A 55376-nucleotide genomic window follows, 5' to 3' on the forward strand; every position below is an offset into this window, starting at 1 on the left:
ACGCTGCCAGGGGCTATGAGGGTCGGCGAAATAGACCGGCAAGCCGGTGTCGATGCGTAGTTGAGCATGCTGGGCCAGCTCCGTTCCACGGTCCCAGGTCAGTGAGCGGCGTAGCTGGTCGGGCAGACCGATGATCTCTTTGGTGATCGCGTCCCTGACGGCTTCGGCGCCGCGGCCGGCCAATGCCGGGCCGTTCTTCACCCGTTCCTGCGTGCCGTAGCCCTCCATCCGGGGCAGGTGCAACAGCAGGGTGAACCGTGTCGTGCGCTCCACGAGAGTGCCGATCGCCGACCGGCCAGTGCCGATGATGAGGTCACCTTCCCAGTGGCCCGGGACCGCGCGGTCTTCGGCCTCGGCGGGCCTGGCACTGATCAGCACCTCGGGGGTCACGTGCCCGCGGGCCTTCTGACGGGCGCGTGCTCGCGGCACCCGCAGCGCACGCCCGGTGCGCAGACAGGCGACCAGCTCCCGCTTGAGCGCTCCTCGCCCCTGGATGAACAGGGCCTGGTAGATCGCCTCGTGTGAGATCCGCATCGTGTCATCCTCGGGGAAATCAACCTTGAGCCGATGAGCGATCTGTTCCGGGCTCCACGATGTTGTCCAACGGCGATCCTGACGCCGGGGTTTGTTGCGCCCCTTCCAGGGTGCCGTCTGCGGCCCCGCCACCGGCGCGCCGCCCGGGTGGCGGACCTCCCCGGCCAGCCGCTCCTGCACATAGTCGCGCAACTGCTGGTTGCCCGCCAGTTTGGCCATCTTCGGCCGCCGAGCTCGGCGCTCGGCATGCCATTGCGCAACCGTCGCTCGATATTCCACGTCATACGTCCGCGTCGAGGCATTGCGTCGAATCTCGCGCGAGATCGTCGACGGCGCCCGCCCCAAACGCCGCGCGATCTCGCGCACGCCAACCTTCCGAGCACGGCACAAGGCGATCTCCTCCCGCTCCGCGAACGACAGATAACGGCCCGACACCGTCGGGGCAAGGCACGGTCCCACCCCGCCACCCTGGCGAAACCAGCGCGTCCCCACTGCCGGCGACACGCCGATCTCCGCCGCCGCATCCTCCGAACTCGCCCCTCGAGCGATCGCCTGCCAGAACCGCACACGATCCTCACGCCAGGCGACAGTCGGCCGTCCCGGCGATGGGATCTGACCGCGATACAACCGGACAGCCTGCTGCTTCTTGCCCAGGCCCATTCACCAACACCTCCAACGACGAAGTGTTGCGAGCACCGATTGAATCCGCCCAATACACCTCCACCGACTTCGCCGCCGTGTGCAAACAGTTCGGTGTTCGTCAGTCGATGGGCGCCGTGGGGACAAGCGCGGACAATGCCGCCGCCGAGTCCTTCAACGCCACATTCAAACGCGAGACGCTGCAGGGCGCCAAAGGCTGGCCCTCAGCCCGGCAGGCCCGTCTGGAGGTCTTCAGGTGGATCACCCGCTACAACACCCGAAGAAGACACTCCCGCCTGAACTACCTCAGCCCAATCGCCTACGAGCAGCAGCCCGATAAGGTCCTGCTCGCCGCGTGACAGTTGGTGTCCACACTTCGGGGCGAACCCCCCCGACCGATCGGTCTCGTCCCAGTTGGCGGCGGCCAGCTCGGCCCAACTGATCCACGTCGTTCCCCAGACGTCCTCTGGCCCACCCTCGGCAGCAAACACGTCCCGCAGTCCGTCCGAGGCGTCCCTCGGCAATCCGCGTCCCTCGGTCAGGGGCTGGAACCCAAAGGAGTTGCGGACGCCGAACAGACAGGCGAGTGCGTCATATGCGTTGCCGGTGTTCAGGAGACACAGATCGATGCCAGCTTGCCATCCTGGGTCCTCGTCGTCTCCCTCCCAGACATGGGCCCACGGTTTGCACTCGATCATCCCGCTTACCTCGGTGGACATGTCCGCATTCTGCCGAGAAGTGAGCAAGTCTGTCGCCTCGGTTTGGCAAGACCTGTGAATCGTCGTCGAGCGATAGTCCCTCGAATGCGCGCGGCAGGCTAGGCGCGTCCGAGCGGGGCGGGCAGCTTTCTAGAGGTCATCCCACCAGCGTGGTGCTGTGTCATCCGGCATCTCAGGGCTCGCGAAATGAAACGGCACATTAAAGCGCTCTGCCAGCCTCTGCCCGACCACGCCAGCCTCCTCGGCCTCTGGCCACGGAGGAACCTCGCCGTTGAAGACCCGTATGTCCGTCCCATGCTGAGCGGTCGCGAGATGGTGCTCGGCCCGCGGCTCGAGTGTGACCGCTAGGAGTACGACGAACCATCCTTCGGAATCACCGTCCCATACGGCCTCGATCGCCGCTGGAGGAGTCGGCAGCGTCCGGATCTTGACCGTCAGAGTGTCCACGTCCAAAGGTGCTGTTGGCGAACGAGAAAAACGTTGCCCCAGGTCCGCATAGCGCTCCGCCACAAGGTCAAGGCACTTATAGAGGTCTGGCGGCTTCTCGAAGCTGTCTCGGATCACCTTGATGGCATGCAGCCTATGGTCCTTGTAAACGAGGGCGTCGACGTGGGCACGCACCTCGACTGGCAGCTGATTCCAGAGGGGATTCTTCACAGTCCATATTGAACCCCCGTATGGTCCCGCCAATGGCTGGATGCGGGCGACATTGCCGGCGGACGTGCGGCAGGCGTGCGAACGATCTGGATCGGCCGTGGGACACGGCTTGATCATGCGCACGGTGACGCCCAGGTGATCGACGCGGTCCGCGCGGGATATGTGCGGGATGATCTTTGGTCGCTGTCCGGCGATTCAAGGCGTAACCACAGGTCAGTGGCTACACGGCGGTGCGATTCGCAGTGTTCTTGAAAACCGCTACGTCCGATGTTGGTCCTTGGAGTCCACACTGAGGCATGGGCGGCCGTTCAGCACGGGTAGCCAGGTCGGGCGAGGGTCTCGTCCATAAGATGCGCATCATGCAGCAACTTGCCCTGTTCGATCTAGACAACACGTTGATTGACCTGGATGCAGCTTTCCGGGTGTGGGCGGGGGAGTTCGCCGCGGAGCGTGCTCTTGGTGCAGGGGCGGTTGACTGGCTGGTAGCCGTCGACCGGGAAGGAGTGCCGCACCGTGAGGAGTTCTTCACCCGGGTGCGAGAGCGCTTCGAGTTGCCTGAGCAGGTCGAAGATCTGTGGAGCGCCTACCGCCGACGGATGCCCTTCCTCGTGCACTGCCGGTCTGAGGTACTGGATGGTCTGCGCCGGCTACGTGCTTCAGGATGGGCGGTGGCCGTGGTGACCAATGGAATGGCGGATAACCAGTTCGGGAAGATCCAACGCACGGGGTTGGCGGAGGTCGTTGACGCTTGGGCGTTGTCTGGGGCCGAAGGCATCCGCAAGCCCGACCCGGGCCTGTTCGAGATAGCTGCCCAGCGCTGCGGTGTGACACTGGCCGGCGGCGGCTGGGTTATCGGTGACAACCTGATCGCTGATATTGCCGGCGGCCGCGCGGCAGGCCTGCAAACGATCTGGATCGACCGCGGCACGTCGCCGGGCGCCGAGCATGATGCCGACCATGTTGTCTCGGACGTGATCGACGCCATCGGCATCTTGTCGGATCAGAAACCCATGCTCCCAGCCCCAACAATCTCGTAACTATATGTAATTAATAGAAGCTCTTAGTAATGTCGCCTGGTGGGCGGCCCTGCTAGGAGGGGGGCAGGGCCGCCTGCCAATCTCCGACCATGCTTAGGCGTCTACAGCGTGAGGGCTACCCAGGCGGGGTCGTGGTCACTGCCGTCGCCACCATGGCGGGTGCGGCGGTCGATGAACGCCCCGGATTGCCGCTCCGCCAAGACGGGGCTGAGCCAGATCTGGTCGAACAGCTCATAGGCCGCAGGCCGGCCGGACTCTTTGAAGCGGTGTGTCCACGCGCCTGAGGCCGGCGGGGGTGGAGTGTCCGGCTTGGGTTCGCGCGTCTGGACCGGGTGGGTGAGTGCGTTGGTCAGGTTGAGCTCGGTCGAGGTGCTGAACGCAGACAGGGTCGCCGCTTCCGGGGTGTCGTTCATGTCGCCCACGATCACGAAACGCCCGTCGGGGCGGTTGCGCGCGGCGACGATCCTCGCGATGGTTTCGGCCTGCTGGCGGCGCCGGGTGTCGTTGGCAAGCTTCCCGACATCGGGATCGGTGCCGAATTCGACGAACTGGCTCTTGAGGTGGTTGTTGTACAGCGTGAACAGCCGCCGGTTACGGTCGCCGGGGTCGAGGATCTCGACCTCCAGCAGATCGCGGCTGAAGACCCGCCCCTCCGGTAGCTCGTGATGGACGGAATGCTGCCAGGAGGTCACCGCCCCGATCGGCAGCTTCGACAGCACGGCCACATCGATCAGCCGAGGATCGTTGCCCTCGATGAGCGTCAGATGCGGGTACAGGTGGTCGAGCTCTTTCGCGACGAAGAAGCGGAGCGTGTCGATGTCTTCGACCTCCTGGACCGCAAGCACGTCCAGATCCATGCGGCTGATCCGCTCAGCGATCAGGCGTTGGCCTTCCTCGTCCTTCGCTTGGACCAGCCGACCCCTGTAGGTGCGGATACGCACCTGTTCTGGATCGTCGAAAACGTAGCTGGCAGTTAGTCCCGGGCCCGGCGCTTCCAGGATTGCTGGGATCTCTGCCTCGAAGTTGAAGCGGGAGAACAGGTTATTGAGGTTGAAAGTACCGACCGTGACATCCATCCCAGCCTCCGCATCACTGAGTGCGCGTGGCTTTGAGAGTAACCTCCTCGCCGATCAGCCGCCCGTCTTTGTGTGCCAACCCCGTCGGCGATGACGGTGAAGTCGGTGTGCGAGACCGCGGCGAGGGTCAATGCGATGAAGGAGGGCGCGTACGTGACGGTGCGCGAGCACCCAGACGATCGGTCTCGGTGATTCATCCACCCAGACGAACGGCCGCCCAGCCGCCGGATCGGCGACGCCGTTAGAGACAGGCCCCTCGTGGCACCTTGCTAACGCGGTTGCTAATCCGAAAATCAGACATTTGCCGGGCACGCGGCAGCGAACCTTACGTGTTGATGTGCAGCAGGGCCGTGCTGGTCGTCGTAGTCAGGCGGTGGGTTCGAGCGTGACGTGGTAGCCCAGGGCTTCGAGCTCGCGGATGTGGTTGCGCATTTTGCGGTCAGGATCGATGCGCCGGCTGTAGTGGTCGGGTCCGAGGTCGATGAAGTGGGCGTCGGGGTCGGACAGCAGATGCCAGACGATGGTGAGGATGGAGCGGCCGACCGCGACGATCGCGCGTTTCTTGCCGCGTCGGCGGGCGATGCGGCCGTAGCGTTCGCCGAGGAAGGTGTTGGTCCTGCCGGCGATCACGGCTGCCTCGCCCAGGATGCGAGCCAGGTAGGGGTTACCGTGGCCGGTCCCGCCGTGGCCCTTCTTGCGTCCGGCCGATTCCTTGACCCCGGGCGCGAAGCGTGCCCAAGAGGCCAGATGCCCTGGGGTGGGGAAGCGGCTCATGTCAGTGCCGATCTCAGCGAGGATGACCGCGGCTGCGGTGGGGCCGATGCCGGGGATCTCGTCCAATCGCGCCGCTGCTTGCCCAAAAGGAGCGATGAGTTCTTGGATCTTGGCGTCGACCTCGGCGATGTCGATGGTGATCTGGTCGACCCGGGCCAGCATCTTGCCCAGCAGGAAGGCGTGGTGATCGGTGAAGTGGCCGGTGAACGCCTCCTGCAGCAGGGGAATCTTCTTGCGCAGGCTGGTGCGGGCCATCTGCGCCAGCACCGCCGGGTTGTGCTCCCCGGTGATCAGGGCGGCCATCATCGCGCGCCCGGAGGCCCCGAAGATGTCAGAGGCCACCACGGACAGCTTGATCTGCGCATCTTCCAGCAGCTTTTCCGCACGCTGTTTCTCGGCGGTCCGTGCGCTGACCAGGTCGATCCGGTAGCGCGTCAGATCCCGTAGCCGGCGAATCTGGGGTGGCGGGACGAAGCTGGCGCGCAGCATCTGCCGTTCGGCGACCTTGGCCAGCCAGACGGCGTCCAGCCGGTCGGTCTTGGGACGGCCTGGCAGATGCTTGACGTCACGGGCGTTGACCAGCCAGGTCTCGAACCCGGCCGCCTCCAGCAGGTAGAAGACCGGCTTCCAGTAGTCGCTGGTGGCCTCCATCACGACCCGGGTCACACCCAGGGTGCGCAGGTGATCTGCCATGGCCAGCAGCGAGCGGGTCATCGTCGGGTAGGTCTGCACCTCCTGCAGCCGCCGCCCCGGCCGGTCCTCGTCCGGCACGCGCGCGCAGCAGACCAGGAAGGCCTTGCCGATGTCTAGCGCCGCGACTCGTTCGATGATCTCCTCGTGGTCCTTGGTTTCCTCCAGCATGCCGCCCTCCTGCCGTCGCTGCTTGCGAGCACCCTGCACAGGCTGCCCGCGAGAGCCGCAAGGACGAAGCGAATCTAATCCGCGTGCTCAAAGCACAGTGAAGGGCCCTTGGCACGGCTCCCGGCGTCCGACTAACAAACGGCCTCAACCAGACCAAGCACCAACGACGTCGGCGGGCAACCACCCCGATTTTCAGCCCGGAACGGGCATCCCGCCAGGGATATCGAGGACTAACAACGGCCGTGGACGGTTCTGGATCCTCGTGGACTCCGAAGCGGGTTCCACAGGGCTTGAACAGGCTTTTCTGACACCGGTGGACAACCCTGGACGGTTGTGTTCTAACTCGTAATGCGTAGGTCAAGGGTTCGATTCCCTTAGGCGGCTCCATCAACGAACAGGGCGTACTCCTTCCGGAGCACGCCCTGTGATCGTTTTCAGTTGCATTTCCCGTTGCAGTTATCCCCCACAGTGCTCTGCCCATGCGTTTGGCGGCATCCCGGGCCATCGGAGTGGCTACGTGGGTGTAGCGCTGGGTCACTCGGATGTCGGAGTGGCCGAGCACTTCCATGACGACGCGGACGTGCACGCCCATGTCGACGAGGAGGGTCCCCGCCGTGTGACGGCCGTCGTGGACGCGTACGTCGCGGACGCCGGCCTCCTGGAGGATCTCCTTCCACTCCTCCCAGTCGTGGCGCGGGTCGATGGGCCGCCCGTCCAGCCGGGGAAGACGAGATCGTGATCCTCCCAGTCTTCATGGTCGGACTCGCTTTCGACGACTTCCCAGACTCGAAATGAAGGATCGCGTGAATTCGGAGCGCAGGCCGCGCCCCTGGGTGCAGTCTGAGGTCCCAGGGGCGCGGCTGCGTCAGTTCGACCGCGACCTTCCCGTGCCTACTTCTTCGGCACGTACAGCCGGATGTTGTCGATGCGGGCCTGGCCCTCACCGACGTTCGTGTACGGCTCACCGATGACGAAGTAGTCGGGGTAGGCCGAGCCGGCCGGCCACTGGTTGTCCCACGTCTTGGAGCCAAATGCGCCCCGCGCGGTGTGCGACGTGTTGAACTGGCCGTCGTACTCCTCGGCGTCCACGTTGTAGTGGAAGATCGGGACGTTCGCCCCGACCACGCCGGCGTCGTCGTCGATGAAGCCCCGGGTGAACCGGTAGGTCTGTTTGCCGACGTTCTTGAAGTTGCCGCTGACCTCGAGCGTGTAACCCGCCTCGGTGCGCTCGATGGCGAACGTGTAGTCCTCCTTGGGCATCAGCTCGGGCTGCAGTTCCACGGCCGACTTCTGCACGCCGGAAACCGGCCGACGGTCGCAGCTCGTCACGAACGTCTGCGACTGACCGAGCGAACCCGTGAAGTAGAGCATGTTCACCGTGGTGCGGTTGCTCTCGTCCCAGGGGTACTTCTCACCGGTCCGCGAGTTGCAGACGTCGTAGCCGTCCGTGTTCCGGGACGGGGCCGGGCTGAACTGGTCCATTAGCACCTTGCGGTGCCAGTGGTACATCGCCAGATTCCGGGGCATCGCCGGGAAGTCCAGGATCGACATGAAGTGGAACGCGTTGTACGCCTCGTTGCTGTCCTCCCGCACGGAGCGTGTGGCGCAGGGGTCGGCCGGTTCGATGTCGTTCGGGTTGCCGACCCAGGGGTAGAACGTCTTGCACTCCCCGAGGGCGTACCCGTTGTACTTGCCGTCGTAGAACAGCGAGCCGTCACGCAAGCCGCCGAAGTCGAGCGTCTTGAGGTCGTACTCGATGCGGTAGTACTTCGGCAGCGGCTCGGTGTTGCGGATGATCGCGCCACCCGTGTGGTTGGGCACGGTGATCTTGGCGACGGAGCCCGCGTTCTTCAGCGACTCCGTCACGATCGACGGACGTTCGGCCGTGTCGGTATAGCTGTCGTCGACCCGCCCGCCGCTCTCGCGCGCGGAAAGGGACGCCGTGAGCCAGCCGTCCCGGCCGAACTTGGTCTCCTGCCGGTAGGTCCGCATGGTCGCCATCGCCGCGTCGAACTCGGGACCGAGCTGAAGGCGGTAGAGGTCGCCGTTGTCGTCGTTGAAGTCGTCGACCGGCTCGCTGTAGTCGTCGAGCACCCACGGGCTGGCCTCAGTGCGGATCGGCTTCCCGAACTGCTCGACATACTTGAGCTTCCAGCGCGGGGGGACGGGTTCCGGCTCGGGCGAGGCGGCCGCGCACGGCGGGGTCACGCCGTCGTCGTTCTGGATGATCGTCAACTTCACGCTGTGCAAGGTCACCCCGGCCGTGCCCGCCTCGACGCGGAAGTCGGCGCCGCCGTTCTCGCGGTTGGCGAACCGGGCGTCCATCAGCTCGAAGCCCGCCGTCTTCCACGTGTTCGACCCGGTGCGGTTCACCGAACCCGTCGAGCCGTACGCGCTGCTGGTCGAGTCGTACTGGACGCGGAATGTGGCCCCGCCCTCGTCGAAGTACTCGACCTGCAGGCACGCGACGAACGCGCCATCGAAGGCGATCGCGTCGTCGACCTGGAAATACATGTGTTCCGCCGGTGCCGAGGTCTGCACGGTCGCGCGTGCGCTCAGCCCGCCAACCGTCACGGGTGCGGTCGTGCCGTCACCCTGCTCGATCTGGCGGAGACCGTTCTCCTCGTTGACCTCGCCCAAGATGATCGAGGCGCTGGGCCCGTCCGCGGCGGCCGGCGTCGCGGCGGCCGACGTCGCGGCGAGGAGCAGAGATGCCCCCAGGGTGACCACGCTCAGGGCCGCTACGGCCGAGCGACGTCTGCGATTGCGAGTTGTTGCTCTCATTGCGCTTCCTTCTCCGTTGGGCAAGGCGTCCGTTCGTGCCGCTCCGGGCCTCGGGGCCGCGCGTGAGGCGCGGCCCCCGTTACGGGTGCCGATGTGCGCTGGTTCGGTTCACTCGTCGGTCGCGCTCGCGCGCAGTAACTCCTTCCCTCCACCATCGGTGAGCACGAGCGTCGCGGTCGCACCGGACTCGACAGGTGCCGAGAGTTCGTGCGAGACGTACGCGTCACCCGTGAGTCGCACTCGTCAGCGTGCTTCCGGTCGAGTCGTCGACCAGGGCGGCCGTCACGTCCTGGCCGATGAGGGTTGTGAACACGTTGGCCGTGACCGACACACCTTCGTCGTCGTGGGCGAACCCGACGTGCGCGGCGCCGTCGGCGAGCCCAAGCGCCGGCGCTAAGGACTCCGTCCACGAGCCCGTCTGGTGCGGCTGGAGGACCGCCGGGGAGAAGAACCTGTCGGACGCCACCGTCTCCAGCAGCTCGAACGCCTTGGTCGTACTCAACGACTTTCTCGTCGTCACCATTCCTGTCGTCACCATTCCTGTCGTCACCATTCCTGTCGTCACCATTCGAATAACTCGAATCCTCTTCGATTTGGTACCTGATCACAGCCTTGATAAATGCGAGACACCTTGTCAAGGGTTTCGATTCGTAGACTTTCCTGGCTGATCGACCGATTCCTCACCGGGCATTCGAGCATGTCGAATCGACGGTTCATCTCGACAAAGGCGTAGGCCGTCGACGGTCGCGGCCACGGTGATGGGCACCGCGGCAACTGGTTACGCCGCTTGTCGCAAGGGGAAGACCCCCGCCGCACGTCGAGCGCGAGCCCGGTCACCGGCAGGCGGCGTTCGAAGGACGTCAGGCGCACGCTTGCTCGTGTCAACCCTGAGGTCCACTCGGTAGACTTGGCCACCAGCTGCGTTGTCAATGGCCAGTTGCTAAGTGAATCAGAACAACTTGAGGAGGGCCTTGCATTAATTGTGAAGGCCTCCGGATCGCTGTAGAGCTGGATTTCCCCGATCTCGTCCGCGTGGCAATAATGCTCCTCCGCAACCTCTATCAGCAGAACCCTTCGGAGGTCGCGGAGACGTGGCGCAAGGCGACCTCAACTGAACCGCTGGAGTGGATGACGCAGTGATCATCTTGGCGCAGAGGGTGGGCCCGTCCATAAAGCAAGCGAAAGCCTTCAGCCAGCCCTAAGCCACGCCGCACGCCCGATCCCTAATTGCGAGGAGGATTGGTAATGGCGTTCCAGGGTCTTTTGATGACGGGCGGCCAGGTGCTGGGCGTGGCGGGCACTGCGGCGGGCGTAGAAGTCGTTGCCGTCTTGTCGGTAGTCGGTATTGCTAGCCATGACCGCCTAAGCGATGACAAAGCAGGGTGGGAGCAGGGTGTCGGCGACGGCGACCGCGCCCTTCTTAGCGTGCTGGTTGCCGAAGCCGCGGCCTAGGCGGCGCAGCCGGGTGCCGATGCTGGACCGGGTGCGGGCGGTGACCCAGGCTGCCTCGACCATCGCGGCCCTGAAGCGGGCTTCGGCGGCGATGGCACGATTGCGGGACATGCACGGGATGATCAAGCGGGGGCGGCACTGGTACAGGTTGTTTGCCCAGGTCAGATCAGCTGGCGGAACGGTTCCGGCCGCGCTCTCCCAAAGCGGGTGCTCGATGGACTGCCCTGCGGCTTCTGTTCCTCGGTCCTGGCAACCCTGCGGTAACAGGATTATCGTCTGGACTCCACGGAGGCATCTGAACAATCAGGTGTTGGGCTGTCGTTCCGGCATTCTTCGAACCGCCCACATAGCCGAATGTCATCCGGCATAGTTTAAGCATGGCATCGAAGAACTGGAGCCCGCGGCGTCTGCTTTGGTTTTTGGTACTCGGATCTACGATTGCAATAGTGGTGTGGGTGGTAAAGGAAGCCCGGTCTACGGGGCTGAGCTCAGTGGACCAGACAACAATCCTGGGCTTTGGTATCGCAGTCGTGGGCCTCGTTGCGACTTTGGCCCCGTTGTTCCGCGGACCGCAGCCGATCGACCCGACAGCTGAAGCCAGAGACCTCGCAGAGCGCGTGACTGAGGAAGAGGGACGCGAATTCAAACGCCTCCTTGGCGGGGACCGGCAAGCGCTGAACAGCGAAGGAATCAACCTTCGCTTTGTGCTTGACAGCCATTGTTCAATCGAGGGCTCTGTTCCAGAGGGAGACTTGGAGACGATCGCCGCCTACTACCGGGATCTGCGCACCCGTCGTCTGGTGATCACAGGGGCCGACGACACACTCGCCAGCGGTGACGCAGGGACTGGTAAGACAGTCCTCGCCGTGGCCTTGGTCCTGAAGTTGATCAAGAGCCGTATTGGAGACGAACCTGTACCGGTACGGCTGTCCGCAACCTCTTGGGACGGGAGCCCGCTACGCGCATGGCTGGCCACTTCACTCCAAAGGGCGCCCTACTCTCTGTCCAAGCGCGTCGCCACCGCGCTCGTCGACCACCATCTGGTCCTTCCAGTCATCGACGGTCTCGATGAGATGGACAGCACGCCTTCTCCTGGTTACGGCTCCCGAGCCGACGAACTTCTCCAAGCGGTCGACGGCTATGGGACCGGCATAAGTAACCCACCGGTGGTACTGACCTGCCGAAACAGCCAGTACGACGCGTTGCTAGAGGCGAACGCACACCTTGAGGCTGCTGCTCGAATACGGATTTGCACGGTGGACTCGAGGGCAATCCAGAAGTTTTTGATGGAGCGGGTATGCACCTCCCCGCGTAACAGTGAACGGTGGCGGCCCATCCTTGATGAGGTGGCTAGTGCCCCGGACGGGTCTTTGAGCCGGGAGTTGAACACCCCTTGGCGACTGACCCTTGCCGCCGTCGTCTACCAAGAACGGAGCACGGACGCCGGCGAATACCTGCGCGAGCCCAGCGACATGATCGCTCTTGCTTCAACGGGCGATCTCTACGAAAAGCTGCTTGATTGGTACATCCCAGCAGCGGTTTCGGCGGGGTCCACCAGTCGCGCCGCTAGCGTTGATGCCAAGCAAGTATGGCGGCGGTTGGCACGGCTTGCCGCCTACCTCAACCAATCCGCCGGTAAACGCCAAGCGGGAGGGCGAACGCTCTCCGGTACCGGCCTGGTCCTCCATGAATTGTGGCCGATGGCCGGAGGTTGGCCACCGTTAATTCATTTGGGGATCCTGCTTTTGACTTGGCTAATATTCGTGACAATTAACACGATTATTCCCATAGATGAGAATGATCTATTGCAAAAAGTTGCAAATGCTGGCGCTTTTGGCGGTTTAACTAGTGTTATCCTACTTTGGTTCGGATCCACCACGCCCGTTCGCTGGGGCGCGGAGGCAATGCGCTCACGATCAGGCAGGCGGGCATTCGCAGCCGCAGGGGCACTTGGCCTTTTCCTGGGTGGCGTGTTCTACCTTGCGGGTGGTGATTGGGTAGTCGGACTTGTGGTCGGCCTCCCCGCGGCGCTGGGCTTCGGATTTTTAACGGGCGGGACTGCCCGCCCGGCGAAGGGATCGGATCCTAGGGAGCCTATCCGGAGCAATCTCCGGTTCGCCGCGGCCAATGGTCTTGTAGATGGAGCTGCATTCGGCGGGGCGCTAGTCATGACATCACATCCAGCCCAAGGAATTGCTGTGGGGATCATGACCGGCCTCACTATGTTTCTTGGAATAGGCATGGCGAGCGTGCGCTATTTTTCCTTCCTGCTCTGCGCTCTGCCTCAATTTCCCTTGCGCATGGGACGCTTCCTCAACTGGTGCTACAACGCTGGCCTCTTGCGCGTATCCGGCACCGCATATCAATTTCGACACAGGGAACTTCAAAACTACCTAGCCGCGCATCCGGATCCCCCGCCCGACCTCCCGCTTGCTGCTCTCGCGAGACGCCCATTGTAGGGGCCTATGCCGCAATGCTTTCGTAAGCCCAGGGCTGATCAGTTCGAGGTCGCGGCCAAGCGTTGCGGTGCGACCCTTCCGCCGACATAGCCGGGGGTGTTGGCCTAGGTGCGATATGAATCGAATGGGTGCAACTCGCCGCGGGTATGAGCACGACGCAGATCACGTTGTGTCGATTTCGGGTTGTCAACGGACGGAAGGTTGTCTCATGCCGTAGACCGAAAGTCTGGAGGAGATGCGCGGCACCTGGCCCGGCCATGAACACAGTTTCGATCACGTCGTCTCGGACGTGAAAAAGGCAACGGAGATCTTGCGGCATGAGGGATGGTGACGCGTCGGTCCCTTGCCGGTTGGTCGCCGTACAGCAACCAATACAGCAACGCCGCCTTACGCGATCACACTGCTCTGGCTAGCATCTACCGCCGGAGCAGGAGGGAACGCGGTCTACGAGGTACCTGCCCTTCTCTCGTAATGATGGGATCAGAGGGTGCGGGCCTTCGGCGTTTCACCATGGGGGCTGTTGACGACCAAGGGTGCCGAACCTTCTCCGAGGTAGGGGTGGTCGGGGTAGAAGTCGATGTGGAGATGACCGCCATCGTCGATCTCGGCTATGGCCTGAACGTTGTCAGCGAAGATCTTGAGAAAGGCGCTGTCGCCGGCGATTGACAGAGAGTGGGACTCAGTGTCGGCGACAACAACGACTGGTTCCCCGTCCACGCTCTGGACGGAGAGATGTGTGAGCGGTGTCTGGCCAAGAGGAGGGTTGGGAGCAGGGTCAGCGCTCATCGAGCCGGAGCCGCGGGCCAAGAGGTCGGCAAGGTGACTGAGCGTGGCTCGATCAGCCGACAAGTCGATCTCGCCGGTTGACTCTGAAAACAAGATCTCCACGCTGCCTCCACGACATGGTTACCTCGAACAGGCGCCCGTAGCTTTCGGGGACATCAGCTTGACCATGGTGCCAGTCGCGCGCAACACGGTGGGGCAAGGGCCAGTGACGGCTGATCTTGCTAACGCTGTTGCTAACTACAGCCCAGGACGACCGTGGACGTCTGTGGAATATGGGAAACCGGACAGCCTCTCTGAGCAGGCGTTCGTGACGGCGGTAGACGCTTGTGGACAGGTCTGACCTTGCTACGGATCAGAAGGTTGGGGTTTCGAGTACCTCCGGCCGCACACCAGCTCAAAGGCCACTTCCGATCATCGGAAGTGGCTTTTTTGATCTCTCTGCTGATCTCCAACATCCCCTCTTTCGCCAGTGGGAAGAGCGCGCCGTTCTGCACTGCGGCGTGGTTTTCGGGAGCGGGGCAGATCGGGACGGAGAGGATCCGGCAGGTCCGTTGCAGCTCCTCGATCCCATTGATGTGGATCATGCTCTTGACGGGCTCCCACGCTGTCCGTACGGCAAGACCACAAGTGTCGGCCAGTGGCGGTAGCGGGCTCATGACAGCGGAGTTACCGCCATCCAGCGGTCCGATGCGGGTGGCTGCTCTACTCGAAGACGCGGTCGACGACGGCGTTGCTCAAACCGGATCACCGATCGAGGCTCAAGTCCTCGATGGCACCTTCGACTGCAAGCCAGGCCGTGCTGTCGGGATCGATGGGCGTGAAGTGGTCGCCGTCGACGAGGGCGAGCGAAGCATCCTGACCTGCGAGCTGCGCGGCCTCGAGGTAGGCCTCACTCTGCGAAAGGGGCACCGCCGTGTCGTCTCTAGCGTGGATGAGACGGACCGGCATGTCCGGTCGAATGTTCTGGACGGGGTCGGCTGTTCGGTACCGGTCGGGGAGCTCAGCAGACGTACCGCCGAGGAAAGCCACGACGCCCCCATCTCCCAGTTCCTCGGCCTCCGCACGTCTGAGGTCGAGGACGCCTTCTACGCTCACCGCGCCGGCGACCTGATCGTGAGTCGCGCTGAGCGCCCAGACGGCGAGGTGTCCGCCGGAACTGTGCCCGACAAGGATGATGGGCCTGAGGGGAAGGTCTCTATCCCTTTGGATCTCCGGCAGGAAGCTGACCGCCGCCAGAACGTCGTCGCCGGTGTTAGGCCAGCCGCCGCCACCGCCGACGCCTCGGAATTGAATTTTCCAGACATTCCACCCGGCCAGCACGAGCCGGTCGATCGCCCGATCCGGCGTATCCCAGCCTCGTCCTGCTCGCCACACGCCGCCGTGGATGAAGACGACGGTACCCCGAGGATCACCTGATCGCGCAGGGTGGAATTCGCCGAACTGATCGGGTTCGCTTCCGTACTCGTATCGAATGGTCTCTGCGTTCCTCTTCACATTCATGCTCATCCTTCGGTTGTCGTGAGTACATGGATTGCGCTGCGGTTCTTGACCCAGAGCCGGATGCTCTGGAGGGCGATTGCGCCGATCACCACGGTGGCGATACCGACGATCAGCCAGGCGGCGATGGTCGACCAGGGGGACGTGTTCGTGGTGAGGACCCGCATGGCGAAAGTCGCGCTGGATCCCCACCAGGCGTTCCCAGCGACTGCGGGCGGTGCGGCGAGGATCGCCAGGCTCGGGAGCAGTCCGCCTGGGATTTCGGGCCCGGCGACCAGTCGGGCGATCAGTGCGCCGCCGATGAGCAGCCAGAACAGCAGCCCGACGCCGAAAGCGGCCACCGCGGCGGCGTGGGCGCCGATGGTCGCGAGCGATTGGGCGCTGATGAGCCCTGCCGCGACGGTCGGCAGCAGGTAACCGCCGTGCATGGCGGTGAATCCTTTCGGGACGGTGAGAAGTTGTGAGATGAACCAGGTTCCGAACACGATGCTCACCGTGAACATGGCCCAGACGAGGATCGTGCCGACGATCGGCCACATGGCGAAAAGGTGTCCTCCGAGGAGGATTCCGGAGATCGGGATGAGCGCGGCGAACGGACCGAGGACCGGATGGGTGAGGTCCGCCATGATCCGACGCATGCTCTTCGCGCGGATGATGTAGAGGGTGACGGTCGTGATCCATACGATCGTCGCGATCGCCCACAGGATCTCCCCGACCAAGATGGAAGTCCCAAGCGAACGTGAGGCCTCCGTCCATGTGCCGGCAAGCCCCATGAGGCCGAAGGTCATCCCGAAGGCGTTCAGCGGGATTCCGGGCACGGCAGATGGCTGAGGTGTCTTTCGGCTCTCGTCCGATATCGCGTGCGCGTCGCTCGTCGTGCTTGCCACAGAAGTAGGTCTTTCTTTCGGACGCGGCGTGACTGCTGCCGTGGAGCGGCCCGCGTTGGCTGGAAGCGTCGTAACTCGATCCCGCAAGACGGTGCTCCTGCGCGAAGACCGCGACTCCTTCTCCGATGGGTTCGTGTCGAGCGACTGTCTCTTCAGCTGCTACGCGTTCTCGAGATCAGCCGTGCTCACGGCGACCCGCACGCGCGCGACTGTGCCGAGGAGTTCGTTGAATCCTTCGGTCGTGCTGGGGTGCGAGTAGATCGCGTTGCCGAGCTCGCCGGCGGGAACATCGTGACGCATGGCGAAGGCGACCAGGTTGATGACTTCTTGAGAATCGATGCTGATCAATGCTGCGCCGAGAATGAGGTCGGTGTCCGCGTCGATGACGAACTTGATCAGGCCGCGGGTATCACCAATGATCCGCGCACGAGGCGTGGCTGTGGTCTGAGCAACGGGCTTGGCGGCGATTCTCACGTTGTAGCCGCGTTCTCTGGCGGCGGTCTCGGTGAGGCCGACGGTGGAGAACGGCGGGGTGATGAACATCGTGTGCGGAACAGCGACTCGATCAGCCGTGGAGCGCCTGCCGTCACCGAGAAGCCGGTCCGCGACGATGCGGTAGTCGTCGAGGGAGATGTAGGTGAACATCGGTCCCCCGTTGACGTCGCCGATCGCGTAGATGTGCGGCTGGCTCGTCCGCAGGTGCTCATCCACCTCGATGGCGCCACCTTCGGTTGTGCGGATGCCCGCTCTGTCCAGGCCGAGCCCCTCGATGGCGGGAACGCGCCCAGTGGCGACGAGTATCTTGTCCGCCTTCAGGGTCCGCGGACGCCCGTCGACCTCGTAATAGATGGTGGCGTCGGCGGAGCCGTCCTCGACCTCAGTCACCTTCGCGTCGGTGATGAGAGTGATTCCTTGATCGCGGAAGATGCCGACGACGACTTCGGCGACATCGTCGTCCTCGCGACCCACGAATTTGGGAAACGCCTCAAGGACCGACACCTCCGATCCGAACTGCCGGTACATGGCGGCGAATTCCAGGCCGAGATAACCGCCCCCGATCACTGCGAGGTGTCGTGGGAGCTTTTCGGTGTGGAGCAGGTCCGTGCTCGTCGCCATGTACTCGCTCTTGCGCAGCCCACGGATGTCGGGGATCACGGGCACGGATCCGGTGTTGATCACGATGGTCCCGGCGCTGATGGCCAGGCGGTCGTCGCCCGCCGCGACCTCGACCGTCGTGGAGTCGAGAAACGAGGCCTTGCCGGTGACCACGGTGACGGTGTCGAGGGTGTCCAACATCTGGAAGTTCTTGCCGCGCATCATCGTGGTCAAGTCCGTGACCGCGCCGATCGCGTCCTGGTACCAGCTTTGCCGCTCGTCGCCTGGGCGACGAACATCGGCGCGGTGGACCAGCGCCTTGGTCGGTATACAGCCGATGTTGATGCAGGTCCCTCCGTACATCTGATCCGACTGCTCCACCATGACGACCTTCTTGCCCTCGCGTCCCATGGTCGCCGCGAGAGTCTTCCCTCCCTTGCCGAAACCGATGACCAACAGGTCGGCCGTGACGCCAATGCTCTCTGCTTCGCTCATATCTCTCACCATGAGACACTGGGCAATGATCCGTATAGACGTTGAAGTATCAATTTCTATAGCAGGAGTCTCATGGATGCGATCAGTCGTCTGGTCCGCCTCGCGCACTTAGAGGGCACGCTGGATACGCGGTGCCTGTTCACCGGGCGCACGGCCGTCAGTCACCCAGATCTCCCAGCGGGTGAGGTGCCGTTTCACCTGGTGCTGGAAGGCGAATGCTCTCTCGAGCTCGTGGACAGAACCGTCCAGCTCGTCGCCGGCGACATCGTGCTGCTCTCCCGCGGGCAGGCTCACACCGTCCACAGCGGAGCCGGTACAGAGCCCGGCATACTCCGGCAAAACGGTGCCGCTTTCACGACCGCACAGGCCGTGGGCAGCGGGGACTTGCTGGACCTGTTCTGCGGGCACTATACGTTCCGCCCCGGGGCGGGCGACATCCTGTTCGCCACGCTGCCCGAGGTCGTACACGTCAACCTTGGCGCGCAGGCGAGCGAACACGCGCGGGCGTTGACCGCGCTGATGCGGTACGAGGCTGACAACGAAGGACACGGGACCGCGGTCATCCTGTCCTCACTCTGCGATGTCCTGCTCGCCATGGCGCTCCGACACTCACCCCAACGTCATCCCACCGACAGGGCGCCGTGGACCGCAATCGATGACATGCGAATACAGACCGCGATCGATGCGCTGGTCCATGACCCTGGCCACGAATGGACCATCGCTGAGCTGGCCGAGATCGCCGCTATGTCTCGTGCTACCTTCATCCGTCATTTCACCCGCGGCACCGGCATGAGCGTCGGGGTCTTCCTGACCAAGGTCAGGATGATGATCGCGGCCGACCTACTCACCAATACGGATCAGTCGATCGGATCGATCGCGGCCACGGTTGGCTTCAGTTCCGAATCCTCATTCGGACGTGTCTTCCGCCTTACCACCGCCACGACTCCGGCCCGGTTTCGACGCGAGACCGCCCGACGACGTCAATCCCGAGGCGAGCGGCCTGATGACAAGCTCCCCGGCGGGTGACTGACAGTCAGCGCGCACTGTGCCCGTCGGAGAGAGCGACTGCAACGGCCGAAGCGCGCGCCGCGGGGCGCCTGGTTGGCTGTCGGGCTCCCGACCAGGCCGCTATTCGCCGGTACCGTGATCAGGCGAAACGCCATCACAGGCCTTGGTGTTTCTAGGGTTCACCCGGTCGCTTCCCCGACTTTGGGAGCCGCTCTGGGGAGCCACCCGGCCGGCCTCCCGGGGGAGAGCCGGAAGCTGATCATCCTCCATAGGTGACCATGGACGAACTGATAAGGATGCGCCTATGAGGGACTTTGATCTCCTAGAGTTCGTGCCCTTGTGGTGTTGCCCGGCTCTTGTTCCCGGAGGCTAGATGTCGGTTCCAGGGGTGACGCTGTTGCTGTTCGAATCGCTTGATCAGCAGAGTCGGGGTGAACTGGCTCATTGGCTTCGGACGTTCGGTGTGTCAGTGGAGGCCCAAGTAGACGGAACGATCTGTTTCAAGATCGGTGATGGGTCAGTGCTGGCGATGCCCGATTGGGATGGTTCATGTGAGTTCGGATTGGCCATCGGGGATTGGGATCCGGAGCCGGGCGACGACTACTCCCAGATGGAGCGTCAACCGGTTCAGGAACTGAGCGTTTGGGCCAGAGGGACGGAAATCCAGACACAGATGATCACTGGTCGTCTGGTTCTCGCCTTGATGCAGCGCTTAAGCGCAGTGGTCGACTTCGACGGGCTGCTCGGGCCGTCGCCATGGGCCCCGACGGGGATGCGTGGAGAAGAGGAGGCACGTCTCGCTGAAGTGCATTCCTTCGTCACATCGTTGCCCGGATGGGTCTGCGAGGTCGGCTACATGACGATCGACGGGAGTCGTTGGTACAGCCACGTCGGCGATGCGGAGTTCCTTGAGGCGTGGTTGAGACATCCCGCGTTCCACCTTGTGATCCAGTGATTCGTACTCACGCAGTGGGAGGGGACGTGTCATGAGCTTTGGGCCTTGGCAGGTCATCCGGTCTCTCCGCTGCCGTTGCGAGCCAGTCGCGCGAGGAGTCCGGCCGGCGATCCCAGAACGACGCGACATGGCTGTGCATTTCGTCCTAGATTGGCATGATGCGTCTTCCTGAGATTGAAGCAGCTAACGCCCGTATGCTGGCGCACGCCCCCACCGTCCGCCCGGTCTCTACCGGCGACATCATCCGCACGCACCGGAAGAAGTTCCCGTATCGCGGCTTCGTCGAGATCGACTCCCCGTACTGCCCGCCGTTCGTCATGTTCTGCGTGAACGATGACGCGGTGGCGCTGGACACCATCTGGAACGGCAAGTTCGGCTACGAGCCGGGCAGCCTGTCCGTGTGGGCGCGGCTGGCGGCCAGGAGCCAGACGATCGCCGACGTCGGAGCGCATGTCGGCTACTTCTCGATGATCGCCTCGCTTGCCAACCCTGGCGCGAAGGTGCACGCGTTCGAGCCGGTCGACTTCATTCACGCCAGGCTGGCCGTCAATGTTCGGGCGAACAACGTCCAGAACGTGAAGCGCTATCAGGCCGGAGTGTCCAGCTCATCGGGGTGGGCTGACATCTCGGTCCGGTTCTCCACGAACCTCTTGTCTACGGGCTCCTCGTTGGAACGCTCCGCCTCCGACGCGGAACTCAAGCGGATCCAACTCCTCACACTGGATGAGGTATTCGCCGACACGCGCGTAGACCTTATCAAGATCGACGTTGAGGGTCACGAGGAGGCCGTCCTGGAGGGTGCCCGCTGGGTGCTGAAGCGGGACCGGCCGACGGTCATGCTCGAAGCGCTCGTGAACGCTCCTCTGGACTCGCTGCTGGCGGAGTTCGGCCCGTTGGGCTATGACGCCCATTGGGTGTCCGAGGGGGACGGCACGCTTGTCCCGGCGATGGAGGGGCGGCCGTACAAGACGCGGAATCTGCTGTTCACCCCGCGCGCATAGGCCGTAGCCCGGCTGCGCGTGATTTCGTCCCGGTGAGAGGTTCAGGGGACCTCAACACCCAGGTATCCGCCCCTGCCACGGGAAACCGTGCCACCCGCGCTGGGAGAACGCTTGGCCTGCTGGCAGGCACTTCCGCTTCGGCGGTTGATGCGCCCAGGCGGTGGGGAGTGCGGCGCGTTCGAGCCGAACCGGACGGCGAAGGGGACTGGGTGCCTTACTCGCCGCCAGGCATGGCGGGAGGGACAGACGGCTCAATGTATGGAGAACCCCAGGTAGTAACTCGCCAAGCCCCTTTTCGCTGAGGACCCCGGCTCGGCGCACACCCTGCCGGGCACCCTCACAGACGCACCTGCCCATCCCCTGCGCGAGGGGATGGGCGGGCGTCCTCGGAGGCCGCGGTTCACGAGGGCGTGCCTGACCCCGGCAGCTGTAGCCCTAGCTGGGAGTACATCTCCAACTGATCATAGAAAAGGTGGTAGCTGACGATCAGGCGTTGCTCCACGGTGAGGACCCAGCAGCAGCGGAAGCCAACCCGCCGGCCGGTGCCGGAAAGTGACTCGCCTCCCGGCATCAGGAGTGGTCCGGTGTGCGTGCCGGTGACCAAGGCTGTCGCCGCGACCTCGTCGCCCTCCGTGATCGTCTGCCAGACCGTGAAGCGCATATCGGGCACGGCCATCCAGATGACCTCGTAGTAGGAGACAACCTGCTCCCGGCCCTCGGCCTCCCCGTCTGGCCCCACCGCGGCAATGTGCGGGGCAAAGCACCGCCCTAAAAGCTCCGAATTGTGGGCATTGCAAGCCGCAAAGAAGCGGTCCACCACACCCGCCGCCTCCACGTCCTGCATGGGAGGCCTCCCCTCCACACCTCAACCCAACGCTAGTAGGGGTGGATGGTGCCTCTCAGCAGGGGAGGGGCGCTCCATGATGCACGTCGGCGAATCTGACTACGTGTCTCGGAGCGGTCGGGCGGGCGCGTGCAAGTCGCCCGGCCGGCCTTGGACGGCAGTTCCTCGGCATGATCAACGACATCGTGTTCCGGCCACGCCTCCTCGTGCCCGCTCTCGAGATGACCCCAGCGGAAGCGGAGCGCGTCGTGAACGAGGCCGTCAAGACGTTTCTCGCCCGATACGCAACCCGATCCCGCACCCATGATCGCTATCCGTATCCCTGTCTCCATTGCGGTTAAAGCGTCTTGACTTGGCCGCCGTCGAGGATGAACTCGGCGCCGGTGGTATTGGCGGAGCGGGCGGAGGCGAGGAACAGTACAAGGTCAGCGACCTCGGCGGCCTCGGTGATCCGGCCGGTGCTGATCGCCATGCTCTGTGGCACGACCTCGTCGAGCGCCTGCTGGGCGGTGACTCCGGCGCCGGCGGCGACGGCGTCCGCGAAGCCGCCCGGGTCGGTCCAGAACGGGGTCCGCACCGGGCCGGGCGAGACGGCGTTGACCCGCACGCCGCGCGGGGCGAACTCCTCCGACAGGGTCTTGGTCAGGTTGGACATCGCCGCCTTCGCCGCGGAGTAGTCGACCACCATCGGGAACGGCAGCCGGGCATTGATGCTGCTGATGTTGACGATCACCCCGCCGGTGTCCAGCAGAGCGGGCAGGGCCGCCCTGCTGGTGCGCACGGCACTGAAGAACGTCACGTCGAACATCCGCGCCCACTCGGCGTCGTCGACGTCGAGGAAGCCCGACCGGACGCCGCCGGTGCCGACGTTGTTGACCAGCACATCCAGGCGCCCGTACGTCGACAGCGCGGCGTCGATGAGCCGCTGCGGGGTGCCCGCGTCAGTGATGTCGGCCAGCACCACGGTGGCGCCACGCGCGGCCAAGGCGTCAAGCTCAGGGGTGCGCGTGCGGCTGCTCGCCACCACGTGGGCACCCTCGTCGAGCAACGCCGCCGCGGTGGCCAAGCCGATGCCCTTGCTCGCGCCGGTGACGACGGCGACCTTGCCCTGCAGTTCGAGATCCACTGTAACTCCCAGTTATTGACTGATCGGTTCCAAATTCGGGTGGCAAAAGTCAGTTGAGGACTGCGGCCTTGTCTGGCGGTTCGGGGCCCACTGCCCAGTTGTTGACTGATCGGTTCCTAATCCGGGCAGCAAAAAAGTCAGTCGAGCGCGCCCAGGGCGACCTCGACGGAGTTTTCGAGGAACGCTCGATCCGCGCGGGCCTTGCCCATCACCCGCAGACCTTGCAGGAACGTGGTCAGGAACTGGGCCAGCTCCCTCGGCTCCTTGTCTGCTGCGATGTCGCCGCGGACCCGGGCCCGCTCCAACGCCCCGGCCAGGGCCGACTCGATCTGGCCCATGGTGCGGGAGACCTGCTGCACCGTGTCCGGGTGTGCCGAGCGCTCCGTGGCCGCATTGACCAGCAGGCACCCCGGCACCGGATCGGCCAGGTCGGTCTCCACCAGCTCCAACAGTGCCGCCCGGATCGCCGGACGCACCTGCTCTGCCCGGTCCAGCATCTCGATCAATGCCGCCGCGTGGTGCTGGCAGTAACGGCGAAGCGCCATCGCATAGAGCTGCTCCTTGGATCCGAACGCCTTGTACAGGCTGCCTCTGGTGATCCCGAGACCTTCCACGAGATCCTCCGTCGAGGTCGCCTCGAACCCCTGACGCCAGAACAACTTCATCGCGCGGTCCACTGCCGCGTCGATGTCGAACGTTCTTGGCCTACCCATGCGACGACCATACAGGTAAGGAACTGATCTGTCCACAATTGGTGCCGACCGTCACCCGTCGCGGAGTGTCGCGTGTTTATTTGGGGGCGCCGAATCGCGGCGTTGTCACACGACGACGAGGGTGTGCGCATCGCGCATGACCCCCAGGGAGTAGAGCGTCGGACGCAGATGTGGCTGCGCGTCGCCGCGGATCACCTCGAAGAAGCGCAGTGTGCCACGGCGGCGGCTCGTCGAAGCAGCATGGCGAACGGCTCCGAATGACGGTACGTAACTGATTCCTCACTCAACCGAGTATGGTCACCTACGGTGACCTCCCGAAAGCATGAAGCCTCCCGAAGAAACGGAGGCGAATGTGGCCAGTGAGTTCCAGCGCAGAAAGGTCATCGGAGTTTTCCGTGCGATGGATGTGGACGGAGACGGCCGGCTGACCGAGGCCGACTTCAAGGCGCTCGCCCATCGCTGGATGGCCGTCGCCGGATCCGTCGATCCGGAGCGACTGGCATCCATCATGACCGGCTGGTGGCCGGTGCTCCAGGCCGCCTCCGACCCTGACGGCGACAACGCCGTCACCCTCGACGAGGTGCTCCACGTCGTGGAAGGCCTCGGCGACATGGCGGACGCCGTCTCCGGCACCGCAGACGCGATGTTCGAGGCCATCGACCTCAACGGGGACGGCCTCATCTCCCGTTCGGAGTACGGCGCGCTCATCGAGACGTGGAACGGGACGCCCACGGCGACCGCTGAGATCTTCCCTCGCCTGGACCTGGACGGTGACGGCCACCTCACCCGCGACGAGTTCCGCACCCACTGGACAGAGTTCTGGGCAGGCGACGACCCGGACGCTCCCGGGACCTACGTCTTCGGCGCGCTGGTGGAATAGCCGGGGCGAGCTTCACCGCCTGGCCCCGGGATCAGGTCAGGGTTGAGCAGTTGGTGGGCAAGCGACGCGCCCCGTCAGGTCGCAAGGTGCACGAGCCAGGGAAAGCCCGGCTCCATGATCGGAGCCGGGCCTCGACCTGAATGGCGCCCAGGAAATCAGACCTTCTGTCTGGTTCGCCGGGCCGCGACGAACGATGCCAGCACGAGCAGGGTGAGCACGCCCCAGTAGGCGAGGGTCTTTTCGCTGTGCAGAAGCATCGTCTCGCCGATGAATGTCAGGCCGGGGAGCAGGTAGAGGGCGGCCGCGAGCGCCCACCTGGCATCTCTGATCGCGACCGTGGCCCAGACCACGCCCCCGAGTACCAGCGTTTTGACGCCCGCCAGGAAGAGCTGCCACGTCATCGTCAGCGTGAACACGGGGACGACGTACCCCAGCGTGAACGCGGGGACGATGCACTCCGCCACCCAGAAAAGCGCCGGGATGAGGAGCCACGACCACGATCGGGCGGGGAGCGCCTTCCCTGGTCGCACTGCGAGGACGGCCAGGCCCACGACGATGATCCAGAAGGGCAGCATCTGCCCGAGCAAGGTATAGGGCGGGCCGAATTCGATCAGCCCGTGATCGTAGCCGTCCAAGAACAGCATGCGGCTGGTGTCGAGTGCGGCGATCAGCGCGAGAGGAAGCGCCAGCCGCAACCATCCACGGGTGATGGCCACCATCAGCACGATCGCACCAAGGGTCCAGATTGGCCGATTGAGGTAGATGTGCGTGCCCATTCGCAGGATGCTGACTTCCGTGGCGAACGTGGTCGTCGCGACGACGAGCACACCCAGGTGCAGACCGTCCGCCCACCAGGGCACCCCCGTGGCCCTGGTGTTCCGTGCCCGGGCGGCGAAACCGCCGGTGACGAGGGCGAAAACCTCCCTGAGGGCGGGTCGGCGCGCCTGAGGGTCGGACGCCTCCATCAGCGTGCTGAGGAGTTCCTCCCCGTGAGCGTCGCGATAGGCCTTCGGGTAGGCCTTGAGCAGACTGCGGTAGCGCCGTTCGAGCGCGGGCTGAGTGCTCATGCGCCCATCACCGCGATCTGAACCGTGACGACCCTGGCGGCCTGCTGAAGCCGTACGGCCTCCTCGCGGACGGCGGTGACGCCCTCGTCGGTGATCCGGTAGTAGCGCCTCGGCCGTCCGTCAACGACCTCTTCATGGTCGATCACCACCAAGCCCGCCTCCGCGAGCCGGTCGAGCGCGCCGTACAGGGTGCCGACGGCGAGTTTCACTCGCCCAGCCGATTGCTCACCCGCCCGTTTGATGATCCCGTAGCCGTGGAGCGGCTCCTGTAAGAGCGCGGCGAGGATGAAGTACGTCGCCTCTGTCATCTTGATCACGAAGGGACCATATATCGGGGTCCGATATATGGTCCAGTCGTTCCGGCCACTTGCACACCTGCCGCCCGCGCCTGAGCGCCGCGGCCGGCAACCGGCGTATCAGCACGCGGGTAGTTCTTCGCCCGCCCATATAACCGTCCACGCCGACCACGAGTGGCCAGTGGCAGGCGCGTATGCCAACCCAGCTGCTACGAGGTCGGTTTTCTGACGAAGAGCCGGATGAGGTAGCCGTGGACGCGAATCGCCTCCGCCTGCTGGTAGTGGTCGTGGAGGGTGCTGAGTTTGGCTCGGTCTTGGGGTGCTGTGAAGCGGGAGTCTGTGAGGTGGGAGCGTCTGATCACCCATACGCGGGGCATGTGCTCCAGCGTGGTGATGATCTGATCCGCAGGTTGCTCCTTGGCGGAGAGACGGCCGACTTCAGCGCCCGAGCGCATCAGGGCGATGTCGCGGACGTCGGCGAAGTCTTTGGGATAGGTCTCCGCGACGATGCGGCCGCCAGAGGGCAGGAAGAGCACGGCGTCACCGGAGTGCGCGTTGTCGTGGATGACACGCGCGGCGGCGGCGATGTCGTCATTGCGGCTGTCGGTCCGCCGGACTTCCTTCTGGGCAGGGAGGGCCAGAGCCGCCGTGGCCAAGAGGAGGGCTGAGGCGGCAAGAACGCTGAGCGGCCGCAGGGCACGCGACCTTTCGAGCACGCCGGCCAGGTTGTGGAGTCCGGCGCCGGTGAGCAGGGCGATGCCGCAGATCGCGTAGAGGATGTAGCGGTCCTGGTAGAAGGGCTTGACCTGGGAGACGAGCAGGAGCAGCGATGGCGGCAGGACGGCCAGGGGGGCGGCCACGGCCGGCAGAGCGATGCGCCGGTCCGTTCCAACGGTGGCCGTCGGTACGGCGTGGTGGCCGATGCGGGGCTTGCCGGTCAGGCGCTTCGGGAGGAAGGCGGCGAGCGCAAGGGCGAGGATGAGCACCAAAAGTACGCCGGATCCGGCGAAGCGGGTGATCAGCTCTTGCACGGTCTCCCAGTGGGGCTTGGGGAGCCAGGCGACCTGCTGCGTCTGGCGGCTGCAAATCCAGGCCAGAGGGGCGATGGCGACTGCGACGGCGAGGCAGGCGAGGGCCCAGCGGCGTAGTACGGCCGCGCGTTGGCGGGTGAGGACGAGCGTCGTGGCGTGCGCGACCAGAACGAGCCCGGCGAACAGGTTGAGCAGGCAGGCGAGTGCGGTGGCCAGGGCGTACAGAACCCACCAGCGGCGTTCGGTGCGTCGGGATGCCTCGACCAGGAGAAGGGTGGAGAGCACCACCGCCGCGCTGACCAGGGCGTAGGAGCGGGCTTCTTGGGCGTAGAAACTGACGACGGGTGTGGTGGCGTAGGCCAGGCCGCTGAACAGGCCGGCGCGGAGGGAGGCCGTTCGCTGGGCGATCGCGGCGACCCCCGCGGCGGCCACGCCGGTGGCGAGTACGGAGGGGAGCCGGAGCAGGATCTCGTTGGTTGCCGGATCGGACGTGATCGAGGCGAGGGGGTGCAGTAAGAGGTAGTAGAAGCCGTGTACCGCGTCGATATGGCCGAGCGTGCGCCACAGGTCGGGTAAGGCACGGGCTGCCACGATGTAGGAGGTCGCCTCGTCGTTCCACATCGAGCCGCGGGCCAGTCCCCAGAATCCGGCGACGAGTGCGATGACGGCCGGCGCGACGAGGGTCAGCCGTCCTGGCCACGGTGACGGGCCTTCAGCAGCACTCCCGGATTCGATCTCCGAGGAGGCAGGACCGACTGACTGTGTATGCACTGTGAGATCCACATCTGAGCAGGCCGCTGACGACGGTACCGATCACGACAGTGCCCTTGCCGGCCATGCTCGAACGCCAGAGGGCCAACTCAGTGTAGCCACGGACGAGACGGAGCCTATGGACTACCTCTCCATTGCGCGGTCGGAGGCGTCCCGCACCATCGAGGTCAGGTCTCCGCGGTACGAGGGAACAGCCGTCGGGCTACCTGCCCAACGACATCCGAGGCCTGGGCTCAGGTCCGGAGCGTGCTGGTTCGCGCCTCCTGCGCAGCCGGCTGCCGGTCGGCCTCAGCGAGTACCGACTCGGCTTCCGCGGCCGCCGAGCCGGCGGGGAGCGCTTTGAACACCCAGGTTCGGTACGACCAGAAGCGGAAGACAGTGGCGACGCCGATGCCGACGAACTTGAAGAAGTTGCTCTGCAGCTGGCTGTCCCAGCCGAAGCCGTACGTGGCCGCATAGAGCACGGAGTTCTCGATGACCAGGCCCACCAGGCTGAAGAGGAGGAACAGCGGCAGTTCTCTGGTGTGGCCGCCCGCGCCCCTGTCCCGGTAGGTGAAGTACCGGAGGCCGATGTAGTTGAAGCCAATGGCGACCAGCGTGGCGATGACACTGGCCCGAACGGTCTGCAGGCCCAAACCATGCCGGATCACGTTGAAGGCCAGCACATTCACCACGACGCCCGCCAAGCCGACAACGCCGAACTTCGCGATTTCGCGGTAGATGTATCCCAGCCTCGATGGGAACGCGTGTCGTTCGCTCACGGCGTTTGTACCGCCCTATCTCTCACACTGTCTCTAAGTAAGACTGATCGGCTCGGGTCGACAGCGTCGATCGGACCGTCCTGCGCGCCGGGGTCACGTTCGTCGGTTCCGCATTTGCAACCGCACCAGCGCGAACTCCATCTGGGCGGACATGTTAGGTCAGGGCTCGCCAGATGTTGAACCCGGTGCCGGTCAGGAAGGGCCGACTGCGGTGAGCACCCAGCCGACGGCCGGCCGGGCCTTCGGGGTACAGCCCCTCAGGTGCCCCGCGGCGGGTCCGCCGACCCGGCCGACCGCGACGGCCGCCGGCAGCAGCCAGGCGCGGGCTTCGCGTTCCTCGATCGTTGTAGTAATACTCAGGGCGCGAAACGCCAGAAAACGGAAGGCCGAACCCATATGAGAAGCGACAGCGGCGTGGGTCGCGTTCTGGTGATCGTTCCTACGTACAACGAAGCGGACAACATCACCGCCGTGGCCCACCGGCTGCTTGCCTCCGTTCCGGAGGCGCATCTGCTGATAGCCGATGACAACAGCCCGGACGGCACCGGAAAGATCGCCGATGAGATGTCCGATGCGGATGGGCGCATCCATGTCATGCACCGCCCGGGTAAGCAGGGATTGGGTGCGGCTTACCTGGCGGGTTTCCAGTGGGGTCTCGAGCAGGGCTATGACGTCCTGGTGGAGATGGACGCCGACGGCTCACACCGTCCGGAGGAGTTGCCGCGGCTCCTGGCCGCGTTGGAGTGGTCCGACCTCGTGCTGGGGTCGCGGTGGGTGGCGGGTGGCCGCGTGGTCAACTGGCCGAAGTCCCGGGAATGGCTCTCCCGCGGCGGCAGCGCGTACTCGCGTTTCATGCTCGGGTTGCCTATCCGCGATGTGACGGGCGGCTACCGGGCCTTCCGGGCCCGAACGCTGACCGGCCTGGGACTGGAGAACGTGCAGTCACAGGGCTACTGCTTCCAGATCGACCTGGCACGTCGCGCAGCCTCCCGTGGGTTCCGCGTGGTCGAGGTGCCGATCACGTTCGTCGAACGCGAGCACGGGGTCAGCAAGATGAGCCGGGCGATCGTCGTCGAGGCGCTCTGGCGCGTCACCGTTTGGGGCCTGACGTCCCTTCGTGGGGCCCGGCGACCCAAGTGAAGTAGGGGCGCGGGGCGGGACGAAGCCATATCGGAAATCGAGTCCGGTTTCGTCTTGGCAGTACTTCACCGTCAGGAAGTGAGCGGCGGTCTCCAACGCAGCTGAACAGCCCCGCCCTCGGACAGTAGCCCAGGGCGGGGCTTCGCGTTTATCTGATTTCACGTCAAAGGCGCGTTCGCCGCTGTTCGCAGCGCCTGTGTGCTCAAGACGGCGAGCGTGATCCCGCCTGCCAGGAGCAGGGCGGCTTGCAGGCCTCCGACGAGGTTGATCGTCTCGGTGATGGAGTCGGCTGCACCCGGGTGCAGTGTGGCCGCTCGGGAGAGCACCGCGGGCATGGTGAGAATCGCCGCGGCCAACGCCACCGGTCCCGACGTTCTGCGCCGGGCCAGACACCACACGGTCACGGCGAGCAGCGAAACGCACGCGAGGCCGGGGACGTCGATCCACAGCGATGCCTGTACTAGAAGGGTCACCGGGACGGTCTCGGCTCTGGACAGCGAGCTGAGGTCGGCGACGACCAAGGCGAGCAGGATGCCGGGAACGGCCGCAAGCGCGACCATGCGCAGGGCTTGCCCCCGAGGCAGGGGCGGCGGCGGTGCGTCGCGGTGGAATCCGATCACCAGCGCCAGCACCGTCACCGCGGCCGGCAGCACCATGCACGCCCAGCGGGCGACCATCTCCCACCCGCCGGGGAACACGGGGGGAACCAGCATGTACGGCAGGACCAGTGCAGCCACGGCCGCCGCCTTGGCCGTGCGGGAGCGTCCGAGGACGAGCGCGCCGAGGCTCCCCGCCCACAGCAGGGGCACGACATCCGCCAGCACGTGCCGTAGGCGATCAGGCGACCCGGCGTCGCCGATCCCCATGATCACGTCGGCGGGCAGGGCATCGGCGAGGATGCCGTACGCGATCAGCGCCTGAACGGCGGACAGGAAGCCGATCATCGTCCAGAAGACGAGGCCGAGCACGGCGGCCCGGCGGACCGCCTCGCCCCAGAGAAACGATCTCGGCGGCGCCTCCGGGCCGCCCAGGCGCAGCCGCACCGCGAGCGCCGCCACGCTGGCGATCTCCATCCAGCGCGGGCGCTGGTCGTCGAGGCCGGCCCTTCCGCTCCGGGCGCCCTCAAGGAAGGCCGAGACCATCTCCTCCTCGCGCTCGGCCCGGTAGGACGCGGGTAGCAGCCGAAGCACCCAGCGATATCGCCGCTCGAGCACGCTCATGCCAGGCCTCCCGCCTGCCTGAGCCGTAGCCGTTCGACGGCGCGGCGCGCGTTGTCGGCCAGCCGTACGGCCTCCTCCTCCAGGGCCTTCGCCCCCTCATCGGTCAGCCGGTAGTAGCGGCGCAGCCGTCCCTGCCACACCTCCTCGCGGTCGGGTTCGACCAACGCGTCGGCGGCGAGCCGGTCGAGCACGCCGTACAAGGTGCCGATCTTGAGCTGGAGCCGGCCGTCGGACAGCCGTTCGACCTCCTGCGCGATGCCGTAGCCGTGCCGCGGCTCGTCGACCAATGCGGTGAGGACGAGGAACGCGGGTTCCGTCATCGCACGCGATGTCATGTACCCATGATATATCGGAAGGCATGATATTCGAGTGCGTTGTAGAGGCGGTTGCCGCTCTCGGATCTTCGCCCTGGTCAGTCGATTGATCTGAAGGCGTTTTCGTTCCGGATCATTTCGGCGGTCTTCTCGGCGTGCTCGCCTGCCTTGACCAGGTCGTTCACCAGGGCTCGCCAGCGGGGCAGGTTGTACGACAGCCAGGCGAACCTGAGGTACTCGAGGGTGTCGTGGTGGTCGCGCAGAGCAGTCGAGATGCGACCGCGGTAAGGGCTGAGCCGTTCGCGAATCAGCGGGAAGTCGGCGGCGCGCTGGTCCAAGTTCACCAGCGTTCTGATCGCCATCGTGCTTCGCAGCGCACGTTCGGCGTCCGGCTTCGGGATCGGGTAGCCCACCGTGGTGGTGACGTCCTGGTGGACGCGTGTCCGGGCGTTCACGACGGATCTCAACAGGAGCGCCGTCGCTATGAGGACGACGCCGGCCACCAGGAGGGACCACGCGGGTGACGCTGAACCAGGCAGAGCCATGGCGAATTGCGCCAGCGCGAGCACCCCGGCGGCCGCAGTGACGGGCAGGAGCGTCCGCCGGATGAGGCGGGTGACGAGCCCATGGTCGGCGAGCCATCGCTGACGAACGTGGTCGTCGGGGACGTCGGCGTCGAAACGCACCTCGGGGATGTGCGGGAAGAGCCGGGCGGGGCCCTCTTTCGCGATCTCCCCTCGGATGGCGGCTTGGAACCCGGCCGCGAGACCGGTGAACGCCTTGTCGGCTCGCCACGCGTCGATCGAGTAGCGGACCAGGTGCAGCAGACCGATCCCGATCTGTGGGGCGAACTCGACGGGCGTCCCACCGTACGGCAGGACGAACGCTGCGGCACCCAGAGGTCCTGGGATCATCAGGAGCGGCGTACGCAACCATGACGGGAGTCGCTCCATGCGGGCTCGGCTCATGTACGCCGCCAGCGCCAGGCTGACGAGCGGGAGCACCAGCAGCGCCACCGCCGGCAGGCCGAACCGCTCGTCGATCGGGATGTGGGGCGCGCCACCGTAGAGGAAGAAGAAGACCCAGCCGGCCAGGACCAACCCCGAAGAGGTGAGCCACAGCCGTCGGCGCACCGGTTCAAGCCGGTCCAGCGCCTGGCGTATCGCCTGATCCTCGGACACAACCGCCCCTTTCTGGCGTAGCGCCGCGAGGTACCGGCAGGCGCTCTGGCTCATCGTCAGGATTCCACGCCGCGTAACTCCGTCAAGGCCCACGCGGATCTCTCCCGACCGCTGCAGGCTGTGGTGTGTACGGATCATCACCGGCATCGCGAGGGGCGAGTGGTCGCGCGTGCACGACAACGAGATCGAGAAGCTGGTCGGCGACGCCACGGCGTACGGCACGGTGTTCACCGCCCGGCGGCGGCGGCGCGCGGCTGGCAGGCTGGCGACCCTCCGTACGACCGCCGCGATTCGGGGCATGGCGCAGGCATTGGCCGCGGGCCGCGACCAGGGAGTCGTGGCGATCGCCCAGCAGGCGCTGACCGGTCTCGCGGAGCAGGACGCCGTGGACGCGGTCTGCGAGGTCCTGATCGACACCGGCGACCAGCGGCTGGCCGCGTTGGTGGCCTCGGCCGGATACGAGCATTCCGAACCGGCCCGGCGGGCCTTGGTGCTGTTTCTGGCCGGGGAGTTCGACCGCTACGCGGAACTGGACGCCGGCGGATCGCTGCTGCGCGCGGTGCATGCAGAGGCCGACGGCCCGTTGCGGGCTCGATTGGCCGACCGTGCCAGGGAGTCGGCGCGGGTGGAATGGGTCGACATGCTGGCCATGGACGGGACGGCCGGTCGCGTGCGCACGGTGAGCGATCCGGAATGGGCGGCCGTGATCGACATCTTGGCCGCAGCCGGCCGATGGGACGAGCTGTGGCGGCTGGTGTCGCAAGCTCCGCCCGTATGGGGCGTGCGCATGGTGCATGCGTTGTCCGCCGGCGGATGGCGGCCGGAGAACGATGCCGAACACCGCCGCCTGGACGAACTGGCCGCCCTCGCGCAGGAGTGTTCCGCGGATCCTGTGAGCAACCTCATCGTGACCGACCCGGTGGTCCTCACCGCACACCGCGCCTGGGCGACCGCCCTGGCGGTCGAACCGGACGGCCCGCTGCTGGTGAGCGGCGATTACGACGGAACAGTGCGGTTGTGGCACCTGCCGACCGGCACACCGGCCGGCGAGTTGGCCGTGGGCCGCTACCTGTGGTGTCTGGCGATCACGCCGGACGGCAGGCTGCTGGCCAGTGGCGAACATCGTGGGGCCGCACGGCTGTGGCATCTGCCCGCCGGCGAGTCCGGCGACACCGTGACCAGCCCAGAGTTCCGCGTCGGCTGCCTGGCGGTGAGTCCGGACGGGCGGCTGCTCGTCGCCGGCGCCACTGACGGGACGGTGCGGTTGTGGCGCCTGCCTTCCGGCGAGCCGGCGGGCGTGCTGACCGGTCACGTGGGCGGAGTGTGGTGCCTGGCGATGACGCCGGACGGCAGGTTGCTGGCCAGCGGCGACGACCATCGCACGGTGCGGCTGTGGAAGTTGCCCTCGGGCGAGCCGGCCGGCGTCCTCAGCTCTCATTACGGCATGGTCACCGCCCTGGCGGTGACACCGGACGGCAAGTTGCTGGCCAGCGCTGATTCGGGTGCGGCGGTGCGGCTGTGGACGTTGCCCTCCGGCGAACTGTCGGGCGTCGCGCTTGCTCACAACACTCTGTGGTCCCTGGCGGTGACGCCGGACGGCAGGTTGCTGGCGGGTGGCGAAGACCGTGGGAGCGTGCGGCTGTGGCATCTGCCCTCAGGGAGGGCGGCGGGAGTCCTGAACGGTCACCGGCGCGCCGTGAGGCGCCTGGCGATGACGCCCCACCAGCTCGCCAGCGCGGGCAGCGACGGGACGGTGCGGCTGTGGCCGATGGCGCTGATCTCGGCGAGCCGGACGCCGGTCGCCGACGTCGACCTGGCGGCCGTGGAGCGCATCCTGGACACCGCATCCGACGGACCGACCCGGGCGTGGGCACTGATGATCACGGCGTTGGCGCAGAGGTAGCGGATCGGTCGCCCGCCCATCCCTTTGCCCGAGGGGGATGGGCGGGTTTCTCGTGAGGCCACCGCTACCGAGTTGATCCCGGCGGGAGGCGGTAGACGGACACGTGGGAACGCGACTCGGCGGTGAACTCGGATCCGATCCAGTCCGCATGCCGGCTCTCCAGCTCGAAGCCGGCCAGCTGGGCCATGAGGTCGAGCTCGGACGGCCAGATGTAGCGGTGGGGGCTGCGGGACAGGCGAGCCTGCCTGCTCTCGTCGAACGTGAAGTGGTGGGAGACGACGTGCTGGTGCAGAACGTCGTAGGTGTCCAAGCCGATGTAGCCGGGCTCGGAATGCCACACCATGGCCTGCTGGCCCGGCGGGAGCTTGCGCAGCTCGGGTACCCAGAGCTCGATCACGAACCGGCCGCCGGGTGTGAGGTGGCGGGCGGCGTTGCGGAAGCACTCGACCTGCTCGGCTTGGGTGAGCAGGTTCGAGATCGTGTTGTAGACGAGGTAGACGAGCGTGTATCTCCCCGGGGCGACGGCGGTCGACATGTCACCGACGATCACCGGGATCGTCGCTTCGTCGACCTTCGTGCGCAGACGGTCGAGCATCGGGGATGACAGCTCTATGCCGGTGACGGGCACCCCTCGTTCGGCGAGCGGGACGGCCACGCGGCCCGTTCCGATGGCGAACTCGAGTGCCTGTCCGTCGCCTGCGAGTTCGGCGAGGCGGTCCACGGTCGGTTCCAGGACCTCGGGCGCGAACATGCCGATGCCCGGAGTGTCATAGCGCTGAGCGGTATCGGCGTCCCAGATTTCCTCCTGCTTCATGCCTCCACCGTTCGTCATGGGCATCCATGGCGTCCAATGGTTTTCGACCCCGCCGACCTCACGGCACCGTGATGACGATCTTGCCGCGGGTGTGTCGTGAGGCCACCCGCGTGTGGGCGGCGGGCCCTTCGTCCATCGGGTACGCATGGGCGACGTGTACGGCGAGGCGTCCCGCGGCCACGAGTTCGGCGCCGTATTCGAGCGCGGCGGAGTTGTCCGCGGCCGGGTCGAATCGCAGGAGACGAACCCCCTGGTTCTCCGCCGCCGGGTTCACGAGGGTGAGGACGGCGTTCGCATCGCCCGTGATGCGGACCAGTTCCTCGACAGACCCGCGGCCCGCGATGTCGACGGCCGAGTCGACGGGGTGTCCTGTGACCCGCTGAATCCGCTCGGGCAGCCCGGGGCCGTACTCGATCGGGATCGCGCCGAGTTCCTCAAGGAACGGGTGGTTGGGTGTGCTTGCGGTGCCGATGACGCGGGCGCCACGGGCGACCGCACCCACCCCGCCGCCGGCCCCGTCGAGGAGCAGCGTGGTGCCGCTGTGCACGCCCAGCACGTCGAGCGCGCGCACGGCGGTCTCGATTCCGGTGGCCGCACCCCCGGCCTGCGGCCACCTCATGTTGCCCGGCTTGTGCGCCCAGGCGTCGAGCACCGCGTACTCAGCAGTGGTGTTGCCGCGGAAACGGAGACCGAACACCTCGTCGCCGACGCGCACGCCGTGGACCCCGTCGCCGACCTCGTCGACCACCCCCGCCGCGTCCAGGCCGACCACGTACGGCAAAGCCAGCGGTACCCGGTCACGCCACGCTCCGGAGCGAATGGCGTCGTCACCGGGTGAGACCCCCGCCGCGCGTACGGCGATGCGAATCTCGCCGGGGCCGGCGTGTGGTTCCGGAACATCGCCGACGGTCAGGACGTTCGGGTCACCGTACTGGGCGAACAGCAGAGCCTTCATGACGTGCGTTTCGTGATGCCGGGCAGAGACGACAGGCATCGTAGGAACCGAGAACGCGGAGCGGCCATGAACCTGAAGGAAGTGAGAGAGGCGGACGAGGAAGCGTCTCGGAACACGGCTCCCGTCGGCCGCCGCCCGCGCCGCGACGCGGCGCGGAACCGTGAGCGCCTGCTCGGCGCGGCCCGCCGACTGCTGGGACAAGGGGCGGGCGTGTCCGCCCGCGAGCTCGCGCGGGAAGCGGACCTGTCCGTGGCGACCCTCTACCGGCACTTCCCGACCCTGGACGACCTCATCACGGCGGTGTACACCGATCAGACCCTCGCCTGCGACGCCGCGGTCCGGCGAGCGGTGGACGACCCCGACCCGGCGCGCGGTGTCCGGACCTACTTCGAGGACGCGTTCGCCGTGCAGGCCGCTGATCCGCACTTCGTCGCCGTGTTCCGGCGGGCGATGGCGTCGTCACCGGACAGTGGCCGGCGCCGCGAGCGGTTCCGGCGTGATCTCGCCTCACTCGTCGGACGTGCTCGCGAAGAGGGCGTGGTGCGATCGGATCTCACCGTTTCCGATGTGCTGCTCATCCTCGCGGCGAACAGCGGCGTGACCGCGACACGCAGGGAAGACCGGCAGGCGGTGTCACGCCGACTGGCCGACATCGTTTTCGCCGGGATCGGCCTCAGACACGGGTAACCGGCCGGCGTCACGGCAGCCTCCACGGGAGTTCCTGAACTTTCTGGCCGGCCGGATCACATCCCAGCCGACCAGAAGATGCCGTTTCGTCAGGTCAGGCGGGCAAGGGGAAGCTGACGGGGCTGCGGTGCCCGGCCTTGTCGACGGCCCGCACGCCGAAGAAGACGTTGTCCTTGGACAGGTCGATGCTCACTGCTGTGACGTCGCCGACCGGGATGACGTGGGTCCAGTCGGGGCTGGTGGTCTCGCGCCAGACGACTTCGTAGCCGGCGAGGTCGGGTTCGGCGCCGCGGGCCCAGACGAGGTCGGTGTTGTTGGTGAGCTGGTCGGTGCGGACCCTGACGTTCTTGGGCGTCCCGGGGCCCTGGGCCAGCGACCAGAGGGTTGCGGCGTTCACGCGGGCGACCCGGGCGATGTACGGGAAGTCGCAGAATTCGGGGAGGTCGCCGAACTGCTTGCCGCCCTCGACGCGGATGTCCTGGTGCTGGTGGTCGAAGTTCTCGTTGGGTTCGGTGAAGCGGGCGGCGGGATAGCCCTGCTCGAGGAAGCCGATGTGGTCCCCGCCGCGCAGATAACGGTCGCGGCGGTAGATGATCCGTACGTTCATGTCGGTGGCGTCGTTGTCGGCGACGTTCGTGACAAAGCGGGCGAGCTGCCGGGCCGGCGAGTCGTTCTCGCCGCCGACCGAGCGGCGGACGTTCGCCTCCGCGGGGGTCTCGGCGGTGGGCACGCCTTCGGCGAAGAGCCGGACGGTGCGGGGGTCCCGGACGCCGTCGTCGGCGGTGCTGCTGCCGACGATGTCGTTGGTGAACATCGCCTGCACGTCCGCGGAGGCCGCCTTGTACTGCGTCGCCATGTAGCGCGCGCCGTACAGGTTCTGCTCCTCGCCCGCGACGGCGGCGAAGACGATGGTGGCCTTCGGCCGGCGGCCGGCCATGACGCGGGCGAGTTCCATGGCGACGGCCACACCCGAGGCGTCGTCGTTGGCGCCCGGCGCGTCCGCGGTGGCGTTCATGACGTCGGTCACCCGTGAGTCGTAGTGGCCCGACACCACGTATATGCGCTCGGGGGTGACGGAGCCGCGCAAAGTGGCGACGACGTTGGTGATGCGGGTCGGGGTGGGGATCCGGGTGGAGGGCTGCTGGATGTAGGACTGCAGTTCGACGGTCATGCGTCCGCCGGACGCCTCGGCGTACCGGGACATCTCTGCGAAGATCCAGTCGCGGGCGGCGCCGATGCCGCGGTTCGGATCGTCCTGGACGGACAGGGTGTGCCTGGTGCCGAAGCTCACGAGCTTGCGGACGGTGGCCTCGATGCGCCGGTGGTCGATGTCACGCAGCAAGGCACGTAACTCCGCGTCGGGATGCTGCTTGGTCGCGGGTCTGCCGGGACCGGACGACCGGACCGAGTCCGCTGCCGCCGCCGAGCCGTCGAGGGTGACCCCTGCGGTCACCGCGGCCGCGGCCGCGGAGAGGGAGAGGAAAACGCGACGGCTGGCTTTACTTGGGTGTTGAGAATCTTTGTTATCCACACAGCGGGTGTATCCGGACACGGAAACTTTGTCCATAGGGTGATCCTCTGGACGCGCCGGGCGATTTGGGCTTTCCTTTTGATGATCGACGTTGGAAGGAAGCAGATGTCGCCGAAGACGGCCAAGTCCGCATACACGCCCGCCCGCCCTGCCGTCACCGAGAAGGGCAGACGTACGTGGCCCGTCGTCCTCGGCATCGTTCTGGCCTTCGCCGTCGGCGTCCCGGTGGGCCTGGGAATCGCCCATCTGGGGACGAATGATTCGGATCAGGCGGTGGCGGAGATGCAGCGCGCCGAGGCGCACCGCGATGCCGCGCGGATCACCGAGCTGACCACCATGGCGCGCGAGACCAAGCAGGTGGTGAGACCCGTCGTCGACGGTCTGACGCTGGTCGCTCCCGATGACGGATCCGCAGCCTCGCAGGCCACCGCCGCTCAGCTCTCCGAATGGAAAAAGGTGATGGAGCAGGAGCGGCAGCGTTATTCCGAGACGGTCTCGGGCTCCACGGGGACCAACGTCGCCCGGAACGCGCTGGGCGCCGCGGTCAACCTTCTGTCCACCTCGCTGGACACCTACTCGGTGGCGGCCGAGTTGCCGGCGGACCGCAGGCCGGCGGTCATCGAGCTCGCGGCCCGGCAGAGATCGCTCGCGGTCGCCACATGGTCGGTCGCGGCCACGCAACTCGACCAGCTCAACGTGGACTCCGGCAACGGCCACCAGCATGTCTATCTGACCGACGCCGAGAGCGCGGTGATGGACGACGGATTCGAGGAAGGCTCACACGGCTGAACGTGGAGTTCCTTGTCGGGAAAGCTCCGACGTGCGATGACGTGCCGGGAGTACGATACGGGGATCTCTCCGTTTAGGCGCATATCCAGGAGTCGGGAGCAGATGATGGCTCGCAGTGCGGCCACTACCCCCGGGCGCAGAGCCGACTTCGCGCGCAACGCCGGGCTGCTGGTGTCGGCGGCCAAGGAGCTCTTCGACGAGCGCGGCCCCGAGGTCGCGCTGGACGAGATCGCCCGGCGTGCCGGCGTCGGCAACGCCACGCTCTATCGGCATTTCCCCACCCGTCGCGACCTGCTCGTCGCCGTGTACGCGGAGGAGGTCGCCGCCCTCTGCGCGCGGGGGGAGGCGCTGCTCCAGGACACCTCGCCGGTCGAGGCGTTCTTCGAGTGGATGGACGACTTCGTCGTCCACGTCGCCACCAAGCGCGCCCTCGCCTTCGCGGCCACGGAGAGCAGGACGGAACGCCGCACCGAGCAGTTCGACCGCTGGCTCGACTCGATGAGGTCGGCGGCCGGGGGGCTGCTCCTCCGGGCGCAGGAGGACGGTTCGATCCGGCCCGACCTCGTGGTGGACGACCTGATGGCCCTGGTCAACGCGTCGGCCCTGGCCGGCGCCGATCCCTGCCATGCGCGGAGGATGTTGCGGATCGTGCGTCACGGCATCGAGGAGACCCGCACTTCGACGGGCGTCGAAACGACCCGCACCTAACGTGGGAGCCGTGTCGAAAAGCAATCAGATGGACTTCCGCGAGCTGCACCACGGTGATCGGCCCCTCGTGCTGCCCAACGCCTGGGACGTGGGCTCCGCGCTCGCCTTCCTCGACGCCGGCTTCGCGGCGATCGGCACGACCAGCTTCGGCGTCGCCTCCAGTCTGGGCCGCCCGGACGGCGGGCGGTCGACCCGGGAGGCGAACCTCTCGCTCGCCCGGGCGTTGTCGCGGCTTCCTTGCCACGTGAGCGTGGACGTCGAGGACGGTTACGCCGACGAGCCCGACCAGGTCGCGGCGTACGTCGCCGAGCTCGGCGTGGCCGGGATCAACATCGAGGACAGCACCGGGGAAAGGCTGATCTCACCGGACGCGCATGCCGCCAAGGTGGCGGCGATCAAGGCCCGCTGCCCGGGCCTGTTCGTCAACGCCCGCGTCGACACGTACTGGCTCGGGCAGGACGCCACGGTCGAGGCGACACTCGAACGGGCGGCCCGCTATGTCCAGGCGGGGGCCGACGGCGTGTTCGTCCCGGGGGCGTCGGAGCCGTCCGTGCTCCGCGCGCTGGCCGGGGCCGTCGTTGCGCCGCTGAACGTGCTCGCGATCCCCGGGCTTTCGATCGGCGAGCTGGCCGAGCTCGGCGTGCGCCGGGTCAGCACCGGCTCCCTGCCGTATCGCGCCGCGATCGACGCCGCCGCCGAGGCGGCCGGTGCCGTACGTGATGGGCGGGCCGTGCCCGGTGCGACGCCGTACGCGCGGATGCAGGAGCGGCTGCTCCGCCACGCGTCCTGATCGAGTGAAAGGGCCGCCCCCAGACTGACGGAGGCGGCCCTTCGGCGAGTGGTTACGGGATCGCCGGCCTGCCGTACGGACGGTAGAACGTCGCGCGGTTCCACGCCGGGCTCCCGATGTGGGCGGAGACGTTCAGGAGCAGCGAGATCCGCGACGGCGGCGTGGCGAAGCGCGTCGCGGGCACGCAGTCGAACTGCGGGCACGGCACGGTGAAGCACTGCTTCGGCGCGGGCACGCAGACGTAGCCCGCCGGGCAGAGGACGGCCGCGCACGACGTCGTCCCGTACGACGTGCAGGCGGTCCGCGTGTGCAGCGCGGAGTCGGCGGATGCCGCCTGGAGCGACGCCGTGGACAGGCCGAACGCGGCCGCCGCGACCAGCACGAACTTGGTGATCATTCATCCCCCGAGATGATTGGAGCCAACGAAGTCATGATCGCTTGCGCGGGTGCCGATACCAAGGAAGTCCGTTTCCGGAGGCGTGGCGTCGTACGGCTCAGCCCACGACGGAAGCCTGGGCCCGCGTCTCGATCAGGGCCGGCGTGCGCGTGAAGTCACGCGACGACAGTCCACGTCTTCGGCCGCGCGGACGATGATCTCGTCGGAGTCGACGTCGGGGTCGGGTTCGTCCGGCAGGAGTTCCGCGGCTCAGGTAGACCTCCTGTCCGGTCGCGCGGAACTGCCCTCCGGTCAGGGCGAGCGTGCAGACGAGCACGCGGATGCGGTCGAACACATAGTCCAGCCGGCCGCCCAGCACGGTTCCCGCGGTTCACATGGAGACCCACGACCTTTGACGCACGTTCGGCTGAAATCGCCGACGAAAACGTGTGGCTTTTTCAGCTGATCGTCGCGAGGTCGACAATGATCCGTTTGCCGGCGAGTTCGTAGGAGAAAAGCGCAGGTGAGCTGTAGTCGACCCAGATGGCCTCGTAAAACTTCGCACTCTCCCTGGATCCGGGTTTTCCCCGGAATCCAAGATCGCCGGCGCGGCCGGTGGACAGGTCGTAGAGCACCTCGCGGAACTCGCCGCCGGCATGCTTCTCGCGGAGCACGACGAATCGGTCGAGAGCAATTCCGGACAGCACGGATCCCGGAAGAGCCCGCGCGCCCGACCCGTCGCGGTGGCGCACGCCCAGTTGTGACAGGCACCAGGTGACCGCGCACGAGACGCGCTCGCCGGGCTGTGTCACCGCGTCGCGGACCTCTTCCGTGAGCACGTTGACGATTCGCCTGGCGTCGGCCTGCTCAGTCGGGTCGCCACTCACCTGCGGAGGGGAGGCCCAGGGCCACTGGATCAGGTGGAAGTCCGTCGTGCCGGGGAGCATGCGCGGCTCGGCCCCCGACAGCGGTGCCTCGTACACGCCGCCCTGGATGCCGCGTGACCACACGACTCTTCCACCAGTGACGGCGATGTAGTCGATGTCGCCATATTTCATGGTCTGTGGGAATGAGGTGACCTTGCGGGCGACGCCGCCCGTCGCGGGAGCCGTCCAGATGGCCAGTTCACCCATGACCTGGCCCCACGAGACGGTCCACCACACCAGGTGACCCTCTCCCGCCACGACGGGAGAGGTGAAGTCGGTCTTCGGAGGCGGCACGAAGTCGACGAGCTTCCTCGCCTTTCGCGATTCGAGGTCGTAGGACCAGTAGACGGGCCGGCTCGCGCTGTTCCCCTTGCCAGCGCGCGCCAGGATCGTGTGGCCGTCGAGGAAGACCTCGGGGCGGAACGTTTGGTGGTTCGGCAACGTCATCGGAGCTGTATGCACCGCATCGGGCCACATCTTCCCCAGCGGCGGCGCGGGACTGGCGGGTGCGGGAGCGTCGGGCGTGCGGTTCGGCGGTACGGTCGACTGCACGCTGGTCGTCGGCGACGGGGTCAGGTGTGGTCTCAGGGTGTGCACCAGGACGGCCGTCCCGGCCACTGACACGGCCACGGCCGCCGCGGCGGCCAAAGCGAACCAGCGGCGGCGGGGGCGAGCCCGGTGGTGCGGGAGAAAACGTTCGGGCGCGGGCGGCGGCTCTTCGGCTGCCATCTCGGAGAAGGTCTCCCGCAGAAGATCTTCGATGTTCATCCGGACCCCCTTACTGTGCTCAGCTCGGGTGAGACCTTTTTGAGCCGTTCCAAAGAGCGGTGAATCTGGCTGCGCACAGATCCGACGCCGATTCCCAGCACGCTGGAAATCTCGGTTTCCGACATGTCCTCGAAATAGCGCAACACCAGAATGGTCCGCTGCCGCGGCGTCAACCGGGCCAGAGCCGTACGCATCGCCTGGCGGAGTTCCACGGCGTCTTCGTGTCCGCGGTCGGCGACCTCGGGTGGAGAATCAGTCGGCACCTCGTGAAAACCCCGGAATCGGCGGCGCCACGAACTCACCTGCTCGTTGTACATGACCCGGCGCACATAGCCTTCGACCGCTTCGGGGTCGCGAATCGTGTCCCATTTAGCGGCCGTTTTGGCCAGGGCTGTCTGCACCAGGTCTTCGGCGGCCCAGCGATCACCGGTGAGCAAATACGCCGTACGGAACAGCGCGGCCGACGTGCCGACGACGAAGCGGCGAAAGTCCGTCTCGAATTCCGGATCCACCTGGCCTCCTTGCTGTCTCGTCAGGCAAGGACGCGGCCGAGACGCAGATCTATGCCTTCGCCGCGAAAACGATTTGTCGGTCCCGCCGCACGAAACCACAATGAACGCCATGGCATCCTCGGTGCGGCATGTGACGGTCGACTGCGCGGACGCGTACAAGCTGGGCGCCTTCTGGGCAGAGGTGCTCGGAGGCGCGCTCGGGGACGACGACTTCCCCGGCGATCCCGAGGCGGTGGTCACGGCCCCGGGCATCGCGTTGCTGTTCATCACGGTGCCGGAGCCCAAGGCCGTCAAGAACCGGATCCACCTGGACCTTCAGCCGCGCGACCGCACCCGCGACGAGGAGGTCGACCGGCTCCTCGCCCTGGGAGCCACCTTGGTGGCCGACCATCGGCGTCCCGACGGCACGGGATGGGCGACGCTCGCCGACATCGAGGGCAACGAGTTCTGCGTCGAGCGCAGCGCCGCAGAACGCGCCTGAAGGCGACCGGCGTCAGTCCTCGTCGAGGAACAGGGCGGCGAGGCGGGGAAGGCGGCGGCGCGTCTCGTCCTCGTCGTGCATACTCCAGCCTTCTCCCGACGGACGCCGCGGCCGGTCCATGGCCCGCACCCCGGCCTCCACGGCCGCGTCGAACGAGTCCGTCTCGCCCGTGGCGAGCTTGTAGGCCGATCGGGCCGCGTAGGACACGTCCTCGCATCCGATCCAGCCGCTCTCGTCCTCACTCATGCGCACCACGACGGGAAGACCCGCCAGCGAGTCGGGGTCGGCGACGGCCCGCGTGAAAGTCTCCCGGCCCAGCAGGATGAGCCCGGACCGGAAGTCCATGAAGCCGTCGTCTCCGCAGCCTCCCTCGATGAGGTCGGCGGCAATCCACAGCGGCCGCGTGTAGGCCGAGTCGCAGACCCTCGTCAGCAGCAGGTCGAACGCGATGATCTCGGCGGGGTCCAGCGCCGCGAGCAGGTCGGTCAGAGCTTGGGGCAGCGGGTCGTCGGGCGGGTCCCTGTCATCGGCTCGGTCGCCGGCGACCGCTCGTGCCCGTTCGATCAACGCCCACCAGGCATCCGTCTCCACGCCGGTGACAATAGTGGGCGCATCCCTGCATTGACCGCGTGTGCCGATAAATCCATTATCTATGGATGATCGACGATGATGTGCGGGTATGGCGGCGCTCGGTTCCCAAAATGGTGCTGGTTCTGCTGGCGTGCATTCTGTTCGTCGTGTTCGGAGCCCTCATGGGGCTGGGCCTTCTGGGCGAGAGCGACGGGCTCTTCGCCCGGGTCGTCGGCTGGATGGCGGTGCTGCTGGGCGTCGTCGCGGCCTCCAAGTGGCTCCGGCAGCTTTGGGCGGGCGACCCCGTCGTCGTCGCCGTAGGGCCGGAAGGCATCCATGACCGGCGGCTCTCGGCGCAGCCGATCCCCTGGGACGACATCGACGGAATCGCGGTCCACCAGGTGCGGCGCACCCGCTTCCTCATCCTCCGCATGACTCCGGAGGCCGTGCGACGACACGTGCACTCGGCGCCCTCGAAGCTGGGCACCCGGATGTACGGCGGGCCGGGCATCGCCACGATCGGCCTCGACCGCTCCTTCGACGAGCTGGTGGCGGCCGTCTCGAAATGGCTGCCTCAAAACGAGGTCAGGTGACGTCTCGCTTGGACACCGACCACGTGTCGCATGCTTCCGGCTTGCCGGAGCGGTAGCCCCTCCCGAGCCAGCGCATCTGGGTGGACAGCTTGCCGTGGTCGCGGACCCAGGCCCCGTCGAGGGCGTAGCCCGTGTACAGCGACCGATAATCCCACCACGACGGCATCTCGCCGCCCATGCCGCTGATGGCGACGCCGGCGAAGCACTCGGCCTGAAGCTCCACCCGCCTGCTCAGCACGTCCGCGTCCGACTTCGGGGCTACGCCCGCCGCACTCTCTTCGTAATCGAGGATGTTGATCATGTGCTGCACGTGGTGGCCGTACTCGTGGGCGACCACCTCGGACGCCCACGGCGCCGCGTCCGGACGCAGGGCCGTACGGGCGGCCAGCACGTAGTAGGTCTTCGTGCCGCCGCAGTAGGTGCCGTCGGCGCCCTTGGCGGGCATCATGCCGCACTTGGGGTCACGCACCCGGCGCTGGATGAACTTCCGTTCCGGGGGCGAGTAGTAGATCTTCGCGGCCCTGAATTCGCTCGTCCAGATGCGGTCGAGGCAGGCGGAGACCGCCGTCATGTACTTCTTCATGGACGTGAAGCTGCCGGATTTGATCGACGGCACGTCGCAGTGGGCCTTGGCCTTCGGCGCGGTGTAGAGCGGGCTGTCGGTCCCCGCCGTGAGGCCGGTGGGCAGGGAGACCAGGTCGAGTTCCTTAGCCGCCGACGAAGGAGACGGGGAGCCGGCCGGGGACGTACGGGCGGCCTTCAGGGGCACGCGGTCGGGCTGTCCGGAACGTTCCACCTGGCCGGAGAACATGCCGGGAGAGCAGGCGGTCAGGAAGGCGCAGCTGACAAGTAAGAGCCGGGAGGGTCGGCGCATATTTACTTATTTTACCCGCTATTTACGCAAACTGATCTGATCACTGATCGTCAACGGCGTCACAACCCCCGCAGTGACGGCTCGCCCGGAAGGCCGACCCGGTCGGGGACGACCTTGGGCAACCCGCGCAGCCACCCCTCCAGATCCGCGGGCCACCACCGGCCGGCGGCCAGATGGCCGAGCGTCTCCGCCACCGACGCCACGGCGGCAGGTGCGGGCGCCACCCGGGTCGGCGCCGCTCCCGCGAGCACGCCGAGCCACCAGTGCCGTCGCGTGGGCGCCAGGTCGTCGGGGTCGAGCACGACGTAGTAGTCCGGCAGGATGAGACGCTCCGACCGGAGCCCGGCCAGAGCCGTCTCGATCGCGACCTCCAGGCCGCCGGTGGGGGCGTTGCCGTCGAAGAAGTCCACCCAGGCGCCGCCGACCTCGGCCAGCGGATCGGCGTCGTGCACCACGTACGTCGCCGAGGCCCGGCTCACCGACTCGGTCACCTCGGCCGCCGGGCGCTCGCCCCGGAGGATCGCCCTGACGTTGTGCAGGCCGTCGAGTCCGGAGACCACCTCGGCCGCCCGATCTCCCGCCACCACGACCACAGTGCTGCCCAGTCGTCGCATGAACCGCAGTCTATGCGGCCATACCGGCCGTTCTAAGCCGGCGCAGGGTCCAGCCGTGTCCCTCCGGGTCGAGGGACCGGGTGGCCTCAGTGAAGAGCCCGGCAGCCTGGCGGTAGGAGAGCCGGCCCCGCCCGGTGATCGGGCACCGGTCGCGGGCCGCCGCGTCCGCGCCCGGCCGCCGGCTCGTCAGGAAGAGCGGCCCCTCCGTGCGGCCGGCCAGAAGAAGGGGGAGCAGCCGAGCCGATTCCGCCCCCCACCGGATGGCGGGATCCCTGCGCACCCGCCGCCTGATCAGGTCGAGATCGTCGGCGTTCAGGGCGAGCACCCGCTCGATCGGGGAGGCGGTCTCGTACAGCAGGTGCCAGCACGCCTGCTCGCGAAGTGGCGCAGGGAGTGCGAACACCTCCGCCACCTGGGCCAGGGTGAGCGTGGAAGGCGCGGAAGGCGGCGTGGCGGGCGGGCGCACTCCCTTCAGCGGATCGGCGTCGATCCAGCCCCGCATCCGCCACCAGGAGATCGCGCCGCGCAGGATGGACAGTTCCCTGCTCACGGTGCGCGGATCGGCCGTGGCGGCCCGCCGTACGAGGGCGTCCTGCACGCGCTGCCCGGCGTCCGGGGCGTCGAGCAGCGCCATCGGCACGATGGGCGCGGCGGCTCCCCGGCGTTCCCTGCCGCCCGGCGGAGTCCTCGCGACGAGCGCCCACGCCCAGGTGGCCAGTGCGATGCGGTAGACGCGCCGGGAGGCTTCACTCAGGCGCAGCGCCGCGAGATAGTGCTCGACCGCCACGGCGTATTCCACGGGGGCAGGAAATGACGCCATCCATTGCTCTTTCCGCAGTAAATGAACGGCTCCAGGGAAGCGTGCGGCGAGTATAACCCGCCAGTTCTGTACGACAAGGGGGGCGTCGGAATCGCTATGCAGTAAAGGGACTCAACCTTCTTGAGCCGAAATCTTGAACCGGCCCCTCGTGGCCCCGCAGGGTGATGAGGCATGGCGAAGATCCGGCGGCTGGCCGCCCTGAGACACCGCGACCTCAGGTTGTTCTTCATCGGGGAGTCGGCATCCCTGCTGGGGTCGTCGATGGCGACGGTCGCGGTGACCTTCGCCGTGCTCGACGGGGGAGGAACCGAGGCCGACCTCGGCGCCGTGATGGCGGCGCGCATCGTCCCCATGGTGATCTTGATGCTTGTGGGCGGGGCGGTCGCCGACCGGTTCGGGCCCCGCCGCGTCATGGTCGCCGCCGACCTGCTGCGCTGCGCCGTGCAGGCTGTGCTGGCGGCGCTGCTGCTGACCGGACGGCCGGCCGTCTGGACGTTCATGGTGCTGCTCGCCATGTGGGGGGCGGGCGAGTCGTTCTACGCCCCCGCCCGCGGCGCGCTCATCCCGGGGATCGCCGCCGCGGGAGAGCCGTACGAGGGGAAGCTGCGCGACGCCAACGCGCTGGCCGGCATGGCCGGGTCGCTCGCATCGGTCGCGGGCCCGGCCCTGGCCGGGGTCGCTGTCGCGACGGCGGGCTCCGGCGTGGTGGTCGCGGTCGACGCGGCCACCTACGTGGTCAGCGCCACGGCGCTGCTCGCCCTGCGCGTTCGCGGCGGCTCCCCCGCGCGTGCCGGAAGCGGGAGGGCGGCACTGCGCGAAGGCTGGGCGCAGTTCCGGTCGAGGACCTGGCTGTGGGTGACGACGTTGCAGTTCACGCTGTTCAACCTGCTCGTGTGGGCGCCGTTCCTCGTGCTCGGGCCCGTCGTGGCGCACGAGCGTCTCGGCGGCGCCCGCGACTGGGGGCTGATCATGGCGCTCTACGGCACCGGCGCGGTGGTGGGCGGCCTGGCGTCGCTGGGCGGCCGGAACCCGCGCAGGCCGCTCGTCGTCGCGACCATCGCCACGGCGGGCTGGGCGTTTCCGTCGGCCGCCCTCGCCGCAGGCCTCCCCGCCGTGCCCGTGGCAGGCGCCGCGTTCGTCGCCGGCATCGGCGCGGCCGTCTCCGGCACGCTCTACGCGACCACCGACCAGCGGTATGTTCCGGCCGAGGTCATGGCCAGGATCACTTCGTTCACCACCGTGGGCGCGTTCGCTCTCGGGCCGCTCGGCCTGGCCACGGCGGGCCCGGTGGCCGCCCTGGTCGGCACGGCGGCCGTGCTGGGATTCGGGGCCGCCTGGCAGCTTGCCACCGGCCTGCTCGTCCTCGCCGTGCCGGATGTGCGGCGAATCGGGTGAGAGGCCTGGCATACGATCGGCGGCGTGCTGGTCATGACGCTCGCCGCCTACCCTGACGGGCCCTCGCTGCCCGCCTCCGACGACGCCGACGCCCTGAGGGTGGCGGCGGAGGCGTTTCCGCCCACCAAGCCCGAGCCGGTGGTCGCCGTCGGCGACGACGGGCGGGTGCGGTTCCTGCGCCGCGACGTGACGGGCACGTTCGTCTCCGTCCAGGAACGGCCCGCGGTCGCCGAGGCGCTTGACCTGCTCCCTCATCCCGAGGGCGGATGGTTCAGGGAGACCTGGCGCACGTCTGTCTCCTTCGAACCTCCCGGGTACGGCGGCGCCCGGCAGAGCGCCACCGGCATCTACTTCCTCCTGAACCCGGGTGAGGAGTCCGTCTGGCATGCCGTACGGTCCGACGAGGTGTGGTTCTGGCACCGCGGCGGCCCGCTGAGGCTCGTGCTCGGAGGTACGGGGGAGCGCCCCGGCGACGAACAGGTGATCACACTCGGTCCCGATGTGGAGAACGGCCAGGTCCCCCAGGCGCTCGTCCCCGCGGGCACATGGCAGGCGGCCAGGCCGGCGGGTGACGAGGGCGTGCTCGTCAGCTGCGTCGTCTCCCCTGGCTTCGATTTCGCCGACTTCACCGCCTGACCGTCAGGCCAGGGCGGGCTCGGCGGCGGGTTCGGCACCGGTCTCCGGCAGGTGCGGCTCCTCCTCCGCGATCGGTTGCACCATCATGCCGAGCAGTGTCGTCGCCGCGGCGCTGCCGAGGCCGATCGTCCAGGCCAGCGGGCCCAGCGGACGGCATCCGAAGAACCCGCTCACGCCCGGCACAGTGACGATCAGCCACAACACTGCGAGAGACGCGAGGGCGGCCGCCAGGACCACCTTGTCCTTGCCGCCGCCGGCCAGGGTCTGCATCAGCTGGGCGGAGACGAGCGCGACCAGCCCGATCGTGTCCGCGCGGCCCCGGGTGCCGGTCACCCGCCCCACGATCCACGCTGCCGTCGCGGCCGTCGCCGTGACCGCGGCGCGCAGATAGATGTCCCGGGTCAGCGAGGCGCCGAGCGAGGCCTCCGGCCCTTCGGCCAGGAGCTTCTCCGGATCGGTCGCCGTCGGGGCCCGGGTGGCGACCGCCATGGCCGGGACCATGTCGGTGAGCATGTTGACCAGGAGGAGCTGGCGCGCGTTGAGCGCGCTGCGCCCTGCCAGCAGGTTCGACCCCACCGTGAACACGATCTCCCCGACGTTGCCGCCCAGCAGCACGCTCAGCGAGTCGCGGACCGACCTCCACATCGCCCGGCCTTCGACGATGGCGTCGACGATCGTCTCGATGCGGTCGTCGGTCACCACCAGGTCGGCCGCCCCGCGTGCGGCGGGCGTCGCGCGCGTCCCCAGGGCGATGCCCACGTCGGCCGTGCGGATGGCCGGAGCGTCGTTGGCGCCGTCGCCCGTGACGGCGACCACTTCACCCGCCCGGCGCAGGCAGGTGACGATGCGGGCCTTGTGCGCAGGCGTGGCCCGCGCGAAGACCGCCACGTCGGGCAGCACCTTCGTCAGCGTCTCGTCGTCGAGCGCGTCCAGCTCGGGCCCGCTCATGATGCGCCGGCCGTTCAAGGCGTTGAGCTCGGCCGCGATGGCCTCGGCCGTGCTGGGATGGTCGCCGGTCACCATCACGATCCGCACGCCGGCGCGGACGAGCCGCTTGACGCTCTCGGCCGCCGTGCCGCGCACCGGATCGGCCAGGCCGAGGAAGCCCAGGAAGCACAGGTTGTCGATGCGCGACTCGTCCAGGTCGCTGCGGTCGGACGCCGGGCGCTGCGCGACCGCGAGCACGCGGTACCCCTGCCGCGCGAGGCGGTCGACCTCGCCTTCGAGCCGCCGCCTGACCGTGTCGTCACACGGCACCATCTGCGCGTCTTCCAGCACATGCGTGCAATGGGTCAGCACGATCTCCGGCGCGCCCTTCACGCTGAGCAGGTGCCCCGACTCCGTAAGGCCGAGCACCGCGTGATAGCCGCGCCCCGGCTCGAACGGCAGCTCGTCGACGCGCTTCCACCTCGCGAGGCCCTCCTCGGGGGTGACGCCCATCCGCTGGGCGCCCTCGACGACCGCGCGGTCGGTCGGATGGGCGATGATCCTTCCGCCGCCCGTCCTGGGGGAGGCGCGCACGGCGGCCGCCACGATCCGCTTCAGCTCCGTGGGCAGGTCGTCGGCGGTTTCGCCGGCCCTGCCGTCCGACACGTAACGCAGGCTGATGCGTCCCTCGGTCAGCGTGCCCGTCTTGTCGAAGCACAGCACGTTGACCCGGCCGAGCGCCTCGATCGTGGAAGGGTTGCGCACCAGCGCCGCACGCTTCGACAGGCGGCGGGCCGCCGCCAACTCGGCGACCGTGGCGACGAACGGAAGCCCCTCAGGGACGGCCGCGACGGTGAGGCTCACCGCCGGGGTGAGCGCGGACTCCACCGGACGGCCGCGCAGCATGTCCGTCACCAGCAGGAAGAACCCGGACGCTATTGATACGGGAAGGATGCGGCTGCTCAGCTCGCGCAGCCTCAGCTCCACACCCGTCTCCGGGCTCGGCCGCCGGGCGAGCAGCCCGCTGCGCCCTGACTCCGTCATGTCGCCGGTGGCGACGACCACCGCGCGGCCGCTGCCGGCGGCGACGGTCGTGCCCTGGTAGACCATCGAGCTGCGGTCGGCCACGGCGGCGGCGACGGTCGGCGCGGCCGTCTTCGTGACCAGCTGTGACTCGCCCGTGAGCGTCGACTCGTCGACCTCCAGCCCGACCGCCCTGATGACGCGCGCGTCGGCGGGGACGGCGTCGCCCGCGCGCAGCTCGATGACGTCGCCAGGAGCGAGATCCTCGGTGGCCGCGTCCACGGTCCCGTCCGGACGGCGCAGCCGTACGCGCACCTCGGTGGCCTCGGTGAGACGTAGCAGCGCCCGATCGGCCCGGGACCGCTGTACTCCGCCCAGGAACGCGTTGATCAGCATCACGCTGCCGATGAGCACGGAGTCGAGAACCGACCCGACGAGGGCGGAGATGCCCGCTCCCGCCGCCAATGCGGGGGTGAGCGGGTTGGCCAGCTCGTCGACCGTCGTGTCGAGCACCGAGCGTGGCCCCCGCGGCTCCTCCTCGCCCGCCTCACCCCGGCGGCGTACGGCTTCCGCCTCGCCGATGCCCTCCGACGAGGACCGCAGCCGGGCGAGCACCTCCTTGGCCGACATGGCATGCCATGGCGTCGTGTCGGCGCGCAGCGGCGCGGGAACACGCCCGGCGGTCTGGCCGGCCCATTCGCCCATGACGACAGCCGTGGCCGAGGCGCCGGCGCTCACGAGCTGGGCCCTGCGCAGGGACGTGGCCTCCGGCCCCGCGATCGCCAGCAGCCCGCCGACCACGCCCGCCACCGCGCCGAGCCGTACGCCGTTGCGGCTCACCGACAACGCCTTCGGCACACACGTCAGCAGCAGGTGCGCTCCGTGGAGCTCCGCCACGACGTCGGCGTCCCACGGCACGGGACTCGACTCGTCCGTCACACCGATCCCGATGTCGGCCTGAGCCAGCCCCTGGCGCGAGCCGCGCGACACCACGACCACGCAGTGGCCCTCGGCCTGCAGGCCGTGCACGAAGCTCCCCAGCTCGTGTCCGCCGGGGACGAGACGCTCAATCCCGAGCCTGTGCGCGAGGCCCTCGTCGTCTCCGGCGAGCATCACGGTGCCCGCGGCCCTGGCCGCCGCGACCAGGGCCTCGGCCATCAGGTCGATCTCGCGGGACAGTCCGGCGACGGCGATCAGGCGTCCCGCGCGGCTCACCCCGAGCGCGAGCAGCCCTCTGTGTCTCCAGTCGCGGGCCTCCGCCGACAGGTGCCTTTCCAGGTCGGCGATCGGCGCGACGGACAGGCCGTCCTCTCCCGCCGGAGTCGTCGTCGTGGGATCGGTGAAGTCGACCAGCGTGTAGAGCCGCGCGTAGAGCTCGCCGGTGTCCATGCCGTCGCCGACGGGCACGAGCCGGTCGATCGTCCAGGAGCCGGTCGTGATGCTGTCGGAGTCCAGGATCACCGTGTCGACGCGGTCCAGATGACGCAGCGCGCCCCCGTCCAGCACGACCGTGTCCCGCTGCCCGAGCGCACGCACGACGGCGCCGGAGAAGGAGTCGCGGCTGAGGTAGGCGATCTTGGGGGTCCCCGAGATCAGGATGGACATAGGCCGCTGGCCTCTGCCCGCGATCATCCGCGTGACGGTGTAGGCCCCGACCGTCACCGGGCTGGCGATGTCGGCATACCGCTCGATGGGGCCGTGAGGCAACGGACACGGCCGCTCACGCGAGGGCGTCAGGATGTGGCGGTACGCCCCGACCCGGTCGGCCAGCTGCTCTTCCAGCCGCTCCCAGGCGTGCCGGCCCGCCCGCGCCTCCACATATCGGGCGGTAGAGGAGATCGACTGCACCAGCAGGCCGATCGGGCGCAGCGTCAGCGTCTGCGTGATGAGGGTAGCCGAGGTGAACATCGCGTTTGTGGCGTGCTTGCCCAGACGCTGGTTGAGCTTCTCGCGCAGGACCGGGGTCGAGTTCGCCAGGTGGAGCAGGGCGGGTACGGCCACGGGCAGCCGGGGAAGCCGCGCCGCCCTCCCCGCGAAGACCAGCCCGATGCCCGACACGCCGGCGGCCAGGCGGATGGTGGCGCGCAGGTGCTCGTCTCGCGGCTTGACCGGCTTGTGCCTGGCCCGCTCCTCCTGCTCGTCCAACTCCTCGGTGATCGCCAGCAATTCGTCCTGGTCGACCTTGTCCGGGTCGCAACCCACGAAGACCGAGCCCAGCCGGCCGTTGACCTCGGCCCGCTCCACGCCGGTGACGGCGCACAACCGCCTCTCCAGCCGGCGGGCCGCGCGTTCCGTGCCGGGGGCACCGATGCCGTGCAGGTCGATCCGCAGGCCGGCGGGGCACGGTCTCACCTGGCGAGGACATGGGACGACGTCCCTGAGAGGGTCGGGAAGAACGCCCCGAAGCAACGTCGCGGCCGTCGTCAGCACATGGGTCAGGAGCATCCGGTCGCCCGCATGTCAGTCATAACCCCTCCTTGCAAGGAGCCAAGGGGGGTCAAGCGTGCTCAGGCTCTGTGTGTGCTTGAAACGGCGTCCTTCCTACCTTTTCCTCCATCCGGCGCTTCAGAAACGCACACCATCAGGATTCGGGCAGGTGGCGGGGGAGATCAGGAGACGGAGAAGGTGGACCACGCGAGCAGGCCCAGCATGCGCGCCAGATTCGGCTGGACGTTGCGAAGCCTGACCTGTTCGTCGGACAACGACGCCAGGCTCCGCAGGCCGTACAGGTCGATGAACGCCAGGCCGCCGACGTCGACGACCGGGCAACGTCGTCCGTCCAGTGCCGGTAGCAGTGCCTTGACCATGGCGTCGCTGTTCGTGACGTCGATCTCGCCGGTCACCCTGATCTGATCGCAGCCCGAGGTTCGGATGTCGAGCCGTTCGTCGGCATAGAGAATGTCGGGCGCCGGCCCAGAATTAAGGCTGATCATGGAAGAGTTCCGCCTTCCTGTAGAGGGGCGGACCCCTTCGAGCATCATCGCCCGAGATGACGCCTGTCAACCGGCCGGAGACGAGGTTCTCCGTACGCTCTGGTCACGACTTGCGTGCCACGCCTCCCACGAACGTGTGATAGGTGATGCCCTGCTGCGGAACGTCGCCGGGATCGGGCCGCCACTCCGCGAGCGGGACGAGTCCCGGCTCGACCAACTCCAGGTCGCCGAAGTAGGCGGTGATCTCGTCGTGCGTGCGCCAACGCCCGGTGCCGAGATTCTCGTTGAACAGCCTTTCGGCGGCCGCGGCCTGCTCGGCCACCTCCGGATGGCGTTCGCCCGGGTTGTGGAAATGCGAGATCGCGAGATGACTGCCGGACGGCACGGCGTCACGGAAGCGCGCGACCGTGCCTCCGGGGTTCTCGTCGTCGTTCAGGTGATGCACGATCGCGAACAGCAGCAGGCCGACCGGCTCGCGAAAGTCGATGAGCCGCCTGACCTCGGGGTGATCGAGGATCGAGCCGGGATCACGGATGTCCGCCTCGATGACCGTCGTCTGCTCGTCTTTGGCCAGGATCGCCCTGCCATGGGCAAGGACGATCGGGTCGATGTCGGCGTACACCGTGCGCGCCTCGGGAGTGATCTCCTGCGCGATCTCATGGACGTTCCCCTGGGTCGGCAGGCCCGAGCCGATGTCGAGGAACTGCCGGATGCCGGCCTCTTTCGTCAGGTAGCGGACGACTCGCTTCAGGAAGTCCCTGTTCGACCGTGCGGCCGCCGGCGCGTCGGGTGCGATCTGCAGGGCCATCTCGGCCACCTGGCGGTCGACGGCGAAGTTGTCCTTGCCGCCCAGCATGAAGTCGTAGACCCGCGAAATGCTCGGTTTCGTGGTGTCGACCTGGTCGTTCTGGGTTCCGGCTTCAGGATCCGCGTCCGACATTGGCTCGTCCTTGGTCGATGTTCGGGAGCGATGGTCGAGATCACCATAAATTGCGATCTATTCGGCGGGAACGCGATCTGCGGCGAGGCGGGTCTTCCGTGCGCCGAACGGAGCTTGTCGTCTGGGGTCACAACGGATAGAAATTCTGTTCGATATCTGTAGTCGGACGGTTACTGTGCGTGGGAGTATTCAGACACAGTTTCGATCCGGGGCTCTTGAGGGGAGGCGGACGTGGCCGATCAGCGCAGGCGTCCGTCTCCTGCCTCTGGCGAACCTCTTGCTGGTCCTGAGTGGTGGGCGGAGGTGCGGGAACGGGCCCGGGCGTGGTCGTCGGACGGCAGTTCGGCGTTGAGCTCTCCGTCGGGGATCAAAGAGTGGTGGAAGGCCACGCTCGCGGAGAATGCACCCACGCTTTCTGCGCCGCCTGAACCCGCACAGCCGGGTACCGGACACCTTGCCTCCGTGGGCTGTGGCGAGCCGTCCGCCGCCGACGCTGTCAGGCTCACGCGAGAGGCGTCGTCCGAGCCCGCGTCAGGGGCTTCGGCCGAGCCGCCCATTAGCGCGGAGGCCGGAACAAAGAGTGCGGCAGAGCGCGGGGCGGCGCGGGAAGCATCCGATGGGTCGCCTGCCGGGGAGGGTTCCTCTGCCGTGCGCGATGAGCAAGGGCCTCCCTCGAAACCGCGCACCGCGCACAACTCGACCGAACCGTCAGGCTCCGCCCGGCCTGCTGCGTCGTCTGGTGAGTTGGTGG

General features: G+C 67.1%; 51 protein-coding genes and 2 pseudogenes. 18 read left to right on the forward strand and 35 right to left on the reverse strand.

Features of this window, described 5'->3' with window-relative positions:
* Positions 1-1194: IS30 family transposase (locus Pth03_RS36620; protein ID WP_203949084.1), on the reverse strand; the 1194-nt coding region annotated here is incomplete at its 3' end.
* Positions 1195-1247: 53 nt separating this feature from the next.
* Here Pth03_RS36620 and Pth03_RS36625 point away from each other — a divergent pair.
* A pseudogene (locus tag Pth03_RS36625) lies at positions 1248-1532 on the forward strand (transposase); the annotation flags it as partial.
* A gap of 489 nt (positions 1533-2021) precedes the next feature.
* Here the strand turns inward: Pth03_RS36625 and Pth03_RS36630 are convergent.
* Positions 2022-2549, reverse strand: coding sequence for a hypothetical protein (locus Pth03_RS36630; protein ID WP_203949086.1), 528 nt, complete (start codon positions 2547-2549; stop codon positions 2022-2024).
* 359 nt (positions 2550-2908) lie between these two features.
* Here Pth03_RS36630 and Pth03_RS36635 point away from each other — a divergent pair, with 359 nt between their 5' ends.
* A complete protein-coding gene (locus Pth03_RS36635) occupies positions 2909-3586 on the forward strand; it encodes an HAD family hydrolase (protein ID WP_203949087.1) in 678 nt (225 codons plus the stop codon).
* A 101-nt stretch (positions 3587-3687) separates the two neighbouring features.
* On the opposite strand, the gene Pth03_RS36640 is transcribed toward Pth03_RS36635, so the two are convergent.
* From Pth03_RS36640 to Pth03_RS36665, 6 genes and pseudogenes are all read right to left on the reverse strand, one after another.
* Positions 3688-4662 carry an endonuclease/exonuclease/phosphatase family protein gene (locus Pth03_RS36640; RefSeq protein ID WP_203949088.1) on the reverse strand — a complete coding sequence of 325 codons (975 nt, stop codon included), beginning with the start codon at positions 4660-4662 and terminating at the stop codon, positions 3688-3690.
* A 366-nt stretch (positions 4663-5028) separates the two neighbouring features.
* Positions 5029-6297, reverse strand: a complete 1269-nt coding sequence (locus Pth03_RS36645) for an IS110 family RNA-guided transposase (RefSeq protein ID WP_203949089.1) — start codon at positions 6295-6297, stop codon at positions 5029-5031.
* A gap of 571 nt (positions 6298-6868) precedes the next feature.
* Positions 6869-7045 (reverse strand): annotated as a pseudogene (locus Pth03_RS42670) (hypothetical protein); the annotation flags it as partial.
* Positions 7046-7188: 143 nt separating this feature from the next.
* Positions 7189-9081 carry a hypothetical protein gene (locus Pth03_RS36655; protein ID WP_203949090.1) on the reverse strand — a complete coding sequence of 631 codons (1893 nt, stop codon included), beginning with the start codon at positions 9079-9081 and terminating at the stop codon, positions 7189-7191.
* A gap of 223 nt (positions 9082-9304) precedes the next feature.
* Positions 9305-9604, reverse strand: a complete 300-nt coding sequence (locus Pth03_RS36660; protein WP_203949091.1) for a hypothetical protein — start codon at positions 9602-9604, stop codon at positions 9305-9307.
* A gap of 839 nt (positions 9605-10443) precedes the next feature.
* Complete coding sequence (locus Pth03_RS36665) at positions 10444-10644, reverse strand: hypothetical protein (protein WP_203949092.1); 201 nt, start codon at positions 10642-10644, stop codon at positions 10444-10446.
* A gap of 266 nt (positions 10645-10910) precedes the next feature.
* Between Pth03_RS36665 and Pth03_RS36670 the strand changes: the two genes are divergently transcribed.
* Positions 10911-12992 (forward strand): NACHT domain-containing protein, encoded by a 2082-nt coding sequence (locus Pth03_RS36670; protein WP_203949093.1) that lies wholly within the window; start codon positions 10911-10913, stop codon positions 12990-12992.
* Positions 12993-13472: 480 nt separating this feature from the next.
* Here Pth03_RS36670 and Pth03_RS36675 read toward each other — a convergent pair whose 3' ends face one another.
* The 4 genes from Pth03_RS36675 to Pth03_RS36690 all read right to left on the reverse strand — a co-directional run bounded on the left by Pth03_RS36675 (position 13473) and on the right by Pth03_RS36690 (position 17752).
* On the reverse strand, positions 13473-13880 hold the full coding sequence (locus Pth03_RS36675) for an Imm32 family immunity protein (protein ID WP_203949094.1): 408 nt from the start codon (positions 13878-13880) through the stop codon (positions 13473-13475).
* A 642-nt stretch (positions 13881-14522) separates the two neighbouring features.
* Entirely contained in the window at positions 14523-15278 is a 756-nt protein-coding gene (locus tag Pth03_RS36680; protein ID WP_203949095.1) for an alpha/beta hydrolase family protein, read from the reverse strand.
* Positions 15279-15280: 2 nt separating this feature from the next.
* Positions 15281-16162 (reverse strand): SLAC1 family transporter, encoded by an 882-nt coding sequence (locus Pth03_RS36685; protein WP_308442413.1) that lies wholly within the window; start codon positions 16160-16162, stop codon positions 15281-15283.
* A 159-nt stretch (positions 16163-16321) separates the two neighbouring features.
* Entirely contained in the window at positions 16322-17752 is a 1431-nt protein-coding gene (locus tag Pth03_RS36690; RefSeq protein WP_239119652.1) for an FAD-dependent oxidoreductase, read from the reverse strand.
* Between the two features lie 72 nt (positions 17753-17824).
* On the opposite strand from Pth03_RS36690, the gene Pth03_RS36695 reads away from it, so the two are divergent.
* The 3 genes from Pth03_RS36695 to Pth03_RS36705 all read left to right on the forward strand — a co-directional run bounded on the left by Pth03_RS36695 (position 17825) and on the right by Pth03_RS36705 (position 20716).
* Positions 17825-18778 (forward strand): AraC family transcriptional regulator, encoded by a 954-nt coding sequence (locus Pth03_RS36695; protein WP_203949098.1) that lies wholly within the window; start codon positions 17825-17827, stop codon positions 18776-18778.
* A gap of 370 nt (positions 18779-19148) precedes the next feature.
* Positions 19149-19715: a DUF6368 family protein gene (locus tag Pth03_RS36700; protein ID WP_203949099.1), complete on the forward strand. Its 567-nt coding sequence runs from the start codon at positions 19149-19151 to the stop codon at positions 19713-19715.
* A gap of 158 nt (positions 19716-19873) precedes the next feature.
* A complete protein-coding gene (locus Pth03_RS36705) occupies positions 19874-20716 on the forward strand; it encodes an FkbM family methyltransferase (protein WP_203949100.1) in 843 nt (280 codons plus the stop codon).
* Positions 20717-21116: 400 nt separating this feature from the next.
* On the opposite strand, the gene Pth03_RS36710 is transcribed toward Pth03_RS36705, so the two are convergent.
* On the reverse strand, positions 21117-21560 hold the full coding sequence (locus Pth03_RS36710; protein WP_203949101.1) for an ester cyclase: 444 nt from the start codon (positions 21558-21560) through the stop codon (positions 21117-21119).
* A 95-nt stretch (positions 21561-21655) separates the two neighbouring features.
* Here Pth03_RS36710 and Pth03_RS42675 point away from each other — a divergent pair, with 95 nt between their 5' ends.
* Positions 21656-21901, forward strand: a complete 246-nt coding sequence (locus Pth03_RS42675) for a TetR/AcrR family transcriptional regulator C-terminal domain-containing protein (protein ID WP_203949130.1) — start codon at positions 21656-21658, stop codon at positions 21899-21901.
* Here the strand turns inward: Pth03_RS42675 and Pth03_RS36720 are convergent.
* Positions 21898-22686, reverse strand: coding sequence for an SDR family NAD(P)-dependent oxidoreductase (locus Pth03_RS36720; RefSeq protein WP_203949102.1), 789 nt, complete (start codon positions 22684-22686; stop codon positions 21898-21900). The genes Pth03_RS42675 and Pth03_RS36720 overlap by 4 nt on opposite strands.
* Before the next feature lie 137 nt (positions 22687-22823).
* Entirely contained in the window at positions 22824-23399 is a 576-nt protein-coding gene (locus Pth03_RS36725) for a TetR/AcrR family transcriptional regulator (protein WP_203949103.1), read from the reverse strand.
* 352 nt (positions 23400-23751) lie between these two features.
* Here Pth03_RS36725 and Pth03_RS36730 point away from each other — a divergent pair, with 352 nt between their 5' ends.
* Complete coding sequence (locus Pth03_RS36730) at positions 23752-24279, forward strand: EF-hand domain-containing protein (protein ID WP_203949104.1); 528 nt, start codon at positions 23752-23754, stop codon at positions 24277-24279.
* Positions 24280-24434: 155 nt separating this feature from the next.
* Here Pth03_RS36730 and Pth03_RS36735 read toward each other — a convergent pair whose 3' ends face one another.
* From Pth03_RS36735 to Pth03_RS36750, 4 genes are all read right to left on the reverse strand, one after another.
* A complete protein-coding gene (locus Pth03_RS36735) occupies positions 24435-25346 on the reverse strand; it encodes a hypothetical protein (protein WP_203949105.1) in 912 nt (303 codons plus the stop codon).
* A complete protein-coding gene (locus Pth03_RS36740; protein WP_203949131.1) occupies positions 25343-25654 on the reverse strand; it encodes a PadR family transcriptional regulator in 312 nt (103 codons plus the stop codon). Before Pth03_RS36740 ends, Pth03_RS36735 begins: the two co-directional genes overlap by 4 nt.
* Positions 25655-25851: 197 nt before the next feature.
* Positions 25852-27444 carry a glycosyltransferase family 39 protein gene (locus Pth03_RS36745; protein WP_203949106.1) on the reverse strand — a complete coding sequence of 531 codons (1593 nt, stop codon included), beginning with the start codon at positions 27442-27444 and terminating at the stop codon, positions 25852-25854.
* Between the two features lie 233 nt (positions 27445-27677).
* Complete coding sequence (locus Pth03_RS36750) at positions 27678-28205, reverse strand: GtrA family protein (RefSeq protein ID WP_203949107.1); 528 nt, start codon at positions 28203-28205, stop codon at positions 27678-27680.
* Positions 28206-28466: 261 nt separating this feature from the next.
* On the opposite strand from Pth03_RS36750, the gene Pth03_RS36755 reads away from it, so the two are divergent.
* Entirely contained in the window at positions 28467-29345 is an 879-nt protein-coding gene (locus Pth03_RS36755; protein ID WP_308442414.1) for a polyprenol monophosphomannose synthase, read from the forward strand.
* 158 nt (positions 29346-29503) lie between these two features.
* Here Pth03_RS36755 and Pth03_RS36760 read toward each other — a convergent pair whose 3' ends face one another.
* From Pth03_RS36760 to Pth03_RS36770, 3 genes are all read right to left on the reverse strand, one after another.
* Positions 29504-30565 (reverse strand): hypothetical protein, encoded by a 1062-nt coding sequence (locus Pth03_RS36760; protein WP_203949108.1) that lies wholly within the window; start codon positions 30563-30565, stop codon positions 29504-29506.
* Complete coding sequence (locus Pth03_RS36765) at positions 30562-30900, reverse strand: PadR family transcriptional regulator (RefSeq protein WP_239119653.1); 339 nt, start codon at positions 30898-30900, stop codon at positions 30562-30564. The genes Pth03_RS36760 and Pth03_RS36765 overlap by 4 nt, the downstream gene beginning before the upstream one ends.
* A 77-nt stretch (positions 30901-30977) precedes the next feature.
* Positions 30978-32060: a hypothetical protein gene (locus tag Pth03_RS36770; protein ID WP_203949109.1), complete on the reverse strand. Its 1083-nt coding sequence runs from the start codon at positions 32058-32060 to the stop codon at positions 30978-30980.
* A gap of 169 nt (positions 32061-32229) precedes the next feature.
* Between Pth03_RS36770 and Pth03_RS36775 the strand changes: the two genes are divergently transcribed.
* Positions 32230-33963, forward strand: coding sequence for a WD40 repeat domain-containing protein (locus Pth03_RS36775; RefSeq protein ID WP_203949110.1), 1734 nt, complete (start codon positions 32230-32232; stop codon positions 33961-33963).
* 64 nt (positions 33964-34027) lie between these two features.
* Here the strand turns inward: Pth03_RS36775 and Pth03_RS36780 are convergent, their stop codons facing one another.
* Together Pth03_RS36780 and Pth03_RS36785 are read right to left on the reverse strand one after the other, a co-directional pair.
* Positions 34028-34777: a class I SAM-dependent DNA methyltransferase gene (locus Pth03_RS36780; RefSeq protein WP_203949111.1), complete on the reverse strand. Its 750-nt coding sequence runs from the start codon at positions 34775-34777 to the stop codon at positions 34028-34030.
* A 58-nt stretch (positions 34778-34835) separates the two neighbouring features.
* Positions 34836-35732: an NADP-dependent oxidoreductase gene (locus tag Pth03_RS36785; RefSeq protein WP_203949112.1), complete on the reverse strand. Its 897-nt coding sequence runs from the start codon at positions 35730-35732 to the stop codon at positions 34836-34838.
* A 66-nt stretch (positions 35733-35798) separates the two neighbouring features.
* On the opposite strand from Pth03_RS36785, the gene Pth03_RS36790 reads away from it, so the two are divergent.
* The gene (locus tag Pth03_RS36790) at positions 35799-36419 is read left to right on the forward strand and encodes a TetR/AcrR family transcriptional regulator (RefSeq protein WP_203949113.1); all 621 of its coding nucleotides are present in this window, start codon (positions 35799-35801) and stop codon (positions 36417-36419) included.
* A 94-nt stretch (positions 36420-36513) separates the two neighbouring features.
* Here Pth03_RS36790 and Pth03_RS36795 read toward each other — a convergent pair whose 3' ends face one another.
* Positions 36514-37872, reverse strand: coding sequence for a M20/M25/M40 family metallo-hydrolase (locus tag Pth03_RS36795; RefSeq protein WP_203949114.1), 1359 nt, complete (start codon positions 37870-37872; stop codon positions 36514-36516).
* 183 nt (positions 37873-38055) lie between these two features.
* Between Pth03_RS36795 and Pth03_RS36800 the strand changes: the two genes are divergently transcribed.
* From Pth03_RS36800 to Pth03_RS36810, 3 genes are all read left to right on the forward strand, one after another.
* A complete protein-coding gene (locus Pth03_RS36800; protein ID WP_203949115.1) occupies positions 38056-38739 on the forward strand; it encodes a hypothetical protein in 684 nt (227 codons plus the stop codon).
* A 102-nt stretch (positions 38740-38841) separates the two neighbouring features.
* A complete protein-coding gene (locus Pth03_RS36805; protein ID WP_203949116.1) occupies positions 38842-39447 on the forward strand; it encodes a TetR/AcrR family transcriptional regulator in 606 nt (201 codons plus the stop codon).
* Positions 39448-39457: 10 nt separating this feature from the next.
* A complete protein-coding gene (locus Pth03_RS36810; protein WP_239119654.1) occupies positions 39458-40237 on the forward strand; it encodes an isocitrate lyase/PEP mutase family protein in 780 nt (259 codons plus the stop codon).
* A 52-nt stretch (positions 40238-40289) separates the two neighbouring features.
* Here Pth03_RS36810 and Pth03_RS36815 read toward each other — a convergent pair whose 3' ends face one another.
* The 3 genes from Pth03_RS36815 to Pth03_RS36825 all read right to left on the reverse strand — a co-directional run bounded on the left by Pth03_RS36815 (position 40290) and on the right by Pth03_RS36825 (position 42819).
* On the reverse strand, positions 40290-40634 hold the full coding sequence (locus Pth03_RS36815; RefSeq protein ID WP_203949117.1) for a hypothetical protein: 345 nt from the start codon (positions 40632-40634) through the stop codon (positions 40290-40292).
* A 437-nt stretch (positions 40635-41071) separates the two neighbouring features.
* On the reverse strand, positions 41072-42307 hold the full coding sequence (locus Pth03_RS36820; RefSeq protein ID WP_203949118.1) for a hypothetical protein: 1236 nt from the start codon (positions 42305-42307) through the stop codon (positions 41072-41074).
* A complete protein-coding gene (locus tag Pth03_RS36825; protein ID WP_203949119.1) occupies positions 42304-42819 on the reverse strand; it encodes a SigE family RNA polymerase sigma factor in 516 nt (171 codons plus the stop codon). Before Pth03_RS36825 ends, Pth03_RS36820 begins: the two co-directional genes overlap by 4 nt.
* 109 nt (positions 42820-42928) lie before the next feature.
* Between Pth03_RS36825 and Pth03_RS36830 the strand changes: the two genes are divergently transcribed.
* Positions 42929-43300: a VOC family protein gene (locus Pth03_RS36830; protein WP_203949120.1), complete on the forward strand. Its 372-nt coding sequence runs from the start codon at positions 42929-42931 to the stop codon at positions 43298-43300.
* A 12-nt stretch (positions 43301-43312) separates the two neighbouring features.
* On the opposite strand, the gene Pth03_RS36835 is transcribed toward Pth03_RS36830, so the two are convergent.
* Positions 43313-43891 carry a DUF4240 domain-containing protein gene (locus Pth03_RS36835; protein ID WP_203949121.1) on the reverse strand — a complete coding sequence of 193 codons (579 nt, stop codon included), beginning with the start codon at positions 43889-43891 and terminating at the stop codon, positions 43313-43315.
* A 65-nt stretch (positions 43892-43956) separates the two neighbouring features.
* Between Pth03_RS36835 and Pth03_RS36840 the strand changes: the two genes are divergently transcribed.
* Positions 43957-44463: an STM3941 family protein gene (locus tag Pth03_RS36840; protein WP_203949122.1), complete on the forward strand. Its 507-nt coding sequence runs from the start codon at positions 43957-43959 to the stop codon at positions 44461-44463.
* Here the strand turns inward: Pth03_RS36840 and Pth03_RS36845 are convergent.
* Genes Pth03_RS36845 through Pth03_RS36855 form a run of 3 tightly spaced genes read right to left on the reverse strand, consistent with a single transcriptional unit; the run spans position 44456 to position 46771 of the window.
* The gene (locus Pth03_RS36845) at positions 44456-45337 is read right to left on the reverse strand and encodes a neutral zinc metallopeptidase (protein ID WP_203949123.1); all 882 of its coding nucleotides are present in this window, start codon (positions 45335-45337) and stop codon (positions 44456-44458) included. The genes Pth03_RS36840 and Pth03_RS36845 overlap by 8 nt on opposite strands.
* A 59-nt stretch (positions 45338-45396) precedes the next feature.
* Positions 45397-45951 (reverse strand): hypothetical protein, encoded by a 555-nt coding sequence (locus tag Pth03_RS36850; protein WP_203949124.1) that lies wholly within the window; start codon positions 45949-45951, stop codon positions 45397-45399.
* Positions 45952-45961: 10 nt separating this feature from the next.
* Positions 45962-46771 carry a site-specific recombinase gene (locus tag Pth03_RS36855; protein ID WP_203949125.1) on the reverse strand — a complete coding sequence of 270 codons (810 nt, stop codon included), beginning with the start codon at positions 46769-46771 and terminating at the stop codon, positions 45962-45964.
* Positions 46772-46942: 171 nt separating this feature from the next.
* On the opposite strand from Pth03_RS36855, the gene Pth03_RS36860 reads away from it, so the two are divergent.
* Together Pth03_RS36860 and Pth03_RS36865 are read left to right on the forward strand one after the other, a co-directional pair.
* Entirely contained in the window at positions 46943-48166 is a 1224-nt protein-coding gene (locus tag Pth03_RS36860) for an MFS transporter (RefSeq protein ID WP_203949126.1), read from the forward strand.
* Between the two features lie 33 nt (positions 48167-48199).
* Positions 48200-48802, forward strand: coding sequence for a cupin domain-containing protein (locus tag Pth03_RS36865; protein WP_203949135.1), 603 nt, complete (start codon positions 48200-48202; stop codon positions 48800-48802).
* A gap of 3 nt (positions 48803-48805) precedes the next feature.
* On the opposite strand, the gene Pth03_RS36870 is transcribed toward Pth03_RS36865, so the two are convergent.
* From Pth03_RS36870 to Pth03_RS36880, 3 genes are all read right to left on the reverse strand, one after another.
* Positions 48806-53104 carry a cation-translocating P-type ATPase gene (locus Pth03_RS36870; protein WP_239119655.1) on the reverse strand — a complete coding sequence of 1433 codons (4299 nt, stop codon included), beginning with the start codon at positions 53102-53104 and terminating at the stop codon, positions 48806-48808.
* 257 nt (positions 53105-53361) lie between these two features.
* Positions 53362-53685 (reverse strand): STAS domain-containing protein, encoded by a 324-nt coding sequence (locus Pth03_RS36875; protein WP_203949128.1) that lies wholly within the window; start codon positions 53683-53685, stop codon positions 53362-53364.
* Positions 53686-53788: 103 nt separating this feature from the next.
* Positions 53789-54625: an SAM-dependent methyltransferase gene (locus Pth03_RS36880; RefSeq protein ID WP_203949129.1), complete on the reverse strand. Its 837-nt coding sequence runs from the start codon at positions 54623-54625 to the stop codon at positions 53789-53791.
* Positions 54626-55376 lie beyond the last annotated feature (751 nt).

The sequence above is a fragment of the Planotetraspora thailandica genome, from assembly GCF_016863335.1.
Classification (GTDB): Bacteria; Actinomycetota; Actinomycetes; order Streptosporangiales; family Streptosporangiaceae; genus Planotetraspora; species Planotetraspora thailandica.

Excerpts from the sequence above, each read along its gene's own strand:
- Pth03_RS36680 (WP_203949095.1), bottom strand. The coding sequence starts at position 15,278 with ATGAATGTGAAGAGGAACGCAGAGACCATTCGATACGAGTACGGAAGC.
- Pth03_RS36865 (WP_203949135.1), top strand. The coding sequence starts at position 48,200 with ATGACGCTCGCCGCCTACCCTGACGGGCCCTCGCTGCCCGCCTCCGAC.
- Pth03_RS36780 (WP_203949111.1), bottom strand. The coding sequence starts at position 34,777 with ATGAAGCAGGAGGAAATCTGGGACGCCGATACCGCTCAGCGCTATGAC.
- Pth03_RS36710 (WP_203949101.1), bottom strand. The coding sequence starts at position 21,560 with ATGCAGGACGTGGAGGCGGCGGGTGTGGTGGACCGCTTCTTTGCGGCT.
- Pth03_RS36760 (WP_203949108.1), bottom strand. The coding sequence starts at position 30,565 with ATGAGCGTGCTCGAGCGGCGATATCGCTGGGTGCTTCGGCTGCTACCC.
- Pth03_RS36855 (WP_203949125.1), bottom strand. The coding sequence starts at position 46,771 with ATGGCGTCATTTCCTGCCCCCGTGGAATACGCCGTGGCGGTCGAGCAC.
- Pth03_RS36670 (WP_203949093.1), top strand. The coding sequence starts at position 10,911 with ATGGCATCGAAGAACTGGAGCCCGCGGCGTCTGCTTTGGTTTTTGGTA.
- Pth03_RS36640 (WP_203949088.1), bottom strand. The coding sequence starts at position 4,662 with ATGGATGTCACGGTCGGTACTTTCAACCTCAATAACCTGTTCTCCCGC.
- Pth03_RS36735 (WP_203949105.1), bottom strand. The coding sequence starts at position 25,346 with ATGAGCACTCAGCCCGCGCTCGAACGGCGCTACCGCAGTCTGCTCAAG.
- Pth03_RS36860 (WP_203949126.1), top strand. The coding sequence starts at position 46,943 with ATGGCGAAGATCCGGCGGCTGGCCGCCCTGAGACACCGCGACCTCAGG.
- Pth03_RS36820 (WP_203949118.1), bottom strand. The coding sequence starts at position 42,307 with ATGAACATCGAAGATCTTCTGCGGGAGACCTTCTCCGAGATGGCAGCC.
- Pth03_RS36805 (WP_203949116.1), top strand. The coding sequence starts at position 38,842 with ATGATGGCTCGCAGTGCGGCCACTACCCCCGGGCGCAGAGCCGACTTC.
- Pth03_RS36635 (WP_203949087.1), top strand. The coding sequence starts at position 2,909 with ATGCAGCAACTTGCCCTGTTCGATCTAGACAACACGTTGATTGACCTG.
- Pth03_RS36830 (WP_203949120.1), top strand. The coding sequence starts at position 42,929 with ATGGCATCCTCGGTGCGGCATGTGACGGTCGACTGCGCGGACGCGTAC.
- Pth03_RS36845 (WP_203949123.1), bottom strand. The coding sequence starts at position 45,337 with ATGCGCCGACCCTCCCGGCTCTTACTTGTCAGCTGCGCCTTCCTGACC.
- Pth03_RS36785 (WP_203949112.1), bottom strand. The coding sequence starts at position 35,732 with ATGAAGGCTCTGCTGTTCGCCCAGTACGGTGACCCGAACGTCCTGACC.
- Pth03_RS36850 (WP_203949124.1), bottom strand. The coding sequence starts at position 45,951 with ATGCGACGACTGGGCAGCACTGTGGTCGTGGTGGCGGGAGATCGGGCG.
- Pth03_RS36840 (WP_203949122.1), top strand. The coding sequence starts at position 43,957 with ATGATCGACGATGATGTGCGGGTATGGCGGCGCTCGGTTCCCAAAATG.
- Pth03_RS36645 (WP_203949089.1), bottom strand. The coding sequence starts at position 6,297 with ATGCTGGAGGAAACCAAGGACCACGAGGAGATCATCGAACGAGTCGCG.
- Pth03_RS36790 (WP_203949113.1), top strand. The coding sequence starts at position 35,799 with ATGAACCTGAAGGAAGTGAGAGAGGCGGACGAGGAAGCGTCTCGGAAC.
- Pth03_RS36765 (WP_239119653.1), bottom strand. The coding sequence starts at position 30,900 with ATGACATCGCGTGCGATGACGGAACCCGCGTTCCTCGTCCTCACCGCA.
- Pth03_RS36660 (WP_203949091.1), bottom strand. The coding sequence starts at position 9,604 with ATGGTGACGACGAGAAAGTCGTTGAGTACGACCAAGGCGTTCGAGCTG.
- Pth03_RS36655 (WP_203949090.1), bottom strand. The coding sequence starts at position 9,081 with ATGAGAGCAACAACTCGCAATCGCAGACGTCGCTCGGCCGTAGCGGCC.
- Pth03_RS36815 (WP_203949117.1), bottom strand. The coding sequence starts at position 40,634 with ATGATCACCAAGTTCGTGCTGGTCGCGGCGGCCGCGTTCGGCCTGTCC.
- Pth03_RS36695 (WP_203949098.1), top strand. The coding sequence starts at position 17,825 with ATGGATGCGATCAGTCGTCTGGTCCGCCTCGCGCACTTAGAGGGCACG.
- Pth03_RS36800 (WP_203949115.1), top strand. The coding sequence starts at position 38,056 with ATGTCGCCGAAGACGGCCAAGTCCGCATACACGCCCGCCCGCCCTGCC.
- Pth03_RS36690 (WP_239119652.1), bottom strand. The coding sequence starts at position 17,752 with ATGAGCGAAGCAGAGAGCATTGGCGTCACGGCCGACCTGTTGGTCATC.
- Pth03_RS36880 (WP_203949129.1), bottom strand. The coding sequence starts at position 54,625 with ATGTCGGACGCGGATCCTGAAGCCGGAACCCAGAACGACCAGGTCGAC.
- Pth03_RS36740 (WP_203949131.1), bottom strand. The coding sequence starts at position 25,654 with ATGACAGAGGCGACGTACTTCATCCTCGCCGCGCTCTTACAGGAGCCG.
- Pth03_RS36705 (WP_203949100.1), top strand. The coding sequence starts at position 19,874 with ATGCGTCTTCCTGAGATTGAAGCAGCTAACGCCCGTATGCTGGCGCAC.
- Pth03_RS36665 (WP_203949092.1), bottom strand. The coding sequence starts at position 10,644 with ATGTCCCGCAATCGTGCCATCGCCGCCGAAGCCCGCTTCAGGGCCGCG.
- Pth03_RS36875 (WP_203949128.1), bottom strand. The coding sequence starts at position 53,685 with ATGATCAGCCTTAATTCTGGGCCGGCGCCCGACATTCTCTATGCCGAC.
- Pth03_RS36725 (WP_203949103.1), bottom strand. The coding sequence starts at position 23,399 with ATGGGTAGGCCAAGAACGTTCGACATCGACGCGGCAGTGGACCGCGCG.